Source organism: Acidovorax sp. FG48 (genome assembly GCF_057809085.1).
Map to the genome: position 1 here is coordinate 56,530 of NZ_JBMDJH010000013.1, position 55,161 is coordinate 111,690.

At 66.2% G+C, this 55,161-nt stretch carries 54 protein-coding genes and 1 pseudogene (2 of these 55 cut by a window edge); 14 read left to right on the forward strand and 41 right to left on the reverse strand.

From position 1 onward, the window contains the following. The 5 genes in view from ACODSU_RS17555 to cyoA are tightly spaced (at most 8 nt apart) and all read right to left on the reverse strand, a layout consistent with a single transcriptional unit that may run on beyond the window. Window positions 1-167, reverse strand: the 5' end (the start) of a protein-coding gene (locus ACODSU_RS17555; protein WP_488843576.1) for an SURF1 family protein. The gene continues 652 nt to the left of window position 1, outside the view; only the first 167 of its 819 coding nucleotides appear in the window; its start codon is at window positions 165-167; its stop codon lies off the left edge, out of view. Continuing rightward, the gene (cyoD, locus tag ACODSU_RS17560) at window positions 167-598 is read right to left on the reverse strand and encodes a cytochrome o ubiquinol oxidase subunit IV (RefSeq protein ID WP_295943103.1); all 432 of its coding nucleotides are present in this window, start codon (window positions 596-598) and stop codon (window positions 167-169) included. Before cyoD ends, ACODSU_RS17555 begins: the two co-directional genes overlap by 1 nt. Then, on the reverse strand, window positions 599-1,234 hold the full coding sequence (gene cyoC, locus ACODSU_RS17565) for a cytochrome o ubiquinol oxidase subunit III (protein WP_015015041.1): 636 nt from the start codon (window positions 1,232-1,234) through the stop codon (window positions 599-601). It lies immediately after the preceding gene. Next, window positions 1,227-3,230 (reverse strand): cytochrome o ubiquinol oxidase subunit I, encoded by a 2,004-nt coding sequence (cyoB, locus tag ACODSU_RS17570; protein ID WP_488843578.1) that lies wholly within the window; start codon window positions 3,228-3,230, stop codon window positions 1,227-1,229. The genes cyoC and cyoB overlap by 8 nt, the downstream gene beginning before the upstream one ends. Before the next feature lie 8 nt (window positions 3,231-3,238). Next, complete coding sequence (gene cyoA / locus ACODSU_RS17575; RefSeq protein WP_108498854.1) at window positions 3,239-4,297, reverse strand: ubiquinol oxidase subunit II; 1,059 nt, start codon at window positions 4,295-4,297, stop codon at window positions 3,239-3,241. A 263-nt stretch (window positions 4,298-4,560) separates the two neighbouring features. Here cyoA and ACODSU_RS17580 point away from each other — a divergent pair, with 263 nt between their 5' ends. Beyond that, complete coding sequence (locus ACODSU_RS17580; RefSeq protein WP_110961307.1) at window positions 4,561-5,901, forward strand: MFS transporter; 1,341 nt, start codon at window positions 4,561-4,563, stop codon at window positions 5,899-5,901. A 271-nt stretch (window positions 5,902-6,172) separates the two neighbouring features. Here the strand turns inward: ACODSU_RS17580 and tolA are convergent, their stop codons facing one another. The 11 genes from tolA to ACODSU_RS17635 form a co-directional block, all read right to left on the reverse strand. Then, on the reverse strand, window positions 6,173-7,144 hold the full coding sequence (tolA, locus tag ACODSU_RS17585; protein ID WP_488843581.1) for a cell envelope integrity protein TolA: 972 nt from the start codon (window positions 7,142-7,144) through the stop codon (window positions 6,173-6,175). Between the two features lie 31 nt (window positions 7,145-7,175). After that, on the reverse strand, window positions 7,176-7,598 hold the full coding sequence (locus ACODSU_RS17590; protein WP_056064849.1) for an ExbD/TolR family protein: 423 nt from the start codon (window positions 7,596-7,598) through the stop codon (window positions 7,176-7,178). A 15-nt stretch (window positions 7,599-7,613) separates the two neighbouring features. Continuing rightward, window positions 7,614-8,327, reverse strand: coding sequence for a protein TolQ (tolQ, locus tag ACODSU_RS17595; protein ID WP_015015035.1), 714 nt, complete (start codon window positions 8,325-8,327; stop codon window positions 7,614-7,616). Continuing rightward, entirely contained in the window at window positions 8,324-8,743 is a 420-nt protein-coding gene (ybgC, locus tag ACODSU_RS17600; protein WP_056065182.1) for a tol-pal system-associated acyl-CoA thioesterase, read from the reverse strand. Before ybgC ends, tolQ begins: the two co-directional genes overlap by 4 nt. 20 nt (window positions 8,744-8,763) lie before the next feature. Next, complete coding sequence (locus ACODSU_RS17605; RefSeq protein WP_488843583.1) at window positions 8,764-9,948, reverse strand: pyridoxal phosphate-dependent aminotransferase; 1,185 nt, start codon at window positions 9,946-9,948, stop codon at window positions 8,764-8,766. Window positions 9,949-10,066: 118 nt separating this feature from the next. Next, window positions 10,067-10,606: a transcription antitermination factor NusB gene (nusB, locus tag ACODSU_RS17610; protein WP_060983965.1), complete on the reverse strand. Its 540-nt coding sequence runs from the start codon at window positions 10,604-10,606 to the stop codon at window positions 10,067-10,069. Next, entirely contained in the window at window positions 10,603-11,067 is a 465-nt protein-coding gene (ribH, locus tag ACODSU_RS17615) for a 6,7-dimethyl-8-ribityllumazine synthase (RefSeq protein WP_488843585.1), read from the reverse strand. Before ribH ends, nusB begins: the two co-directional genes overlap by 4 nt. Before the next feature lie 19 nt (window positions 11,068-11,086). After that, a complete protein-coding gene (ribBA, locus tag ACODSU_RS17620) occupies window positions 11,087-12,208 on the reverse strand; it encodes a bifunctional 3,4-dihydroxy-2-butanone-4-phosphate synthase/GTP cyclohydrolase II (RefSeq protein WP_060983967.1) in 1,122 nt (373 codons plus the stop codon). A 226-nt stretch (window positions 12,209-12,434) separates the two neighbouring features. Further along, a complete protein-coding gene (locus ACODSU_RS17625; protein ID WP_056064834.1) occupies window positions 12,435-12,731 on the reverse strand; it encodes a 2Fe-2S iron-sulfur cluster-binding protein in 297 nt (98 codons plus the stop codon). A 12-nt stretch (window positions 12,732-12,743) separates the two neighbouring features. After that, window positions 12,744-13,382, reverse strand: coding sequence for a DUF938 domain-containing protein (locus tag ACODSU_RS17630; protein WP_488843587.1), 639 nt, complete (start codon window positions 13,380-13,382; stop codon window positions 12,744-12,746). Window positions 13,383-13,950: 568 nt separating this feature from the next. After that, on the reverse strand, window positions 13,951-14,232 hold the full coding sequence (locus ACODSU_RS17635; RefSeq protein ID WP_015015027.1) for a DUF427 domain-containing protein: 282 nt from the start codon (window positions 14,230-14,232) through the stop codon (window positions 13,951-13,953). Window positions 14,233-14,548: 316 nt separating this feature from the next. On the opposite strand from ACODSU_RS17635, the gene ACODSU_RS17640 reads away from it, so the two are divergent. Both ACODSU_RS17640 and gshA read left to right on the forward strand, forming a co-directional pair. Further along, window positions 14,549-15,457, forward strand: coding sequence for an SDR family oxidoreductase (locus ACODSU_RS17640; protein ID WP_060983969.1), 909 nt, complete (start codon window positions 14,549-14,551; stop codon window positions 15,455-15,457). A 71-nt stretch (window positions 15,458-15,528) separates the two neighbouring features. Beyond that, window positions 15,529-17,055, forward strand: a complete 1,527-nt coding sequence (gene gshA / locus ACODSU_RS17645; protein WP_209819899.1) for a glutamate--cysteine ligase — start codon at window positions 15,529-15,531, stop codon at window positions 17,053-17,055. Window positions 17,056-17,151: 96 nt separating this feature from the next. Here gshA and ACODSU_RS17650 read toward each other — a convergent pair whose 3' ends face one another. Beyond that, a complete protein-coding gene (locus ACODSU_RS17650) occupies window positions 17,152-17,322 on the reverse strand; it encodes an oxidoreductase-like domain-containing protein (RefSeq protein WP_051022734.1) in 171 nt (56 codons plus the stop codon). A 56-nt stretch (window positions 17,323-17,378) separates the two neighbouring features. Next, window positions 17,379-17,630 carry a hypothetical protein gene (locus tag ACODSU_RS17655; RefSeq protein ID WP_116747548.1) on the reverse strand — a complete coding sequence of 84 codons (252 nt, stop codon included), beginning with the start codon at window positions 17,628-17,630 and terminating at the stop codon, window positions 17,379-17,381. A 92-nt stretch (window positions 17,631-17,722) separates the two neighbouring features. On the opposite strand from ACODSU_RS17655, the gene ylqF reads away from it, so the two are divergent. Together ylqF and ACODSU_RS17665 are read left to right on the forward strand one after the other, a co-directional pair. Next, a complete protein-coding gene (gene ylqF, locus ACODSU_RS17660) occupies window positions 17,723-18,694 on the forward strand; it encodes a ribosome biogenesis GTPase YlqF (protein ID WP_476017704.1) in 972 nt (323 codons plus the stop codon). Window positions 18,695-18,907: 213 nt separating this feature from the next. Continuing rightward, window positions 18,908-21,184: a putative bifunctional diguanylate cyclase/phosphodiesterase gene (locus tag ACODSU_RS17665; protein ID WP_209819902.1), complete on the forward strand. Its 2,277-nt coding sequence runs from the start codon at window positions 18,908-18,910 to the stop codon at window positions 21,182-21,184. Window positions 21,185-21,327: 143 nt separating this feature from the next. Here ACODSU_RS17665 and ACODSU_RS17670 read toward each other — a convergent pair whose 3' ends face one another. Both ACODSU_RS17670 and ACODSU_RS17675 read right to left on the reverse strand, forming a co-directional pair. After that, complete coding sequence (locus tag ACODSU_RS17670) at window positions 21,328-21,471, reverse strand: hypothetical protein (protein ID WP_488843590.1); 144 nt, start codon at window positions 21,469-21,471, stop codon at window positions 21,328-21,330. An 81-nt stretch (window positions 21,472-21,552) separates the two neighbouring features. Then, entirely contained in the window at window positions 21,553-22,842 is a 1,290-nt protein-coding gene (locus ACODSU_RS17675; protein ID WP_488843592.1) for an MFS transporter, read from the reverse strand. A gap of 563 nt (window positions 22,843-23,405) precedes the next feature. Between ACODSU_RS17675 and ACODSU_RS17680 the strand changes: the two genes are divergently transcribed. After that, the gene (locus tag ACODSU_RS17680) at window positions 23,406-24,458 is read left to right on the forward strand and encodes a DMT family transporter (protein WP_488843594.1); all 1,053 of its coding nucleotides are present in this window, start codon (window positions 23,406-23,408) and stop codon (window positions 24,456-24,458) included. Window positions 24,459-24,592: 134 nt separating this feature from the next. Here ACODSU_RS17680 and ACODSU_RS17685 read toward each other — a convergent pair whose 3' ends face one another. Next, window positions 24,593-27,745 carry a WD40 repeat domain-containing protein gene (locus ACODSU_RS17685; protein ID WP_488843596.1) on the reverse strand — a complete coding sequence of 1,051 codons (3,153 nt, stop codon included), beginning with the start codon at window positions 27,743-27,745 and terminating at the stop codon, window positions 24,593-24,595. A 127-nt stretch (window positions 27,746-27,872) separates the two neighbouring features. Between ACODSU_RS17685 and ACODSU_RS17690 the strand changes: the two genes are divergently transcribed. Further along, entirely contained in the window at window positions 27,873-28,808 is a 936-nt protein-coding gene (locus tag ACODSU_RS17690) for a M14 family metallopeptidase (protein ID WP_309825285.1), read from the forward strand. A gap of 69 nt (window positions 28,809-28,877) precedes the next feature. On the opposite strand, the gene ACODSU_RS17695 is transcribed toward ACODSU_RS17690, so the two are convergent. The 6 genes from ACODSU_RS17695 to ACODSU_RS17720 form a co-directional block, all read right to left on the reverse strand. Next, window positions 28,878-29,789: a DMT family transporter gene (locus tag ACODSU_RS17695; protein ID WP_488843598.1), complete on the reverse strand. Its 912-nt coding sequence runs from the start codon at window positions 29,787-29,789 to the stop codon at window positions 28,878-28,880. Window positions 29,790-30,036: 247 nt separating this feature from the next. After that, window positions 30,037-33,690 (reverse strand): response regulator, encoded by a 3,654-nt coding sequence (locus ACODSU_RS17700; protein WP_488843600.1) that lies wholly within the window; start codon window positions 33,688-33,690, stop codon window positions 30,037-30,039. 24 nt (window positions 33,691-33,714) lie between these two features. Then, the gene (locus ACODSU_RS17705) at window positions 33,715-34,422 is read right to left on the reverse strand and encodes a histidine phosphatase family protein (protein WP_422847313.1); all 708 of its coding nucleotides are present in this window, start codon (window positions 34,420-34,422) and stop codon (window positions 33,715-33,717) included. Window positions 34,423-34,425: 3 nt separating this feature from the next. After that, entirely contained in the window at window positions 34,426-35,604 is a 1,179-nt protein-coding gene (locus ACODSU_RS17710) for a response regulator (protein WP_488843602.1), read from the reverse strand. 161 nt (window positions 35,605-35,765) lie between these two features. Then, complete coding sequence (locus tag ACODSU_RS17715) at window positions 35,766-36,716, reverse strand: NAD(P)H-dependent flavin oxidoreductase (protein ID WP_488843604.1); 951 nt, start codon at window positions 36,714-36,716, stop codon at window positions 35,766-35,768. A gap of 70 nt (window positions 36,717-36,786) precedes the next feature. Next, on the reverse strand, window positions 36,787-37,575 hold the full coding sequence (locus tag ACODSU_RS17720) for a pseudouridine synthase (RefSeq protein WP_488843606.1): 789 nt from the start codon (window positions 37,573-37,575) through the stop codon (window positions 36,787-36,789). A gap of 106 nt (window positions 37,576-37,681) precedes the next feature. On the opposite strand from ACODSU_RS17720, the gene ACODSU_RS17725 reads away from it, so the two are divergent. Beyond that, on the forward strand, window positions 37,682-38,017 hold the full coding sequence (locus ACODSU_RS17725) for an ankyrin repeat domain-containing protein (protein ID WP_116747541.1): 336 nt from the start codon (window positions 37,682-37,684) through the stop codon (window positions 38,015-38,017). Between the two features lie 76 nt (window positions 38,018-38,093). Here ACODSU_RS17725 and ACODSU_RS17730 read toward each other — a convergent pair whose 3' ends face one another. Then, complete coding sequence (locus ACODSU_RS17730; RefSeq protein WP_488843608.1) at window positions 38,094-38,573, reverse strand: tellurite resistance TerB family protein; 480 nt, start codon at window positions 38,571-38,573, stop codon at window positions 38,094-38,096. Between the two features lie 125 nt (window positions 38,574-38,698). Here ACODSU_RS17730 and ACODSU_RS17735 point away from each other — a divergent pair, with 125 nt between their 5' ends. Then, window positions 38,699-39,616, forward strand: coding sequence for a DHH family phosphoesterase (locus ACODSU_RS17735; RefSeq protein WP_488843610.1), 918 nt, complete (start codon window positions 38,699-38,701; stop codon window positions 39,614-39,616). 98 nt (window positions 39,617-39,714) lie between these two features. On the opposite strand, the gene ACODSU_RS17740 is transcribed toward ACODSU_RS17735, so the two are convergent. The 4 genes from ACODSU_RS17740 to ACODSU_RS17755 form a co-directional block, all read right to left on the reverse strand. Further along, entirely contained in the window at window positions 39,715-40,941 is a 1,227-nt protein-coding gene (locus ACODSU_RS17740; RefSeq protein WP_488843612.1) for a DUF1501 domain-containing protein, read from the reverse strand. 11 nt (window positions 40,942-40,952) lie between these two features. Continuing rightward, window positions 40,953-42,566 carry a DUF1800 domain-containing protein gene (locus tag ACODSU_RS17745; RefSeq protein WP_488843614.1) on the reverse strand — a complete coding sequence of 538 codons (1,614 nt, stop codon included), beginning with the start codon at window positions 42,564-42,566 and terminating at the stop codon, window positions 40,953-40,955. 315 nt (window positions 42,567-42,881) lie between these two features. Continuing rightward, window positions 42,882-44,180: an MFS transporter gene (locus ACODSU_RS17750; protein ID WP_488843616.1), complete on the reverse strand. Its 1,299-nt coding sequence runs from the start codon at window positions 44,178-44,180 to the stop codon at window positions 42,882-42,884. A gap of 149 nt (window positions 44,181-44,329) precedes the next feature. Beyond that, window positions 44,330-44,767, reverse strand: a complete 438-nt coding sequence (locus ACODSU_RS17755; protein ID WP_488843618.1) for a thermonuclease family protein — start codon at window positions 44,765-44,767, stop codon at window positions 44,330-44,332. 665 nt (window positions 44,768-45,432) lie between these two features. Between ACODSU_RS17755 and ACODSU_RS17760 the strand changes: the two genes are divergently transcribed. After that, entirely contained in the window at window positions 45,433-45,927 is a 495-nt protein-coding gene (locus ACODSU_RS17760) for a DUF2242 domain-containing protein (RefSeq protein ID WP_051022730.1), read from the forward strand. Between the two features lie 36 nt (window positions 45,928-45,963). Here ACODSU_RS17760 and ACODSU_RS17765 read toward each other — a convergent pair. Together ACODSU_RS17765 and ACODSU_RS17770 are read right to left on the reverse strand one after the other, a co-directional pair. Further along, window positions 45,964-46,518 (reverse strand): annotated as a pseudogene (locus ACODSU_RS17765) (dihydrofolate reductase family protein). 98 nt (window positions 46,519-46,616) lie between these two features. After that, entirely contained in the window at window positions 46,617-47,507 is an 891-nt protein-coding gene (locus ACODSU_RS17770) for a LysR family transcriptional regulator (protein WP_488843620.1), read from the reverse strand. A 132-nt stretch (window positions 47,508-47,639) separates the two neighbouring features. Here ACODSU_RS17770 and gstA point away from each other — a divergent pair, with 132 nt between their 5' ends. Together gstA and ACODSU_RS17780 are read left to right on the forward strand one after the other, a co-directional pair. Continuing rightward, complete coding sequence (gene gstA / locus ACODSU_RS17775) at window positions 47,640-48,248, forward strand: glutathione transferase GstA (protein ID WP_488843622.1); 609 nt, start codon at window positions 47,640-47,642, stop codon at window positions 48,246-48,248. Next, window positions 48,248-48,958 carry a glutathione S-transferase family protein gene (locus ACODSU_RS17780; RefSeq protein WP_488843624.1) on the forward strand — a complete coding sequence of 237 codons (711 nt, stop codon included), beginning with the start codon at window positions 48,248-48,250 and terminating at the stop codon, window positions 48,956-48,958. Before gstA ends, ACODSU_RS17780 begins: the two co-directional genes overlap by 1 nt. A 19-nt stretch (window positions 48,959-48,977) precedes the next feature. On the opposite strand, the gene ACODSU_RS17785 is transcribed toward ACODSU_RS17780, so the two are convergent. Then, window positions 48,978-49,514 carry a pseudouridine synthase gene (locus ACODSU_RS17785; protein WP_488843626.1) on the reverse strand — a complete coding sequence of 179 codons (537 nt, stop codon included), beginning with the start codon at window positions 49,512-49,514 and terminating at the stop codon, window positions 48,978-48,980. A gap of 88 nt (window positions 49,515-49,602) precedes the next feature. After that, entirely contained in the window at window positions 49,603-50,529 is a 927-nt protein-coding gene (locus ACODSU_RS17790) for a M23 family metallopeptidase (RefSeq protein WP_291447105.1), read from the reverse strand. 191 nt (window positions 50,530-50,720) lie between these two features. On the opposite strand from ACODSU_RS17790, the gene ACODSU_RS17795 reads away from it, so the two are divergent. Then, window positions 50,721-51,983 (forward strand): phospholipase D-like domain-containing protein, encoded by a 1,263-nt coding sequence (locus ACODSU_RS17795; RefSeq protein ID WP_488843666.1) that lies wholly within the window; start codon window positions 50,721-50,723, stop codon window positions 51,981-51,983. Window positions 51,984-52,012: 29 nt separating this feature from the next. Here ACODSU_RS17795 and ACODSU_RS17800 read toward each other — a convergent pair whose 3' ends face one another. Further along, window positions 52,013-52,261, reverse strand: coding sequence for a hypothetical protein (locus ACODSU_RS17800; protein ID WP_015014994.1), 249 nt, complete (start codon window positions 52,259-52,261; stop codon window positions 52,013-52,015). 259 nt (window positions 52,262-52,520) lie between these two features. On the opposite strand from ACODSU_RS17800, the gene ACODSU_RS17805 reads away from it, so the two are divergent. Next, window positions 52,521-53,306, forward strand: coding sequence for a transporter substrate-binding domain-containing protein (locus ACODSU_RS17805; protein ID WP_488843628.1), 786 nt, complete (start codon window positions 52,521-52,523; stop codon window positions 53,304-53,306). Window positions 53,307-53,348: 42 nt separating this feature from the next. Here the strand turns inward: ACODSU_RS17805 and ACODSU_RS17810 are convergent, their stop codons facing one another. From ACODSU_RS17810 to ACODSU_RS17825, 4 genes are all read right to left on the reverse strand, one after another. Beyond that, entirely contained in the window at window positions 53,349-53,822 is a 474-nt protein-coding gene (locus tag ACODSU_RS17810) for an SRPBCC family protein (protein ID WP_488843630.1), read from the reverse strand. A gap of 144 nt (window positions 53,823-53,966) precedes the next feature. Further along, complete coding sequence (locus tag ACODSU_RS17815; protein ID WP_488843632.1) at window positions 53,967-54,284, reverse strand: DUF2322 family protein; 318 nt, start codon at window positions 54,282-54,284, stop codon at window positions 53,967-53,969. Window positions 54,285-54,436: 152 nt separating this feature from the next. Further along, window positions 54,437-54,766 carry a hypothetical protein gene (locus tag ACODSU_RS17820; RefSeq protein WP_291447092.1) on the reverse strand — a complete coding sequence of 110 codons (330 nt, stop codon included), beginning with the start codon at window positions 54,764-54,766 and terminating at the stop codon, window positions 54,437-54,439. A 60-nt stretch (window positions 54,767-54,826) separates the two neighbouring features. Continuing rightward, window positions 54,827-55,161, reverse strand: the 3' end of a protein-coding gene (locus ACODSU_RS17825) for an FHA domain-containing protein (RefSeq protein ID WP_488843634.1). Its footprint extends 664 nt past the window's final position; only the last 335 of its 999 coding nucleotides appear in the window; its start codon lies beyond the right edge, outside the window; its stop codon occupies window positions 54,827-54,829.

The window sequence follows — 55,161 nt, forward strand, 5'->3', positions numbered from 1 at the left end:
ACCCGTTGGTCCACCCTTTCGATGAGGTCCAGCTTCCAGGCGCGGCGCTGGACCTGCCAGGTGCCCAGCGACACAAAGCCCAGGAACAAAGCCATGCCCAGCACCAGCAGGACTGCGCGGCGCAAGCCCCGGCGCGGCACTGCCATGGTGGTGGGGGCTGCGTCCATCAGGGCGTGGAGTGTCCGGGCGCCTCGTGTGTAGGCGGCGTGGGCGTGGGGTGCTCCGGCATCATGTTGGCGTTCATGTGGAACATCACCCACAAGGTGCCCGCAATGGCGATGGCTACGAACACTACCGTGAAGATGGTGGACAGCAGCGTCCAGCCGCCTTCGATCTTGCCGTTCATGTGCAGGAAGAACACCATGTGCACCAGGATCTGGATCACGGCGAAGCCGCCCAGCACCAGTACGGCCGTGTTGCGGTCCGCAATCACCTTGGCCATCACCAGCCAGAAGGGAATGGCCGTGAGGATGACGGACAGCACAAACCCCGTCATGTAGCCCGAGAAGGTGCTGTGGGGGCCTGCGTCGTGGTGGTGATCGTCATGCCCATGCGCATCGTGCGCACCGTTGGCGTGTGTTGCGTGTTGTGCGCTCATTTACAGCACCCCCATCAGGTACACAAAGGTGAAAACGCCGATCCAGACCACGTCCAAGAAGTGCCAGAACATGGACAGGCACATCAGGCGGCGGTTGTTCTCGGGGATCAGGCCATGCTTGCCGATCTGGACCATCAGCACCACCAGCCAGATCAGGCCGAAGGTGACGTGCAGACCGTGGGTGCCCACCAGCGTGAAGAACGCCGACAGGAAGGCACTGCGCTGCGGGCCTGCGCCCTCGTGCAGCAGGTGCGAGAACTCATACAGTTCCAGGCCCAGGAAGCACAGGCCAAACACGCCCGTGACGGCCAGCCACAGCAGTGTGCCCTTCACATCGCCCAGCTGCTTGCGCAGCATGGCAAAACCGAAGGTGATGGACGACAGCAGCAGAAACGCGGTGTTGATGGCCACCAGGGTCAGGTCGAACAGCTGCGCGCCGGTGGGGCCTGCGGCATAGCTGCGGCCCAGCACGCCGTAGGTGGCGAACAGCGCTGCAAAGATGAGGCAGTCGCTCATCAGATACAGCCAGAAGCCCAGGGCCGTGCCGTTTTCAGGATGGGGCTCGTGCGCGAGGTGGTACTCGCGCGGGGCCAGGGCGCCTGCTGCGGCGCCAGCGTGGATGCGGATATCAGACATGGCGGGCCAGTTGGAGTGTGCGGGCTTCTTCGGTGGAGATCACTTCGGATGCCGGGATGTAGAAGTCACGCTTGTAGTTGAACGTGTGGATGATGGCGGCCAGAACGACAGCCGCAAACGAGACGGCCGCCAGCAGCCACATGTGCCAGATCAGTGCAAAGCCGAACACCAGCGACAGCCCCGAGATCACCACGCCAGCGCCGGTGTTGGCCGGCATGTGGATGGGCTGAAAGCCCGCCAGAGGACGCTTGTACCCGTGCTTCTTCATGTCCCACCAAGCATCGATCTCGTGCACGACAGGGGTGAAGGCGAAGTTGTAGTTAGGCGGGGGCGACGAGGTAGCCCATTCCAGCGTACGGCCGTCCCAGGGGTCGCCCGTCCAGTCGCGCAGCTGTTCGCGCTTGAGGAAGCTGACCGCTAGCTGGATCAGGAAGCAGCCAATGCCGGCGGCAATCATGGCCGCGCCGATGGCAGCGATCACGAACCAGATCTGCAGCGACTGGTCTTCGAAGTGGTTGGCACGGCGGGTGACACCCATCAGGCCCAGCACATACAGCGGCGTGAACGCCACCCAGAAGCCCACCAGCCACAGCCAGAAGGAGCGCACACCCCAGGTGCGGTCCAGCTTGTAGCCAAACGCCTTGGGGAACCAGTAGTTGATGCCGGCAAACATGGCAAACACCACGCCGCCGATGATCACGTTGTGGAAGTGGGCGATCAGGAACAGGCTGTTGTGCAGCACGAAGTCGGCCGGAGGCACGGCCAGCAGCACGCCCGTCATGCCGCCGATGGCAAACGTCACCATGAAGGCCACGGTCCACATCATGGGCAACTCGAAGCGGATGCGGCCCTTGTACATGGTGAACAGCCAGTTGAAGATCTTCGCGCCCGTCGGGATCGAGATAATCATCGTCGTGATACCGAAGAAGGTGTTCACGCTCGCGCCCGAGCCCATGGTGAAGAAGTGGTGCAGCCACACCAGGTACGACAGGATGGTGATACACACCGTGGCGTACACCATGGACGTGTAGCCGAACAGGCGCTTCTTGCTGAACGTGGCGACCACTTCGGAGAACACGCCGAAGGCCGGCAGCACCAGGATGTAGACCTCAGGGTGGCCCCAGATCCAGATCAGGTTCACGTAGAGCATGGGGTTGCCGCCCAGCTCGTTGGTGAAGAAGTTGGTGCCCACGTAGCGGTCCAGCGACATCAGCACCAGCGCAGCCGTGAGCACGGGGAACGACGCAACGATCAGTGCGTTGGTGCACAGGGCGGTCCAGGTGAACACGGGCATCTTCATCAGGCTCATGCCCGGCGCGCGCATCTTGATGATGGTCACGATCAGGTTGATGCCCGAGAGTGTCGTGCCCACCCCCGCTATCTGCAGCGCCCAGATGTAGTAGTCCAGGCCGGTGCTGGGGCTCTGCGCCCCCAGGTTGGACAGTGCCAGCCAGCCGGAGGTGGAGAACTCGCCCAGGAACAGCGACACCATCACCAGCACGGCGCCGGCCGTGGTCATCCAGAAGCTGAAGTTGTTCAGGAACGGGAAGGACACGTCGCGCGCGCCGATCTGCAGCGGCACCAGGTAGTTCATCAGGCCGGTGACCAGCGGCATCGCCACGAAGAAGATCATGATCACGCCGTGGGCGGTGAAGATCTGGTCGTAGTGGTGTGGCGGCAGGTAGCCCATGTTGTCGCCAAAGGCCATGGCCTGCTGCAGGCGCATCATCACCGCGTCGGCAAAGCCGCGCAGCAGCATCACCAGGCCCAGGATCATGTACATGATGCCGATGCGTTTGTGGTCAATGCTGCAGATCCAGTCGCGCCACAGGGGGCCCCACAGGCGGAACTTGGTGATGCCCGCCATCACGACGAGGCCGCCCAGGACCACGGCAATGAAGGTCCACAGCACAATGGGCTCGTGCGCCATGGGCACGGCGTCCCAGCTCAGGCGGCCCAGCGCCCAGTGGGATGGAGAAAGGGTTTCGGAGGTCATAGGGAAGCTCATTGACGGATGCTGGCGCCGGAGGTGGAGGCCGGTGCATTGCGGGATTCGAGTGCGGCCACCACCTGGGCGGCGTTTTGCACGGTGCAGACGTCCTGGGGCAGGTTCAGCCCCATGGCGCGCACATAGGCGTCGCCGCCCTGTGCATCAATCGCCATCATGTGGTGCATGCACATCTTTCCGTCTTCGACGCAGCGGTTGAGCACCTTGTCGTACAGGCCTTCTTCCACCGAAGCAAAGCGCTGCACCGGGTCGCGTTCGCTGGGCTTGACCAGGTTCAGGTAGGTGCCCTTGTCGAGCGGCTTGCCTTCGGTCTTGGCTTTTTGCACCCACTGGGCAAAGTCTTCGTTGCTCAGGCCGTGGAACTTGAACGTCATGCCCGAGAAGCCCGCGCCGCTGTAGTGCGACGACATGCCCTTGAACACGCCAGGCTTGTTGATCACCGCGTTCAGTTCGGTCTGCATGCCGGGCATGGCGTAGATCATGCCGGCCAGGTCGGGCACGTAAAACGCGTTCATGGTGGACGTGGCCGTCAGCTTGAACAGGATGGGGCGGTCCACCGGGGCGGCCACTTCATTGACGGTGGCGATGCCTTGCTCGGGGTAGAAGAACAGCCATTTCCAGTCCATGGCCACCACCTGCACTTCGAGCGGCTTCACATCGGCGGGCACGGCGCGCTGCGCGTCGATGCGGTCCAGAGGCCGGTAGGGGTCCAGCTTGTGGGTGCCGATCCAGGTGATGGCGCCCAGCGCAATGATGATCAGCAGGGGCACCGTCCAGATCACCAGCTCCAGCGTGGTGGAGTGGTGCCATTCCGGGTCGTATTCGGCCTCGGTGTTGCCCTGGCGGTATTTCCAGGCAAACAGCAGGGTGAGTGCGATCACGGGCACGATGATGATCAGCATCAGCAGCGTGGCGGTGATGACCATCTGGCCCTGCTGGGCAGCGACGTCACCGGCCGGGTTGAGCACGACAGCCTTGCTGCAGCCTGCCAGGCTGCCCAGCGCTGTCAGGGCGAGCAGCCAGGTGGGCCCACGAAGTTGGGGAAGTTTGAGCATGTGAAGAGCGCGATCAATGCGTTTCAGGGTAAACGCGGATAACGGGATGTGTGCGAATGTACTAGTGCTAGCTTTTTTGTCGATTGGACATTTTGTCCAAGGTCAAAAGCGCAGGCTGTTTTTTTGCACCAATGTGGTGCATTCAAGGGCTTTGAAGGACATTTCCTGCAGCCGGCATAGTGAAACCGCACTTGTGGCCTACAGAAGTTGCGTGTAGAACGGAACGGTCTGAGTTAGCTACACAACGTCAAGGAGCCATGTTCATGAGCAGCCCCGCCACTGCCACTTACCCTGCGGCCGGTTTTCACGAAAGCGCCGCCTCTCTCTCGCGGGCTGATACGCATGAGGACGTCACCCCCAGCGAAATCGCTGTGGGCGTGATCATCGGACGCTCGTCCGAGTATTTCGACTTCTTCGTTTTCGGGATCGCCTGCGTTCTTGTCTTCCCATCCTTCTTGTTTCCCTTTATGTCCCGCCTGGACGGTACGCTGATGGCCTTTGCGCTGCTGGCCGTTGCGTTCGTGGTGCGCCCGGTGGGTACCGCCATCTCCATGGCCATCCAGCGGCGCTGGGGGCGGGGCACCAAGCTGACCATTGCGCTGTTCATGCTGGGCGTCTGCACCGTGGGCATGGCGTTTTTGCCGGGCTACAAGGATGCGGGCACCGCCGCCATCGTGGCCTTGCTGATCCTGCGTGTGGGCCAAGGGCTCGCACTGGGCGGGTCGTGGGACGGCCTGCCGTCGCTGCTGGCCATGTCGGCCCCCAAGGAGCGCCGGGGCTGGTACGCCATGATCGGCCAGTTGGGCGCACCGCTGGGCTTTGTGCTGGCTGCTGGCCTGTTTGCCTACCTGTACAGCAGCCTCACGGTGCAGGAGTTTCTGGCCTGGGGCTGGCGCTATCCGTTTTTTGTGGCCTTTGCGGTGAACGTGGTGGCCCTGTTTGCGCGTCTGCGCCTGGTGGTGGGGCAGTCGTACTCTGAACTGCTCAAGGAGCGTGAGTTGCAGCCGGTGCCGGTGAGCCGCGTCATGCGCGACGAAGGCAGCAACGTGCTGCTGGGGGCTTTTGCTGCACTGGCCAGCTTTGCGCTGTTCCATCTGGTCACTGTGTTCCCGCTGTCGTGGATCACCCTGTACTCCGAGCAGCCCGTGACCCAGATCCTGGGCGTGCAGATCGTCGGCGCGTTCCTCGCGGCGGGCGCCATCATGGTGTCCGGCTGGCTGTCAGACCACCTGGGCCGCCGCAAGCTGCTGGGCGGCATGGCGGTGCTGATCGGCGTGTTCAGCTTCATGGCGCCCGTGCTGCTCAACACCGGTGAAGTGGGCAGCACCATGTTCCTGCTGCTGGGCTTTGTGCTGCTGGGCCTGTCGTACGGCCAGGCATCGGGCACCGTCACAGCCAATTTCTCGCCCCAGTACCGCTACACCGGTGCGGCCCTGTCGGCCGACCTGGCCTGGATCATTGGCGCTGCGTTTGCGCCGCTGGTGGCTCTGTATCTGTCGTCGCAGTTCGGTTTGCTGGCGGTGACGGTGTACCTGCTGTCGGGCGTGGCCTGCACGCTGGGTGCGCTGAACCTGAATCGCCGCATGGAGCGACGCGACCGCTGATGGGTGAGATTGATTTGCTATTGAATGTATAGCTGCTAGCGCATATTCCACTAGCGCTACAGGCGTAAAAAGCTAAAAAAAGCGCCCGGTTCTGCCGGGCGCTTTGCTTTGGGGCCTCACAGGTCACGGCTCAGTCCAGCGTGCCAGTGCCAACTGCAACGGGGTTTCAGTCGCAGGCGGTGAGCGCGTAGCGCGTGGGCCTGGGCAGCGCATCGGCAGGGCCGGGGATCCGCTACGGAAGGGCAAGCCCGTTCAGGGCTCGGAGCTTCGCTCAGTCCTGGGGCCTGAAGCCAATGGTCAGAGAGGGAGGTACCCGCCCATCCACATCGCGCGGCAATGTTTCGGTCTTGTCCAGGGCCCGCAGCACCGCGTCGTCCCAGGCCTTGTTGCCGCTGGACTGCACCAGCCGCTTGCCCACAATGGTGCCGTCGGGTGACAGGCGTACCTCGACCTCGGCACGTGGGTTGCCCGAGATGGCGTCCGGGTACACGATGTTGGGCTTGACCTTCGCCGCCACCTTGCCGCCGTAGCTGCCCGAGGGGCCCGCGCTGCGCTGGGCCGTGCCGGTGGCGTTTTCGGCCCCGGTCGCACCGGCCAGGCCCTGCAAGCGGCGCATGTTGTCTTCGCGCATCTTGGCCAGCTGCTTTTCTTCCGCCTCTGCGTTGCGCTTGGCGGCCTCGTCGGCCTTGCGCTTGTCTTCGGCCAGCTTCTTCTGCTTTTCCTGCTCGGCCTTCTTCTGCTCGGCCAGCTGCTTTTCGCGCTGTTCCTTCTCTTTTTCGCGTTCCTTCTGTTGGCGCTCTTTCTTCTCGTGCTCCAGGCGTTCGCGGCGTTCTTCTTCCTTGCGCTCGCGCTGCCGCTTCTCGCGCAGCTCCTGCTGCTCGCGGGCCTTCTTTTCCTGTTCCAGGCGCTTCTTTTCGCGCTCGATGGCAATGTCTGCCTCGCGCGTGTCCGGCGGCTCTGCGGCCCGCACCGGCGGTGGCGGCGGGGCGGGCGGGGTGGCCGGCTGCACGGGAGGGGGGGGGGGTGGTGGTGGGGGCTCCACGGCGCGTGGAGCTGCTTGTGTGGGCACGGCGGCCCACAACTCAGCCTCTACGGCGGGCTGGTCGGCCGTGTTCTTCCAGTTCACGCCCCAGGTCAGCGCACCGATCAGCACCGCGTGCACCAGCACCGCCAGCGTGATGGCACGCAGGCGCGCCGGTGGGCGGGGCGGGGCAAACTGATCGCGGTCGGTGTGGGCGTGCATGGGCGTCTGAGCGGTGCCGGGCGGGTTCGGTTCAACCGCCTTGCTTGACCGACAGGCCGACGCGTTGCACGCCTGCCTTTTGCAGGGCGTCCATCGCCTTCACCACGGTTTCGTACTGCACGCCTTTATCGGCGCTGATGACCACAGCGCTCTCGGGCCCCTGGCCCTTTTGCCAGCGGCTGGCGGCGTCGCCGATCTCGCGCTGGTTCAAGCTGCGCGTAGCCTCGGGGGTCTTGAACTGCAGCGTGCCGTCCTTGTTGACGATGACCTGGGCCACCACCTTGGGCATGTTCTTGCTCTTGCCCACGCTGGGCACGTCGACCACGCCGGGTGTGAGCATGGGCGCCGTCACCATGAAGATGATGAGCAGCACCAGCATGACGTCAATGAACGGGACCATGTTGATCTCGTTGATGGTGCGGCGGCCTCGGCCGCGGGATGCCATGGCGGGCATGGGGTGCCTCCCGGATCAGTGGCCCGAGGCCGTGTGGCCTGTGGACGCGGGCTGCGCGCCCAGGTTGCGCTGCAGGATGTTGGAGAATTCTTCGATGAAGGTCTCCTGGTGCGTGGCCACGCGGTCGATGTCGCGCGCAAAGCGGTTGTAGGCGATCACGGCCGGGATGGCCGAGAACAGGCCGATGGCGGTGGCGACCAAGGCCTCGGCAATGCCTGGGGCCACGGTAGCGAGCGTGACCTGTTCCATGCCCGCAAAGCCGGTGAAGGCGTGCATGATGCCCCACACGGTGCCGAACAGGCCCACATACGGCGATACGGAGCCGACCGATGCCAGGAAGGAAAGGCTGGACTCGACCACATCCATCTCACGCTGGAAGCTCGCACGCATGGCGCGGCGCGCGCCGTCCAGCAAGGTGCCCGGGTCGGTGATGCGGCGCTCGCGCAGTTTCTGGTACTCACGCATGCCGCTGGCAAAAATGCGTTCCATGGGGCCTGCCTGCTTGGCGTTCTGGGCGGCCGCTGCGTACAGGTCGTTCAGGCTGGTGCCCGACCAGAACTCGCGCTCGAAATCCTCGTTCAGTGTCTTCACGCGCTTCAGGGCAAACAGCTTGCGGAAGATGGCGGCCCAGCTGGCCACCGACACGCCCAGCAGCAGCAGCATCACGAGTTGCACCACCCAGCTGGCGTGCAGCACCAGGGAGATGATGGACATGTTTTGGGAATTCATGGTGTGAGTTGTTCCAGGAGGGTGCTTGGAATTCTGGCGGGGCGCAGGGTGGCGGCATCCACCCATCCGATGCGGATGGTGCCTTCGGTCAGCAAGGTCGGGGGCTGGTCGGTCATCTGCTCTGGTTTCAGGAGCGCCTGCTGCACTATTGTCAACGATGCGCGGCCACTGCTTTGCAGGGCGGCAGTAACAATCAGTTCATCGTCCAGCCGCGCGGGGCGGTGGTAGCGCAGCTGCGCGTCGGTTACGACAAACATGCCGCCGGTTTGTTCCCGCAACTGCTGTTGGCCCACACCCAACGAGCGCAGCCACTCGGTGCGCGCGCGCTCAAAGAACTTGAGGTAGTTGGCGTAGAACACGATGCCACCGGCATCGGTGTCTTCCCAGTAAATCCGGATCGGAAATTCAAACGCCATCGTGGGGTCGCTCGCCTTGGTCATCCGAGCAGCTTGCGCAGCCGCTCCACGGACTCCTGCAATTGCGCCATGGAGTTGGCGGTCGAGAAGCGGATAAAGCGCTCGGGCTCGGCCGTGCCAAAGTCGCGCCCCGGTGTCACGGCAATGTGCGCGCGGCGCATCAGCTCAAACGCAAAGTCCCAGCTGCCGCTCACGCCCAGGTGCTGCGCGGCCTGCGTGCAGTCGGCCCAGGCATAGAAGGCGCCATCAGGCATCACGGGCACATTCAGACCCAGCGACTGCAGCGCGGGGATGAAGAAGTCGCGCCGCGCCTTGAACTCGGCACGGCGGCGTTCGTATTCGGCAATGCTCTCGGCCTCGAAGCAGGCCAGCGCTGCATGCTGCGACACGGTGCTGGCGCAGATGAACAGGTTCTGCGCCAGGCGTTCCACCACGGGCACCATGGCCTCGGGCACCACCATCCAGCCCAGGCGCCAGCCGGTCATATTGAAGTATTTGCTGAAGCTGTTGATGCTGATGATGTTGTCGTCGATGGCGAGTGCGGTGTGGCCAAACTCTTCCTCGTACGACAGACCCAGGTAGATCTCATCGATCATCGTGATGCCGTCGTGCGACCGCACCACGTCGTGGATGCGGCGCAGCTCGTCAGGCGCAATCGAGGTGCCGGTGGGGTTGGACGGCGAGGCCAGCAGCACGCCACGCGTTTTTTCATTCCACGCCGCACGTACCTTGTCAGCGCTCAGCTGGTAGCGCTCGGCCGCCGTGGTGGGCAGCAGCACGGCCTTGCCTTCTGCAGCGCTCACAAAGTGGCGGTTGCAGGGGTAGCTGGGGTCAGGCATCAAAATTTCGTCGCCCGATTCGATGAGCGCCAGGCACGCCAGCTGCAGCGCGGCCGATGCGCCTGCTGTGACCACAATGCGGCGCGCGGGCACGTTGACGCCAAAGCGGCTCTGGTACCAGCCGCTGATGCACTCGCGCAGCGAATCGAGGCCCAGCGCATTGGTGTACTGCGTGGCGCCGTTGTGCACGGCGCGGGCGGCGGCTTCCTGCACCAGGGGCGGTGCGGTGAAGTCAGGCTCGCCGATGTTCAAAAAGATCATCGGTTCGCGCGTGCCGGCCACCTCGCGGGCCAGGGCCTGCGCGGCCTTGGCGACCTCCATCACATAAAACGGTTCAATGCGCTCGGCGCGCGTGGAAAACTTCATGGAATGGCATCCTGCCCCGACCGGGCGCCTTGTGGACGTGGTGGCGTGAGGGCGTAGAAAAAAAAGAAACCAAGCCGCCCCGGTTCAATGGGCAGGGCGGCAGCGGGGCAGGGCAGGTTCAGGCAGCGCCCGCGCCTGCGGCCTTGTCGGCGGCCACTTCCACTGCGCGCAGCTTCGGGGCCAGGCCGTTGAGCACGGCGTTCACGTACTTGTGGCCGTCGGTGCCGCCGAACTCCTTGGCGAGTTCGATGCACTCGTTGAGCACCACGCGCCAGGGCACATCCAGGCAGTTCTGGAACTCATAAACACCAATCCACATGGTGGCGTGTTCGATGGGCGAGATCTCGGCCATCTTGCGGTCCAGCAGCGGGGTGATCAGTGCGTCCATGCTGGCGGCGTGCTCGATGCAGCCGTGCAGCAGCGCGTCGTAGTGCGCCGAGTCGGCCTTGTGAAAGCCCGCCAAGTCGCGCGTGAACGCGTCGATGGCCGTGGCGTCGTTGCCGCCTACCAGGTGCTGGTACAACGCCTGCAACGCGAATTCGCGCGCGCGGCTGCGGTTGGACTTGGAGGCAGCCTTGCGTGTGCCGGTGCTCTTGAGGCCGGTGCGGCTCTGCTTGGGCGGGCGTGCCGACGATGGCGTGGGGGTGTTTTCGCTCATGACAGTTCGTCCAGCAGGTTGGCCATTTCCACCGCCACGCGGGCCGCGTCCACACCCTTTTCGGTCTGGCGGGCGATGGCCTGTTCCATGTTCTCGGTGGTGATGATGGCGTTGGCAATCGGGATCTGGTAGTCGAGCGAAAGGCGCGTGACGCCCGCGCCGGATTCGTTGGCCACCAGCTCGAAGTGGTAGGTCTCGCCGCGGATGATGCAGGCCAGCGCGATCAGCGCGTCGTACTCGTCGCTCTCGGCCATGGCCTGCAGGGCCACGGGCACTTCGAGTGCGCCGGGCACCAGCACGTGCTTGATGTGCTTTTCTTGCACGCCCAGGGCCAGCAGCTCTGCGCGGCACGCGGCGGCCAGGGTGTTGGTGATGCTCTCGTTGAAACGGGCCTGCACGATGCCGATGTGCAGCTTCTTGCCGTCCAGTTTGTCTGCGGTGCCTTTGTCTGCGCCAAACATAGTGATCCTGTTCCTGTCTTTATTCTTTGGGGATGAAGCCGGTGATTTCGAGGCCGTAGCCCGTCATGCTGGGCATGCGGCGCGGCTGGCCCATCAGCGCCATCTTGTGCACGCCGCATTCACGCAGGATCTGTGCGCCCACGCCGTAAGTGCGCAGATCCATGCGGCCGCGCTCGGGCGCCTGGGCGGAGCGGGCGGTGCCTTCAAACTGCGCCAGCAGTTGCGCGGCGCTTTCGCCGCAGTTCAGCAGCACGGCCACGCCCTTGCCCTGTTTGGCCAGGTATTGCAGGCTGGTGTCCAGGCCCCAGGAGTGCATGGAGCGGTTGACTTCGAGCGCATCGAACACCGACAGCGGCTCGTGCACCCGCACGGGCACCACGTCGTCGGCGCTCCACTGGCCCTTGACCAGCGCCAGGTGCACGGCCTGGCTGGGTTGGTCGCGGAAGGCGTGGGCAGTGAACTCGCCATAGGCTGTGTGCAGCGTGCGCGTGCCGACCTTTTCGACCAGCGACTCGTTGCGGCTGCGGTATTCGATGAGGTCGGCGATGGTGCCGATCTTGAGGCCGTGCTCGGCCGCAAACAGCTGCAGATCAGGCAGGCGGGCCATGGTGCCGTCGTCCTTCATGATCTCGCAGATCACCGAAGCGGGGCTGCAGCCCGCCATGGCGGCCAGGTCGCAACCGGCTTCGGTATGGCCGGCGCGCATCAGCACACCGCCGTCCACCGCTTGTAGCGGGAAGATGTGGCCGGGCTGCACCAGGTCGCTGGGCTGGCTGTTGCGGTCCACGGCCACCTGCACGGTGCGGGCGCGGTCGGCGGCCGAGATGCCGGTGGTCACGCCCTCGGCGGCTTCGATGGAGACGGTGAACGCGGTGCTGTACACCGTGCCGTTGCGCGCGGCCATGGGCGGCAGCTTGAGGAATTCGCAGCGCTCGCGCGTGAGCGTCAGGCAGATCAGGCCCCGGCCGAAGCGGGCCATGAAGTTGATGGCCTCGGGCGTCACGTGGTCGGCGGCCAGGACGAGGTCGCCTTCGTTTTCGCGGTCTTCTTCATCCACCAGGATGACGATGCGCCCGGCGCGCATCTCGGCCACGATGTCCTCGACGGGCGAGATCGGCACGGGGGTGAGGGGGGTGTTCATGGAAGGTTGGGGCTTTCTGTGGGAGCCTCTGGCGGTGTGCCAGCTGGCGGTGTGCTGCAGCACAGGTTCCCGTGGCCGGTGGCAACGGCTGTGCCCCCAAGAAACCGCCCCAAAGAACATGCGATGCGGCGCTGCCGCACGTCAAAGGGGCATCGTGCCCCAAAACCTCGGATTTTAGTGCACTGGGGCTGCTTGCGTGCCTGAAAGGCGCGGCCCCTGACGCAGATCAGATGGCGCTGCCCTGCAGCACCACGTCCGACGTGGGGTAGGCCACGCAGGGCAGCACGCAGCCTTCTTCCTTTTCCTCGGCCGTGAGGCCTGGCCATTCGATGGCGTAGCGCACGGTGCCTTCGACCAGCTGGCCCAGGCAGGTGCGGCAGGTGCCGTTGCGGCAGGAACTGGGCCAGTCGATGCCGCCTTGCTCCATCGATAGCAGCAGCGGCTGCTCGGGCCAGGCGTCGCACTGGGTGCCATCGGGCTCGACCTTGGCGATGAAGAAAGGGGCGGCGGTGGGTGTCGTCATGGGCGTGTCACTTCAGGGTTGGCGGGCTGCGTAGGTCCACACCAGCAGCAGGTTGTTGGCGGGCATGGGGTGCCGCGCGGCCAGTTGCAGGCCGGCATGGGCAGCCACGGTCGTTACGTCTTCGATGCGGCGAATGCCCCAGGCGGCGTCTTGTGCACGCAGGCTGGCGTCGAAGGCCAGGTTGCCCGGTGCGGTGGGCACTCCGTCTTCGAAGTAGGGGCCATACGTGACCAGGCGACCGCCCTGTGCCAGGTGCCGCGCCGCGCCCTGCATCAGCCCGGTGCAGCAGGCCCAGGGGGCGATGTGCAGCATGTTGGCGCAGTAGACCAGGTCAAACGATGCGGCGCCGAATGCCGGGCCCTCGCTGGGCCAGCGGTCGTGCAGCACGTCCAGCCGCCGGGGCGACTGCAAGTTGCGGGCACCGGCCTGCGCGGCCCAGCCGGTGATGGAGCCAAAGTGGGTGTCCTGCAGGTCGGTGGGCTGCCAGGTCCAGCCGGGCAGGGCGGCGGCAAAGTGGGCCGCATGCTGGCCGGTGCCGCTGGCGATCTCCAGCGCAGCGCCGGTGGGGGGCAGCAACGCCAGCAACTGGGCCAGGATGGGCCCCTGGTTGCGCTCGGCGGCCGGGCTATGCTGAAGGGTCGAGGTGGACACGAGGATATGGAGTGTTTTTGGGCCGCTAGCGCTAGTGGATCATGCGCTGGCAGCTATCAAATAAAGAGCGGTCAACAAAGAACCGACGTGGACTGTACCGCAGACGCCTTACCCACCATAGCTGCCTGTTTTTTCAGCGGCACAAGAAGTTTCCTTGTAAATCAATGACTTAAAACTGTCATACAAGGCTTGTTCACAGTTATCCACAAGATTGTCCAGTGCGGACAGGGATAACCAGGGGTTTTGGAGCCTTCGGTGGGGTGGTGGGAGTGGTCTGCCCGCAGCGGGTTGTGAGTGCCTATTTTTTGGGCGGCACAAGGATATGCCTTGTAAATCAATCACTTAAACCTGTCATACAAGGCTTATCCAAGGTTATCCACACCATTGTCCAGTGCCTGTTGGGATAACCCGCATCACGATTTTGTAAATTGCCTAAAAATGAGGCAATGCGGTGCATTCCCTTGCAAATCAAGCACTTGGCGTTGTCATACAGGACTTGCCAAAACTTATCCACATGATTGTCCAGCGCGCGCAGGGATAACCTGCAAAGGGGGGCTGGCGGACTATCTCAGGCCGTGACCTTCACGCCCTTCCAGAACGCGACGCGGCCCTTGATCTCGGCGGCCTCGGGCTTGGGGTCGGCGTAGAACCAGGCGGCGTCGGTGTTCATCTCGCCGTTGACCAGCAGCGACAGGTAGCTGGCCTGGCCCTTCCAGGCGCACGTGGTCTTATGGTTGCTGAAGGTGAAGTACTCGCGGTGCAGCGCGCTTTCGGGAAAATAGTGGTTGCCTTCCACCACCACCGTGTCATCGCTTTCGGCAAGCACTACGCCGTTCCAGATGGCTTTCATGGGAGATCCTTGGGTCAAAGTGGCCGGTAGCGCCAGTACTGCATGCGCTAGCAGCTATCAAAAAATGAGTGCGGGAGGGGTGCGCCAGCCACTCCTGGAAGCCTGCGCAGCTGCCCATTATTCCCAATGTGCCGCGTTACCGCGCGCCATGTTCTGGCTCTGGAATGGGTTGGTGCGGTACCCAGTCGCCTGCGCAACGCGCACGGGCCCCGCAGTGGCTTACAGTGCAGCGCGCGGCATCCGTACCTGCGGTGGGGTGCCAGGGGTTTTTGCGTTCCACACATTCATCGACCAAGACAACAGGAGAACCTTCACCATGGGTATTGATTTCCAAGGCCGCGTGGCCATCGTGACGGGCGCAGGCGGTGGCCTGGGCCGCCAGCATGCACTGGCTCTGGCCAAGCGCGGCGCCAAGGTGCTGGTCAATGACCTGGGCGGCGCGGTGGACGGCAGCGGCGGCACGGTGACGGCCGCGCAGGCTGTGGTCGACGAGATCCGCGCCGCAGGCGGCGAGGCCCTGGCCAACGGCGCATCGGTCACCGACTTCGCGGCCGTCGAAGCCATGGTGCAGCAGGCCATTGACGCTTGGGGCCGGGTGGACATCCTGGTCAACAACGCCGGCATCCTGCGCGACAAGTCGTTCGCCAAGATGGACATGGCCGACTTCCGTCTGGTGGTGGACGTGCACCTGATGGGCGCCGCCAACTGCTGCAAGGCCGTGTGGCCGCACATGGTGGCCCAGCAGTACGGCCGCATCGTCATGACGACATCCTCCACCGGCCTGTACGGCAACTTTGGCCAGGCCAACTACGGCGCAGCCAAGCTGGCCCAGGTGGGGCTGATGCAGACCCTGGCCATCGAAGGCGCCAAGTACAACATCCACGTGAACGCCCTGGCCCCCACGGCCGCCACGCGCATGACCGAGGGCCTGATGCCCCAGGAGGTGCTGGACGCCCTGAAGCCCGAGGCCGTGGTGCCCGCCATGCTGGTGCTGGCGCACGAAAGCGCGCCTTCGCGCACCATCCTGTGCGCCGGTGCGGGCACGTTTGAAGCGGCCCACATCACCCTCACGCAGGGCATCCACCTGGGGATTGGCGCCGATGTGCCCGAGCAACTGGCGGCCCGCCTGGCCGAGGTGACCGAGCGCGCGGGCGAGCAAGTACCACAAAGTGGCGCAGCGCAAGGAACCAACGAGGTTGGACGCGCTTTGGCCGCAAGGGCTTGACACCCCTGTGGGCGGGCCAGCGCTCAACGTGCTAAGTTCCGGGCCGACAGAAGTTGGATCGGTATAAACATATGAGCAAACTGCACGAGAGACTGGCCGCCTACCCGGCGGACGCCCTGGGGGGGATTCGCCGCGGCATTGAAAAGGAAGGGCTGCGCGTGCTGCCCACCGGCGGCCTGGCCCTCACGCCCCACCCGCTGGCGCTGGGCTCGGCCCTCACACACCCCCTGATCACCACGGACTACAGCGAGTCGCAGCTGGAGCTGATCACCGGCGCCCACAAGGGCGTGCAGCAGTGCCTGGACGAGCTGACCGAGGTGCACCAGTTCGTGCACCACACGCTGAAGGACAGCGGCGGCGAGCTGCTCTGGGCCTCCAGCATGCCCTGCGGCCTGCCCACGGACGAGACGATTCCGATTGGCCGCTACGGCAGCTCCAACGTGGGCCGCGCCAAGAGCGTGTACCGCATGGGCCTGGGTCACCGTTATGGCCGCCGCATGCAGACTATTTCGGGCATCCACTACAACTGGTCGCTGCCGGGTGTAGACAGCGAGCAGTATTTCGCGCTCATCCGCAACTTCCGTCGCCACGCGTTTGTGCTGCTGTACCTGTTCGGCGCATCGCCCGCGCTGTGCCCCTGTTTTGTGGAAGGGCGTGAACACCGCCTGCAGCCCATGGAAGGCGGCAGTGCCTTGTACCTGCCCCACGCCACCTCGCTGCGCATGGGCCGCCTGGGCTACCAGAGCGATGCGCAGGCCACGCTGGCCGTGAGCTATAACGGCCTGACGGGCTATGCCAACTCGCTGCACGAGGCGCTGACCAAGCCGTACCCGGCCTATGAAGCCGTGGGCATCCGCAACCCGGGCGGCGACTACAACCAGCTGGGCACCAGCCTGCTGCAGATCGAGAACGAGTTCTACGGCACCATCCGCCCCAAGCGCACGGTGCGCACGGGCGAGCGCCCGCTGCACGCGCTGCGCGAACGCGGGGTCGAATACGTCGAAGTCCGTCTGATGGACCTGGACCCGTTCGTGCCTGTGGGCATCACCGCGCCCACCATGCGCCTGCTGGATGTGTTCTTGCTGCACTGTCTGCTGTCTGACAGCCCGCCCGATACGCCCGCCGAGATTGCCGAACTCAAGCAGAACCAGCACCTGACCGCAGAGCGCGGCCGCGAGCCCGGTCTGCGCCTGTCCCGCAATGGCCAGAGCGTGCTGCTGACCGAATGGGGCGCCGAGGTGCTGGCGGCGTGCGAGCCGTTGGCCGCAGCGCTGGACGCCACCCATGGCACCGACGACTACAGCACTGCGCTGCGCGATGCCCGTGCACTGATGGCTGCGCCCGAGCGCACGCCCTCAGCCCGTGTGCTGGACAGCATCGTGCAAAGCCACCAGCACAGCTTTGAAGCCTTTGCGCGCCAGCAGTCCATGGCCGCCCGCGACGCGCTGCTGGCTCTGCCCTGGACGGCCGAGCAGCAGGCGCGCTACGTGGCGATGGCTGATGAATCGATCGCAGCGCAAAAGGCCATCGAGGCCGCCGACACGCTGCCGTTTGAGGAGTGGCGCGAGCAGTACATGGCGGTGGAGCAGCTGGGCTGAAGGCGCGGTCGCGGGGCGGGTCCGATTGACGTGCTATTGAATTAGTAGCTGCTCAGGCATATTGCACTAGCGCTACCAGCCCAAAACCCTTCAAAGTCAGTCCTGCAGCTGCAGCAAGGCCTCTTGCCGCCAGTATTCGGCGGCGCTCAGAAACCCCTCCCACACGCAGCCGTTGCAGCCCCGCCCGCAGCAGGTCGTGGGCTCGGGCGGCGGGTTGCGCAGTGTGATGCCAAGAGCGGCCGCGCGCTGCTGCAGTACCGCGAACATGGCTTGCGCCGTGGCGCCGTCCACCGCCGGGGCCGGGGTTGTCTCCTCAGGCAAGGTCACGGCTGGCGGCGCCCCGCCTTGGCGCGGCGCAGGCCGTACTGCACGCCAAACGCAATGCCCAGCACCAGCGCAAACCAGCCCACCAGCGCCACCTGGCCCATGAGGTCGCGCACGCTGGTGGAGCGGGCCACATAGGGCGCCAGCAAGATGACCAGGCCGATGAGGGCCAAGGTCACGCCCTTGAACAGCAGCTCTTTGTCGGCCTTGGTGGCCTTGGGCTTGCGCGAGGTGTCGAGAGGGGCTGGCATGCAGATAAAAACGCCGTGGCGTGGGCAGAAGTAAGACCGCGATTATCCTTGCCACCCTCGGACACCTCAGAACAACGTAGAAAGTACACCGCATGGCCATCCAGTGGTTCCCCGGTCACATGCACCTGACCCGCAAAGCCATCACCGAACGCATCAAGGACATTGACGTGGTGATCGAGGTGCTGGACGCGCGCCTGCCCGGCTCCAGCGCCAACCCGCTGCTGGCCGAGATCACGGGCCACAAGCCCACGCTCAAGGTGCTCAACAAGCAGGACGTGGCCGACCCCGAGCGCACGGCGCTGTGGGTGGACTGGTACAACGCCCAGAGCGACACGCGTGCGTTGCCGCTGGATGCATCCGACCCCGCCCCGACGCGCAAGCTGATCGACGCCTGCCACCTGCTGGCGCCCAGCCGGGGCGGCATGGCCAAGCCCATGCGCGTGCTGATCTGCGGTGTGCCCAACGTGGGCAAGTCCACGCTGATCAACACGCTGAGCAACAAGCGCCAGGCCAAGACCGGTGACGAGGCGGGCATCACCAAGCTGGAGCAGCGCATCACGCTGGCTGACGACTTCTACCTGTGGGACACGCCGGGCATGCTGTGGCCGCGCATCGTGGTGCCCGAGACCGGCTACAACCTGGCCGCCAGCGGCGCCGTAGGCCGCAATGCGTATGACGAAGAACTGGTCGCGCTGGAGCTGCTGCGCCGCCTGCAGAAGCATTACGCCCCCTTGCTGGAGGCGCGCTACAAGCTGGGCCTGCCTGCGGGTGCGGTGGCCGAGATGCACGACGAAGAACTGCTCGAAGCCATTGGCCGCAAACGCGGGGCCATGCTGGGTGGCGGCAAGGTCAACTTGCAAAAGGCGGCCGAGATCGTGATGACCGATTTCCGCAGCGCCATCCTGGGCCGCATCACGCTGGAGACCCCGGCCGAGTTCGAGGCCTGGCGCGCTGCTGGCCTGGCCGAGGACGCCAAGCGCCAGGCCAAGAAGGCTGCGCGCGCCAAGGCCAAGGGCAAAGGCTCTGGCGTGCGTGAGCCCGCGCCGGACAGCGACGCGGACTGAGTGAGCCGGCCTGCGCCTGTGGGCCAGCAGGCGCTGTAGGCCATCCCGTGCCGACGCTGGCGACGGTACCGGGCGCGCAACGTACAGATGCCGACGGGGGGGGCGACGGGATGCCGACGGGCGGGCGCTGCAGCCTCGCCAGCGGCATTTTGTTCATAGGCGTTTTCTATGCCTGCGGTTACGATGGTTTCCTCCCCCGCACTTCCCGTCGCCATGGCCGAAGCTCCCGCTGTTCCGCTGCCAGACCACGAAGACGCCACAACGCGCCACCTGGTGCGGGTGGCGGGCTGGTCCGTGATGTTGCTGGGTTTTGTCATCGGCCTGCTGCTGCTCTGGGACCAGCCCGTGCAGCCGATGCGCGTAGCGCTCAACTTTGTCGCGGGCTGCATTGGCGGCACCGCGCTGCTGCTGGCGCGCTGGCGGCGGTGGACGCTGGCGACCCACCTGCTGGTGTGGGGCGTGTGGGTGTCGGTGTCGCTGGTGGCGGCGCGCAATGGCGGCGTCAATGGCCCCAATCTGCTGAACTACCCCGTGATCGTCGTGCTGGCCGGATGGCTGCTGGGCGTGCGTGCCACGCTGACGCTGGTGGTACTCACGGCCCTGCTGTTCCTGGGCTTCATCTGGGCGGACATGCAGGGCCTGCTCAAGCCGGTGCAGGTGGCCAACCGCGTGGCGGGTGCGGTGTACCTTGCGGGCATTCTGGTGCTGACCGCCGCCGCCACGCTGCTGTCGCGCCGCAACTACATGAGCCGGGTGCGCGAGGCCCAACAGACCGCAGCCAATCTGGCAGCCAGCGAGGCGTCGCTGCGCAAGCTGCTGCGGGCCGTGGAGCAAAGCCCCGAGGCCATCGTCATCACCGATCTGCGCGAGGACATCGAGTACGTGAACGAGGCCTTTGTGCGCCGCACCGGCTACGCGCGCGACGAGGTGGTGGGCCAGGCCTCGGCCCACTACTCCAGCAACGGCCTGGCGCCCGCGCAGCGCGAGGGCCTGCGCACCACGCTGGCACGCGGGGACAGCTGGGCAGGGGAGCAGGTCAACTACCGCAAGGACGGGCAACCACTGATCGAGTCCGTGGTGGTGGCACCCATCCGCCAGACCGATGGCCGCGTGAGCCACTTTGTGGAACTCAAGCAGGACATTACCGAGCGCAAGCGCGCCGCCGACGAGATCCACCGCCTGGCCCATTTCGACAGCCTCACCAGCCTGCCCAACCGGTCCACGCTGATGGAGCGCCTGCATGCGCTGCGTGGGCGCCCCGGCCGTGTGTTGTCCACCCAGCACGCCCTGCTGCTGCTGGACCTGGACCGGTTCACCACCTTCAACGATGCGCGTGGCAGCGAAATGGGCGACCGCCTGCTGTGCGCCGTGGCGCTGCGCCTGTCCGAGATCCTGCCCCCGCAGGACCTGCTGGTGCGGGTGGCGGGCGACGAATTTGCCGTGGTGCTGCATGGCCTGGGGGCCGACGCCTCGCTGGCCGGCCGCCACGCGCTGGCCTTTGCCGAAAAGCTGCAGACCGCCTTGTTGCGCCCCCTGCGGCTGGAGGGCGACGCGCAGGACGCCCAACTGGGCGCCAGCATCGGCATCACCCTGTACCCCCAAACCTCGGACGATGGGGCGCACGACGCACTGCGGCGCGCGGGCACCGCCTTGCACCGGGCCAAGCAGGCCGGCGGCGGCCAGGCGGCCTTTTTTGAACAGGGCATGGGCGAGGCGGCCGAGCAGCGCTTTCGGGTGGAGCGCGAGCTGCGCCACGCCATTGGCGCGGGCGAGTTGCGGCTGCACCTGCAGTCGCAGGTCGATGTGTCGGGGCAGGTCACAGGGGCCGAAGTGCTGGTGCGCTGGCAACACCCGCGCGACGGGCTGGTGGCGCCGGGCGTGTTCATCCCGGTGGCCGAAGAGTCTGACCTCATCGTCAGCCTGGGCGAGTGGGTGCTGGCCCATGCCTGTGCGCTGCTGGCGCAGCCGGTGTTTCGCGAGCGGCGTTTGCGGCTGTCGGTCAACCTCAGCGCGCGGCAGTTCCGGCAGGCGGGCTTTGTGGGGCAACTGCGGGCCGTGCTGGCCGCCACGGGGGCCGACCCCCGGCTGCTCACGCTGGAGGTGACCGAGGGATTGGTGATCGACGACTTTGACGACGCGGTGGCCAAGATGCGCGCGCTGGCTGCGCTGGGCGTGGACATGTCGCTGGACGACTTTGGCACCGGCTATTCATCGCTGGCCTACCTCAAGCGCCTGCCGATCCAGGAGATCAAGATCGACCGGTCGTTTGTGCACGAGGCCCCCACCAATGCAGACGACGGCGTGCTGGTCGAGGGCATCCTGTCGGTGGCCCGGCACTTTGGCTTGCGCGTGGTGGCCGAGGGGGTGGAGACCCAGGCCCAGGCCGACTTCTTGCGCCAGCGCGCGCCGGACATCGTGTATCAGGGCTACCTGTTTGGCCGGCCCGAGCCCGATGTGCAGTGGCTGGAGCGGCTGACCCAGCCTGCGTGAGCGATGGCGCGGAGCGCGCCGGGTGCAGCGCTGTTGATACGGGATTTGAAGCAAAAATAGCTGCAGGCGCTTGTTGAATATGCGCCTATAGCTATTGATTTGGTAGCGGTTCGCCTTTTGGTGCGGCAGCGCACTGTGGTGACTTACCTGTTTTTTTCTTTGCCCTTGGGCATGACAGTGGTCACGGGCGGCATGGGCCGGTCTGATGCGCTGTGTTCCTTGGGTGGCGAGGTGTCCTTTTTGGGTTTCTTCGCCGTCTTGTTGCTGCGCTGTTCGCCTTTGGCCATGGGGCCTCCTTGAAAGGTCTCGGGATGGGACCGTACAAGCATGGTACGTCACAACGTGCGTCGTTGGCGGTCACCACGCGGCTACATTCCCGCGCCTTCGGCCGCCTGTAGGGGCGCCGCGCCGCTGCGCGCCCTCAGAGCCAGCCGCTGGTCATGCGCCAGTGCCAGCGCGTTCAGCACGGCAAGACCCAGCCCCAACGCGCAGGTGGCGCTCCAGCCGCCCCACAGCCAGGCCACCGACCCCATGGCCGAGCCCGTGGCGGCACCCACAAAGTAGCTGGTCATGTACACCGCGTTCAGCCGCGCGCGGGCCGTGGGGTCCAGGCGGTAGATCACGTTCTGGTTGCTGATGTGCACGCCCTGCAGCGCCAGGTCGGCCACCAGCATGCCCACCACAAACCACGCCAGGCTGCTCGCGCCCAGCCACAACGCCACCCAGCCCAGCAGCAACAAGCCCACCGACAGGGCCGTGGCCACTTGTGCCTGCCCCCGGTCTGCCATGCGCCCGGCCACACTGGCCATCAGCGCACCCGCCACGCCCGCCAGCCCCACCAGCCCGATGCCTGCATCGCCCAGACGGTGCGCAGGTCCCGCCAGCAGCAGCGCCATGGTGGAGAACAACACACTCACCGAGGCAAACGACAGCGCACCCAGCAAGGCCCGGCTTCGCAACCGGGGGTGTCGCAGCGCCAGCGTGCCCAGCGACCGCAAGACCTGGCCATAACTTTGCGTTTGTGCCGAGGCGACATTGCGCGACACCGGCATCACCCACCACAGCGCCAGCGCCACTGCCACCATGGCAACGCCCGCCACGCGGTACACCAGCGTCCAGCCACCCACCTCCGACAGCAGCCCCGCCACGCTGCGCGCCGCCAGAATCCCGGTCAGCAGCCCGCTCATCACCAGCCCCACCGCCCGGCCGCTGCGCCCAGGTGCCGCCAGGGTGGCCGCCAGCGGTACCAGCACCTGCGCCGCCACCGAGAACAGACCGGTGAGCAGCGTGCCCAGCCCCAGCATGGCGTAGCTGCGAGCGAAACCGCTGGTGAACAGCCCGAGTGCCGCGAGCAGCATCAGCGTGACGATGAGCCGCCGCCGCTCCAGCAAGTCACCCAGCGGCACCAACAGCAGCAGCCCCGCCGCATAAGCCACCTGCGCCAGGGTCACGACGAGCGCTGCCGATGCATCGCGCACCTGCAACTGTGTGGCGATGGAGTGCAGGAGCGGCTGGTTGAAGTAGTTGCTGCCCGCACAAAGGCCGCAGGCCACGGCCATGAGCAAGAGCACCGGTGTGCTGAGGCCCGGTGCGCCAGGGGGCTGTGCGTTTTGGGATGGGTGGGCGGTAGAGAGGGGGGCTGGAGAGGACGAGGTCATGGAGAGTGCTGGTGCGTATCGCGGACACATGCAACGCCCATGCCATGAGTCGTGAGGCACGCGCTTCCATGGTGACCGGCTTCTCGTTTGGCGCATTCCAACAGACTTTTCCTCCCAGCGGGGTGCCCGGAGGGACTTAGGCTATGCGCTTGCATATGGCAGGATGCCTACCGCAAGTGTTCGAGTCCTGCGGCCTTGGCATACAGATCGCTACTCCCACTTTCGCGACAGCAGCGGATGCCGAAGTACTGGACAACGAGGGGCGGACTTGGGCGGGATGCTGTGTTCCTGCGCTTTCACGGTGCCGGTCGATGCGTGTTGGTTGCAAGGCTGAATGAGGGGCGGGTGTGGGCCCTTAAGAGCCGGTCATACTTTCGGAACCATCATCCGGTTTGAGACGCTTGCGGTTATCTGTCCTCCCTCGTCTGACGCTTACTCCCGACTATGAGAGGTCGAATGTGCTCAGGAATCCGGCTGCCACCGACAAGACAAAGCAAAATCTGAACGTCTTGTTCTCGCATTCTTTGTAACTTCATTGCCGCGAACTTCCCCGGCCAATACGCATGACACACCGGTCACTTTCGCCCGCTCTCAGAGGTGGTCTGCTGGCGCTGCTGGCGGCCGCCCTTTTTGGTCTGAGCACTCCTTTTGTCCAGTTGTGGGGCCGGGGTCTCGGCCCGTTCACTACGGCTGGGCTTCTCTATGGCGGCGCGGGCCTGGTGGCCTTGTTCATTCGCCGCCCCAGAGAGCGGGAAGCGCAATTGCAGCGTGGTGATGCCGGTCGTCTGCTGGCCATGGCAGTGTTCGGCGCCGTCATTGGACCCGTTGCCCTGGTGTGGGGCCTGCAGCGCACCAGCGGAACGTCCGCCTCCCTGATGCTCACCCTGGAGGCCTTCTTCACAGCGTTGCTCGCCTGGAGGCTGTACGGTGAAACGGTGGACAGGCGTGTGCTACTTGCCATGGCTTCTCTCATGGCCGGTGGGATGGTCCTCACGCTGGACCAGGGCCTGCAGGGCAACGTGCAACTGCTCGGGTTGACCGCTGTCATGGTGGCAACAGCCGCATGGGGCGTGGACAACACCTTGTCGCGCGGCGTGGCTGACCGTGACCCTGGACAGGTAGTGCTCGCGAAATCAGGCCTGGGTGTCGTTGCTACTGTCCTTCTCGCTGTGCTGCTTGCGGAGCCTATGCCCAATCTATTGGCCGCTGGCGTGCTGCTGGGCATTGGCGCGACTGGCTACGGTCTGAGCCTGCGCTTTTATCTGCTCGCTCAGCGCACCTTCGGCGCTGCACGCACGGGCTCAGTGTTTGCGTTCGCTCCGTTTATTGGCGCACTGGGTGCTTTTGGGCTTGGAGAGCGCGCAGCCTCGGTGCTGCTGGTCCTCGGAGGGGCACTGATGCTGGCCGGGGTGGTCTTGCATCTGATTGAGTCGCACGACCACGAGCACACCCATGAGGTCCTTGAGCATGAGCACGCGCATACACACGGTGACGGTCATCATGACCACAGCCATGAGCCCATGCCACAAGGGGCTCACAGTCACTTGCACACGCACACGGCGCTGGTACACAAGCACCCGCATGTGCCTGATTTGCACCACGGGCATATGCACTGAAGCCAAGGGGCTTTGCTGGCAAATGCCTATTTGTTGGCAAATAGTACGGACTGCATGTCCGCAAACAGCCTTAAGCCATCGCCTGGAAGCTCGGAGCGGCTGAACGCTTCTGGCCGTCAACAGCCTTCATCCACCTACCACCGCACCGGCCCTGCCTCGTCCGTCCAGAATATCCAACGCCGCGTCTCCACGTACGGCGATGTGCCAATCGAATAGGGGTCCATGCCCGTCTCGCGGCGCTCCAGCCGTACCAGGTAGCCCCCATAGCTGGCCGCCCACAGCGTTGCGCCATCGGGCGATACGTCGATGGCGCTGATCGTGCTGCCGATGTGGTGGCGCCACAAGGCTTGCCCTTCGTCGCTGTAGGCGTGGAGGTAGCCGTCAGCCTCGCCGAGAATCACCAAGCCGGGCAAGGTGGCGGACGCGTACACGCGGCAATGTTCGTCCAGTGGCGGTGTGTCTTCATCCGTGTCCGCCGCCTCTTGCGATGCAACGCCGATCGGAATCGAGCGCGTAGCGCCCCAGTACAAGTGACACGAATTGGCAAACAGGCGTGTGCCGTCGTGCGAGAACACGGCGTGGTGGGGGTAGGACGACAGGGGCTCATGTTCGGCCACCAAAGCGCCGTGCGTATCCAGCACGATGTGTGGGCTGTCCTGGTCGCCGACCGCGATATGGCGTTCGTCGGTTGATAGGGCCATGTGCAGCATGTCCAGCGCCAGCACCGTGACCGTCTCTCCTTCGACCTCTTCGTCCATCTGGTTCTTGGGCCAGGTGTAGGGGCCGTCTTCGTCAAACCTCTGTGGGTGCAGGCGTTGAATCGTGCCTTCAGCGTCTGGCGCCGTGCAGGTCAGCAAATAGACCCCCGTGGGGTTGCGCAGTAGCACGCGCAGGCCATCGTTGAACGGGATGATGTCATCGCAGCGCTGACCCAGCGGGCCGGCCGACACCTGCACCTGCGGCGGCAGGCCTTCGTTGCCGCGCGGCAGTGTGAACCGCGCAATCACCGGGCCATTCCATCCCCGGTGGGTGGTGATGTGCCGGCCGTCGCTTTGGGCAAAACACTGGCGATCGGGCGAGCGGCCCACGCCACGGATGCCGGGCAGCAGTGCGTGCTCGGTGCCTTGCAGTACCGCCCAGTGAGCGCCGTCGTCATGGGCCGCGCCGATGCGCGCGATCACGCGGTCATCCTCCAGCAGCCATACGGGGCCGATGAATTGCCCGGCTTTGGCAGCGCGTTTCACATACGCGTCTGGGGCAAAGGCAAAGCGCTGGCGAAAGCGCGTGGCAAGCTCTTCGTCGGCCCAGCGGCTCACCACGCGTGCCAGTTGCAGCACGGTGGGCGCGTCGGCCTTGCGCGGGTCTTCGGGCAGAGCGTCATCGTCCTCTGCTTGTTTTTCGTCTCCACCAAGGGCTGCGGAGGCTTCGGCAGGGTCAGCAGGGTCAGCAGGGTCGGCAGTATTGGCATCGCGGGCCAGCTGGCTCGCGCGGATGGTCGCCACGTAGGCTTGCCCATCGGCCTGCCACTGCTCCGACAGGGTCATGAGTTCGACAGGAAATACGGCTGCATCGGGCAGGTCGGGCGGCAAGGGTGGGGTGGCCAGCAGTTGCACGGCAGCTTCGATGCGGCGGGCCTCGGCCTGCTGGGCCTGCGCCTCTTCGTGCCGTGCGCGGATACGGGCCTGCACCCGGCCGTGAAAGCGCAGCAGCCGGGCAAGGTGGTCGGCGGCGCAGCGGGGCAGGGGGGCGCGGCTGTCGCTCTGGCGCTGGGTGTAGCTGAACTCGACCGCGGCAGGCCCTCCGCGCGCCTCGTCCACATCGATCTGGTAGGCGCTGTGGGCGTTGTCTTCGTCGTCGCCCGGTGCATCGTCTCCATTGCGCCAGCTGTACTTGAGCGCGCGGCCCCAGGGTTCGCCATCGTGCATGCAGGGCTGGCGCGCGCCCACCCAGACCTCGCCCTCCCAGTAGCCGTTGCGGTCGCTGTCCCACCAGTCGTTGTACTGCTCGGTGAACACGGGCAGGCTGGTGAAGGCCTCGATGTGCTCAGCCGTCATCGTGGCTTGCAGGCGCTGGTAGAGGGGGTACCGCGCGCGGTGCTGGCCCACGGCCTTGCGCACATAGTCCAGCACCCCGCGCCACGCGTGTTCGCAGGCCTGCCAGGCGTCGGGGGCGTGGCCGGGCTCGGTGGGGGGCGCCAGCACCTGCCAGTCGCCAGGCTCGCCCTGCGTGTAGCGGCGGTACAGCAGCGTGCGCTGGGCGACCGTGGGGGCCGCGTGGCGCCACAGCTTGGTGGCCACGCGCTCCAGCCAGTTGCGGGGCGCGGGCACCTGCTCCACCGACAGGTAGAAGTCCCAGGTCTTCCAGACGGTGATGAACACGTTGTCGTCGCGCGCGTCGCCCTCGTCGTCCACATGCCGCTGGCAGAGCGAAAAATCGGTCTGCTGAAACCAGCCGTAGGCCTTGTGCTCCTTGTGCGCAATCACCGGCGTGCGCACCACGGCCAGGATGTTGTCGATGCTGATGGCATCGCTGGCGCACAGGTCGTGGGCCACGGGCTGGTCGGCGTGGATGTCGGCGCTACTGCGCACCGCGCTGTGGCCTGCCCGCACAGCGGCAAGCACCTGGCGGCGGTTGATCATGGCGGCCAGGCCGTCTTCGCCAGCATCCACGCCCTCGTGGAACTCGGGGGCGAACACGGCGCCCACGATCTCTGCCGAGAACTCTGCACGGTTGGGCACACCGCGCACTTCGTCCAGCAAAAACTCCACCTGTTCGGGGCCTGCGATGTCCACGTGGTACCCGTCGGTGAACAGCGCCACCCGGGCCTGCAGCCCCCCGCGCACACGCAGCTCGCCGTGGTTGTAGTGGCCCCACAGCAGCTCGTTCACCTGCAGCGCGCCCTGCACGTACACCAGCTGCCCGCCCACAACGGCGTTGTGCAGATGCGCGTTGCCGGTGACGATGAGGTGGGTGGTGCCGTCGGTGTCCGCGCTGGTCAAAGCGCCGTCGATGCGCAGGTCTCCGTCCACCAGGATCAAAAACGGTGCACGGGGCACCGAGGCATCACCAGGGCCGTCTGGAACGTCATGCAGCCACTGGCGCAGCGGGCTACCTGGGGCCAGGGGGGCGTCGAGGTGCAGCGCAGGCCAGTGCACAGCGCCCGTGATCCACAAGGTGGCTTCGTCCGCCAGAGCGTCGGGTTCTTCCGCCAGGCGCTGGGCGATCCAGCAGTCGGCAGGAAGGCGGTGGGCCACGTCGGCCAGCGGGCAAAGTCGGACAGTGGTCATGGGGCGGGGCGCGGAAGGGGCCGGAGAAGGGCACGTGAGGGGCTCAACCGGCGGGCATCGTACACCGCGCCCTGCAACGATCCGGCTTTGCGCCGACAATGATGTGTCATCTTATTAATTCACCGCCATGACGCAGAACCCCCCCGTTTTTGAAGTCCTCCCCCGCGACCTCTCGGCTTACCGCCAGGGCAATGTGGGCATTGACTATGTGCACCGCTTCGAGTCGGGCAAGCCTGGCCCGCATGTGCTCATCAACGCCCTCACGCACGGCAACGAGATCTGCGGCATGGTGGCCGCCACGCATCTGCTGGACACGGGCGTGCGCCCCCTCATCGGCACGCTGACCATCAGCTTTGCCAACGTCGCGGCTTACGAGTCGTTTGATCAGAGCCGCCCGTTCGAGAGCCGCCAGCTGGTGCACAACCTCAACCGCATCTGGTCGGCAGCCGAGTTGGATGGCACGGCGGACAGCCCCGAGCTGCAGCGCGCCCGCGTCCTGCGCCCGGTGGTGGCTGCGGCTGATCACATCCTCGACATCCACTCCACCAGCCAGGACGTGCAACCTTTCTGGGTGTACCCGGCCTACCCGCGCAACGCGGAGGCGGCGCTGGCCATCGGCCGCCCGCCGGTGCACCTGGTGATGCCCAGCGGCCTGGGCTCGGGCACGCCGCTCATCCAGCACGGCCGTCACGGGCAGGCCGAAGGGGGCGGTGTGGCGGTGGTGGTGGAATGCGGCCAGCACTTCCGCCAGTCGGCGGCCGACCTGGCCACGGCCGTGGCGCTGGACTTCCTGGCGCACTTCGGCCTTATCGCGCCGGTGGCCGACCGGCCCGCACCCGCCGAGCAGCGCCGCTATGAACTGCTGGAGACGTGCATGGTGCGCACTACCGACTTCCGCTTCACGCGGCCGGTGCAAGGGTTCGAAGTGTTTGCCAAAGGGGACCTCATCGCCACCGACGGCCCGCACGAGATCCGCGCGCTGTGCGACGACTGCACCATCCTCATGCCCACCCGCGAACCCATCGTGGGCCGCGAGGCGGTTTACCTCACACGGCCGATCTGACCCGGCTGGTACGGCGCCAGACCTGCGGGCGCGTCGTCCGACGGTCTGGCTGCAACCGCCTGACGTTGTTCAGGGCGGAACCACCGCCTGTGTGCGCTCCTGGCGCACGAGGTACAGGCCGCTGCCGATGATGATGGCGCCGCCCAGCAGCGTGCTGTAGCCAGGCACCGTCTGCCACAGCACCCAGTCCAGCCCCATGCCCCAGGCCAGGGCCGTGTACTCGAAAGGGGCTACCACCGAGGCCTGCCCGTGGCGAAACGCCTCGGTGATCGCCAGCTGGCCCGCAAACCCGGTCACCGCCAGCCCTGCCACCAGCGGCCAGTGGGCCTGCGCCACGCCCACCCACTGGGGCCACGCCAGCGCGCCGGCGCCCAGTGCCAGCAGCGTGGTAGTCCAGAACACCAGGCTGGCGCTGGAGTCGGTGCGGGTGAGCATGCGCCCCGTGATGGCCGATACCGCATAGCAGGTGGCTGCTGCCAGCACCGCCAGTGCGCCCAGGGTAAAGAACGCCTCCTGGTTGGGCCGCAGCGCCACCAGCACCCCCACCATGCCCAGCACAATGGCCACCCAGTGGGCGGGGCGCACCTTTTCGCGCAGCACCACGGTGGACAGCGCGGTGATGAGCAGCGGAGCAATGAAGAACAGCGTATAGGCCTCGGCCAGCGCCAGTTCGCGGATGGCAAACGCAAACAGCGCCAGCATGGCCACGTTGAGCCCGCCGCGCAGCAGGTGCAGTGGCCAGCGCACCTTCAGCAGCCGGGGCACTTCGCCACGCCACAGTGCGTACAGCGCCACCAGCGGCAGCGCCGCCCAGCCCCGCAGCGCCGCAACCTGCATGGCGGGGTAGTGGGCGCTCAGCGTCTTGAGCAGCGCATCCATCAGCGAGAAGAAGCCCACAGCAGCCACCATGGCCAGAATGCCGCGCAGATTGCCCGAAGGCATCGCCAAGCCTGCAGAGGCGCTCGGCCGTGTCTCAGACATTGTTTGGCCCTGTGGCTGCGTGCGCGCCAGCGAGGCCTCGCTGGCGGTCATGGGGGGCAGGAGCCTGCGCAGAGAAGAAAAGGCGCGGGAAAAAGCGCGGCAATGGCGGGCTGGGCAAAGGCATGGGAAGGTGGGCTCCGCAAGACTGGCACGTGGAGAGGCCAGACCATGGCGGGGCATGTGCGGCAAGGCCAAAAAGTGTAGCGCAGGCACGCCGCGCCGCTTCGCTGAGTTTTGTCAGCCGCGCTTACCCTAATGATGGGGTGGGCGCGGGCGTGTTGGCCGGGGCGGTATCGCTGCTGCCTCCGCCGTCCGCTGTGGCGAGGATGGCGTCGAGCAGGGCCAGCGCCTGCACAAAGTCGAACCCATCGATGGCCTGGGCCAGCGCCTGGGCGCAGTCCGGGTAATGCTGCAGCATGGCGGGATGCAAGCCTGCGTAGGCAGCGCTGGCATCGAGGTCGTCGCTGGCCAGCAAGGGCCGCAGTGCCCGCAAGCCTGCTCGCAGATGCTCGGCATCGGCTGCAGGGGCCACGCTGGTCGGCTCTGCGGCAGCATCCAATACGAAGTGCAGGGATTGCACCAGTTGTTGTAGTCGCACATCCAGGTCTTGAAGCGCGTGTTGGGTGTCGGCATCCACACCCCCTTGCGGTGTGGCTTGCACCCTGGCCTCGGCTTGCTGCGCGGCCACCTGCAAGCCGGTAAGGCCGGCAGTGCCCGCCAGGCCCTTGAGCGTGTGCAGGATGCGCTGCGTTTCAGCCAGGTCACCGCTTTGCCAGGCCTGCAACGCCTTTTGTGCGTCGTGGGGGTGTTCCACCACCATGCGTTGCAGCAGACGCACCAGCGCCGCAAAGTTGTTGCCCAGCGACCGCAGTCCCTGCTCCAGCTGAAAGCCTGCCACGCCCTGGAGTTGGGCCCGCATCTGTGCTTCGTTCTGCAGCGTGGGGGTCGATGTTGCAACGCTGGGCGTTGGGGTTGCGCCCGTGGCGTCCACGGCATGGGGCAGCAGGCGCGCCAGCACGCGCGCCAGTTGTGCCGGGTCCACAGGCTTGGGCAGGTGGTCGTTCATGCCAGCGGCCAGCGCGGCGGCGCGGTCTTCGGCGAAGGCGTTGGCCGTCATGGCCACGATAGGCGTCTGCGCATGGCCTGGCAGCGCGCGGATCTGGCGCGTGGCCTGCAGGCCGTCCAGGTGGGGCATCTGGATGTCCATCAGGATCAGGTCGTAGTGACGTTCGCGCGCGCGCTCCACCGCAATCGCCCCGTCGCCCGCCATATCCACGGCAAAGCCCAGTTGGCGCAACAGCTCACCCGCCACCTCCTGGTTCAGCGTGTTGTCTTCGGCCAGCAGCAATTGCAGCCCCGGGGTGAAACGGACGGGCGCATCGGCGGCCAACGCGGGTGCAGCGGCCTCTGGCAGTTGCGCATGGTTCCACACGCGCACCAGCACGTCTTCGAGTGCGGTGGGCAGTACGGGTTTGGGCAGGAAGGCCGCAAACGGACCGGCATCCACCTCGTCGGCAGGGCAGCTCAGGCTGCCGCTGACCAGAATGCAGGCGGGGCGGTGTTGGAGCGGCAAGGCGCAGATCTGTTGCCAGGTCTGGGTGCCATTCAGGCCCGGCATCAGCCAGTCGGTGAGCACCAGCTCGTAGGGGTCGCAGAGTTCGTCAGCCTGTGCCACCGCTTGCACGGCCTGCGCGCCGGACGACACCGCGTCGGCCCGCGCTCCCAGGTGGGTGAGCATGTCGGCCAGCAGCTCACGGGCTTCTTCCATGTCGTCCACCACCAGGACGCGGGTGCTGGGGGGCAGGGCCTGCACATGCTGCGGTGCGGCAGCCTGGGAGCTGATGCCAAAGGGCGCCTCAAACCAGAAGGTGCTGCCCTTACCGGGCTCGCTGCGCACACCCACTTGCCCGTCCATCAGGTCGGCCAGGCGGCGCGAGATGGCCAGCCCCAGGCCGGTACCGCCGTGGGTGCGAGTGGTGGAAACATCGGCCTGCTGAAACGCCAGGAACAGCTTGCCCTGTTGCTCGGGGCTCAGCCCGATGCCGGTGTCGCGCACCTCAAAGCGCAGGCGCACCTGGTTGGCTTCGCGGTGGGTGACAAACGCGTGCAAAGACACGCTGCCGCGTTCGGTGAACTTGACTGCGTTACCCATGAAGTTGGTCAGGATCTGACCCAGCCGCATGCCGTCCCCATGCAGGATGGGGGGCACACCTGCAAGTTCGGCCATCACCTCCAGGCCCTTGGCCTCGGCCTTGTCGCCGGTGATGGTGAACACGTTGCTCACCACCTTCTCCAGCTCGAAATCGGTCGGGTCCAGGGCCATCTTGCCCGCCTCGATCTTGGAGAAATCCAGGATGTCGTTGATGACGGCCAGCAAGTGCATGGCCGCGCCCGACACCTTGTCGAGTTGCTGGCGCTGGTGCGGGTTGGTGGTGTCGCGGCGGATCAGGTGGGTCAGCCCGATGATCGCGTTCATGGGCGTGCGGATCTCGTGGCTCATGTTGGCCAGGAAGGCGCTCTTGGCCTGGTTGGCCTCGTCGGCCATGGCCTTGGCGCTGCGCAGCTGGGCATTGGTGTGCTGCAGTTCCAGCGTCTGCTGTGCGAGGGCTTGGCTGGTCTTTTCGAGATCGAGCGTGCGCTCGGCCACCAGTTGTTCCAGCTCGTCGCGGTAGCGGGCCAGTTCCCGCTCGGACTGCTTGCGGCTGGTGATGTCCACCCAGATGCCGGTCATACAGTCGCGGTCATGCAGGTGAAGGGGGCGCATCGAAACCCAGAAGTCGCGGACGCTGCCGGCCTTGTCACGCCGCTGGGTCTCGAAGTCCAGGCCGCCCTGGGCCTGAATGCGCTGGAGCTTTTCATCGACCTTGCTTCTGTCCGGGTCCAGTTGCAGGTCGTAGAGGTTCATCAACGAAAACTCTTCGCGCGTGTAGCCCAGCGATTCGTAGGTGGCATCGTTGAAGCTCACGAACTGCAGGGTCTGCATGTCCAGCACCACGATGCCGATGGGCGCCTGGCTGATGATGTTGGCGTGCAGTTCCTCCCGGTCGTGCAGCTCTGCCAGGGCCAGACGGCGTTCGTCCTGTGTTTTCTGAAAGGCCAGCACCGCATTGGCCATGTCCCCAATGAGCGTGCCTTCGCGTGCGGCCATGGCCTTGATGCGGGAAAAGGTCTTGTAGTCGCTCAAGCCGCTTTCGCCGCGCGACAGCTTTTGCAGGATGGTGTTGAGCCGGTCCAGCTGGCGGGATGTGGACCGCGACAGCACAAACCACAGGGCCAGAAACACCAGCGCGGCCAGCGTGCTGTAGAGGCGCATGCGGCGATCGAAATCCTGCAGCTGGTTGCGCGTGCTGGCAGCGTTCTCTATGGCGTGGTCCATGAAGGTTTTGGCAATGTCGCCCATGCGCAGTGCGAACACACCGTAGTACGCCGTGGCGCTGATCAGGTGCTCGCCTGCCGCTGACTGGTCGATGGCCATCTGGTCCGAACTCATCAGCGCAAACTGGCGAAACTCTTGAAAGGCTCTGAGCGCAGCGGGGTAGTGGGTGCTGACATGCGAGAAGTCGTGGGCTGTGGTCAGCCCCGTCAGGTCCTTTTCGAGCGCGGCCATTTCGTCCACGATGAGCCCGTGGAGCTGGTAGGCCTTGGCTTCGTCCACCTCGCGGTATTTGGAGACAGTCAGGGTCTGTGTCAGCCGCAGCTTGATCTCCAGCAGTTTTCGGCTGATGGCCTCCGCCTTGGCGGCCACCTGGATGTCTTCCTCCTGGCTTTGCAGTGCTTTGCGCTGCACGGCCTGGGTGTGCTGCTGCACTACGTAGTCAAACCCCATGCCCACCAGAACGGCCAGCACCACTGGCAGAAAGAAACGCAGAAAAAACCGTTGGCGTTTGAGCAGGAGGAGCATGGGCGATGGGTGGCGCGAGATGGGTCAGCGCTTGGAGGAGGCGGGCAGCAGGGCGGCCCAGTGAGACGGCGGAATGCTGCCCAGGTATTCAAACCGCGACTGCCCCAGCGGACGCAGCACCACCATCGTTCCCTCGGGCTTGACGAAATAACCCATCAGGTCCGCCATGTTGGGCGCGTGGGCCACGATGACGCGGTTGGTGCCGGCAGGAACCGGGGTGGATACCAGGGCCCGCGTGGCGGCGATCACCGGCTTTTTCTGCTCGCTCGTCAGGTTGGCGGTGTAGGCCAGAAGGGGCTCTGCGCGCAGCAACTGGGGCTGCGTGGCAAAGGTGAGCTGTGCGCTTTCGCGCGCCCTGCACAGCGGGCTGTGGATGACCTCGCCCACGGGAATGCGGGCACGCTGCAGCGTCACACCCAGTTCGCGCGCCTGCTGCCGCCCGGCATCACTGAGGACCCGCTGGGTATTGCAGTCGTTCAGGTCCACCTGCGGGGCCTGGTCCACCCGGCTGCTGTCGGTGGCGCCATGGCGCAGGTACAGCACAAAACCGCCCCGGCGCATTTGCGCCAGCAGGGCGGGGCTGACGAGAGTTTCCTGAAAGTCCTGGTCCTGTGCGCTGCATCCCCCAGGCCACCCTGCCGCTGCCGCAACGGCCAGCACACAAGCACCCACCGTGGCCCGGCAGACGGGCGGGCTGCCGCGCAGTGCGATGGCCGGGGACAAGGCAAGCATGCTTCACGGCTCCAGCGCGGGCACCGGGTGGTCTGCAAACTGCTCGGCGATGGCTGCAAACTGCGGCACCAGCTGTACGAACGCATCACAGATGTCGGGGTCGAAATGCTGGCCACGGCCGTTGCGGATGATGTCCACCGCGTCGTCGAGCGTGAACGCGCGTTTGTAGTGGCGGCGCGAGATCAGCGCATCAAACACATCGGCGATGGCCATCAGCCGTGCGGGCAACGGGATGGCGTCGCCCTCCAGTCCGTCGGGGTAGCCCGAGCCATCCCACTTTTCATGGTGGCCTGCCGCGATCTGGCGTGCGGTCTCCAGGAACTCCAGCGCCGAGTTTCTGGGGGCGCTGGCCGGATGGGCCGGCTGCTGGCGCCCCATCTGCAGCACGCTGCGGATGGCCTCGTCGATGGCGTCGGCACCAATGCGGGCATGGGTCTTCATGATCTCGAACTCATCAGGGGTGAGCTTCCCCGGCTTGAGCAGGATCGCGTCGGGGATGCCCACCTTGCCGATGTCGTGCAGGGGCGCGGCCTTGGCGATTTGCTGGCGCTGGTGGGGACTGCCCAGCAGGTGCTGAAAGCGCGGGTGGTCCTGCAGGTGCAGCATCAGTGCCTCGATGTAGGCCTGCGTGCGGTGCAGGTGGTTGCCGGTTTCGTTGTCGCGCTTCTCGGCCAGCGTGGCCATGGCGTGCAGGCTGAAGTCCTTGATGAGTTCGTTTTCCGCCATGCGCCGCTGCACTTCGGCGTCCAGGTAGCTGTTCTGGTCCGCCAGCCAGTCGCGCGCGGCCTTCAGTTCCAGATGGGTGCGCACCCGCGCCAGCAGCACGGCGGGCTTGATGGGCTTGGCCACATAGTCCACGGCGCCCGCTTGCAGGCCGCGTTCTTCGTCGGCAATGGCGTCGAGGGCGGTCACGAAGATCACCGGGATCTCGCGGGTCTCCGGCGCTGCACGCAGGGCTGCCAGCACCTCGTAACCGTCCATCTCCGGCATCATCACATCGAGCAGGATGATGTCGGGCACCGGCTGGGTTTGGGCGACCTGCAAGGCCCGCTGCCCCGAGTTGGCCACGCGCACGTGGTAGTACGGGCGCAGCAGCTGGCCAATGACGGTCAGGTTTTCGCGGGTGTCATCGACGACCAGTACCGTTCTGAGCAGGGCTTTGTCATCGGTCGGCAAAAACATGGTCGGAGTGCTTTCGGGCTACCACGCAGAGAATCCGCTGGGGTGTAAGTGCATGTTACTGCGCTTACAGGGGCTGACAAGCTTTCCATGGCGCGGTGGTCGGATAGCACAGTGCAACCGTGCATGGCCGCCGCCGCTGCCGCCGGGCGAGCGGCCCGCCTTCAGCCAAACGACTGCGCTGCCGCCATGGCACCCATGCGCTGGCTGATGGCAAAAAACTCCGCCACGGTGTCTTCAATGATCTGCTGTGCGGTCTTGACAGAGTCAATCAATCCCACGGTCTGCCCAGCCAATGCAGGGGCCGCCTCCATGTCACCGTCAAAGTACACGCGCTGAATGCCCGCAAAGCTGTCGGCGGGCATCAGGCCGGCCTCGTGGATGGCCTGGGTGCGCTGCGACTTGAGCGCGCGAATGCAGGGGCTGGCCTTGGTGTTGAGCATCCAGGTGCCGGTGACGCCCGCATCGACGATGGCGTTCTTGTAGTTGGCGTGCACGGGGCTTTCGGCGCAGCTGACAAACCGTGTGCCCATCTGCACCGCCTCGGCCCCCAGCGCAAAGGCTGCGGCCATGCCGCGCCCGTCACAGATGCCACCTGCCGCCACCAGCGGCACGTCCACCCGCGCGCGGATGGCCTGCAGCAGCACTAGGGTGGAGACCTCTTCGGGGTTCTTGAAGCCGCCGCCTTCACCGCCTTCGACCACCAGGCCGTCAATGCCTGCGTCCACACATTTCAGCGCTGCGTCCACCGTGGGCACCGCGTGATACACGGTGATGCCCGCGTCCTTGAGCGGCGCGATGAACTTGGCCGGGCTACCCGCTGAGGTGGTCACAAACTTCACGCCCGACGCGCACACAAAGCGCAGCATGGCGTCGTCCTTCAAAAAGCGGATGGGCAGGTTCACGCCAAACGGCAGGCCCAGCGCGCTCATCTTGGTGATCTCGGCCTGGCAGTTGGCCGTCTCGCCGGAGGACGTCTCAATGATGCCCAGCCCACCCGCGCGCGACACCGCCGAGGCCAGCTGCGTGCGCGCAATCCAGCCCATGGGCGCCTGGATGATGGGGTAGCGCGCGCCCGTGTGGGCCAGGACGCGGTTGGTGGCGGGTGAGGTCATGGGCAGGGGCTCCTGATTTTTTGAGAGCGCCCATTATTTCGACGGGCATGCCGTCGCCGTGTCGCACGCGTTACGGGGCCGGGGCAGGGGCCTCGTGCCAGGGCAGCTGGGCAAACAGGCGCTGCCAGTCGGCGCATGGCACGGTGGAGTCGTCGGCGGGGGCGTGCCCGCAGTCCCAGTCCGCAGGCCCCGGCCAGCGCAGCCCGCTGTCGAAGGTCATCGCCGCCCCCGTCACCGGGTGGGGCACCGTGAGCTGCCAGGCATGCAGCCACAGCCGCTGCTGGCCCAGCCGCTCGGCCCACCAGCGGTTGAGCGGGCCCTTGCCGTGCGTGGCATCGCCAATGATGGGGTGCGCCAGGTGCTTGAGGTGGCGACGGATCTGGTGGCGCCGCCCGGTGGTGGGGGTGGCCTCGACCAGCGAGGCGCGGGTGGTGGCAAAACGAGCGTCGCTGGCCTCGGGCAGCGTGAGCTGCGCCAGCCGCCGAAAGCGTGTGTGGGCGTCCTGCACGGCGGCGTCCGCAGGCGCATCGTCCGGCTTCAAGGCGTGGTCCACCTCGATGGCCTCAGGTGCCCAGCCGCGCACCATCGCCAGGTAGCGCTTGTGCGTGGCGCCGTGCTCAAAGGCTTGCGACAGCGCCCGCGCCGCATCGCTGTGCAGCGCCATCACCAGCACGCCGCAGGTGCCCTTGTCGAGCCGGTGCACGGGGAACACATGTTGGCCGAGCTGGTCGCGCAGGGTCTGCATCACAAACCGCGTCTCGCCCGCGTCCAGCCCCGTGCGGTGCACCAGCCAGCCTGCGGGCTTGTAAACGGCCACCAGGTGCTCGTCGCGCCAGAGGATGTGCAGGGGAGGGGGCATGGAGGAATGTGTGTGCGCCATCGCGGGCTAGGGGAAGGCGCGGATTGTGCCGCACGCGCCGCTGCCTACACTGGCCCCGTTCAACCCTTGCAAAGGATGCCCAGGTATGTCCGCTGGAGACTGGAAAGACATGTACGCCGCCGCCGTGGCGGGCGACCTGGCGCTGGTGCGCCACCACATCAGTGCAGGCGTGAACCCCAACTACCAGCATCCCGAGATCCTTTGCACGCCGTTGGTGGCGAGCCTTATCCAGGGCCACCACGAGATCGCCCACTACCTGCTGGCGCATGGGGCTGACCCGGGGCTGCGGTCGGACTTCGACGACATGACCCCACTGGAGGCCGCGCGCCGCTACCGGCGCACCGAGTTCATCGCCTTGCTGCAGGCGCAGGGCGCCAAGGAAGAGCGCAAGCCGTTCTGGTGGCGCTGGTTGCCCATTTAGCCCCCGGGTTGCGTGGCGTCCTTTCCCCAAGGGACGCCACCCGTGCGCTGCGGCGCTTACCGGGGCCGCGCCCGTCTCAATGGGGCGACTGGCCTGCGTGTGCTGCTTCTTTCGCCCTGAGCTTGGCGCCGATGTACTCGCCGTGCGTCACATGCAGCAGGCCGGCCACCTTGCTGATGGTGTGCATCTCGTTCTCGTCCGGACGTGCGTCCGCGTAGGCGACCTGCCACATGGCTTCAACGAGCTGGATCTTCTCGTCCTGCGTGAAATGCTCGTTCAGTTGGCTGGTGAAGCGCTGGTAGTCGTAGGCGGTTCTGGAGGTGGCTGCGGCCTGTTCCAGCAGGCGCTGCAGTTCATCGTCACTTAGTGCAAATTGCCGGTGCAGTGCGGTCTGCATCACGCTGCGCTCCGCATCGCCCACCGCCGACTGGGTCCGCACCACCTCCACCAGCAACACGGCGGCTGCCAGTTGCACAGACCGCGCACGCTCTGCAGCAGATGGCGTGGGGTTGAATGGGGTGAGGCTTTCAAGCAGGTCTTTGAGGGCTTGGAACATCGTGTGGTTTGCTGGCTGCGTCAGTAGGGTGGAGGCGTTGGGGATGGGGTTGGTTCCGCTGACATGTGCTGGCTGCGCACGTTGCGCTCGCTGCGGCACAAAGCCCCGGCGACAATCGGGGGGCCATGACGAAGAAAACCATACTCCCCTTGCAACTGCTGGTTGCCCCCGACAAGAACGACCCCGCACCGCTGATCCTGTACCACGGGCGCAACTGCCCCGATGGCTTTGGCGCGGCGCTGGCGGCATGGCTGTACTACGGCGACCAGGCTGAATACGTGGGGCTGGACCACGGTGATGTCAAGACCGTGGACGACCTGCCGCCCCTGCAAGGCCGCGCGGTGTACATCCTCGACTTCTCGTTTGCCAACGAGGTGATGGCCGCCATCGATGAGCGCGCCGCCAAGCTGGTCATGCTGGACCACCACAAGAGCGCGGCCGAAAAGCTCACCGGCTTTGCCTGCCGCTGCGGTGTGGTGCACTTCGACATGAACAAGTCGGGTGCGCGGCTGGCGTGGGAGTTTTTCCATCCGCACGAACCGATGCCTACCCTGTTCAAATACGTGGAAGACCGCGATATCTGGAAGTGGGAGTTTGCCGAGAGCGCTGCCTTCCTGTCAGCCCTGGACATGGAAGAGCAAGGCTTTGCGCGCTGGCGCGAGATTGCCGGCTTCACGCCCGAGCAGCTCCAACAGTTCATGGTGCGCGGCGAGGCCATGGACCAGAAGTACCGCAAGCTCTGCGCCGATATCGCCGAAGGCGCGCAGCCGCTGGTGTTCAACGGCATCACCGGCCTGATGGTCAACGCCCCCGGCATGTTCCACAGCCTGGTGGGCGACATCCTCTCGGCCAAAACGGGCACCTTTGCGCTGATGTGGAGTGCTGGCGACAAGGGCGTGAAGGTGGGGCTGCGTGCACAGCGCAACTTTGACTGCATCGCGCTGGCCGAAAGCATGGGCGGCGGTGGCCATGCGCAGGCCTGCGGCTTCAAGATGAAGGTGGATCGCCTGCCAGAGCTGCTGACAGGTACCTTCAACGCGTGATACCCGGGCGATTTTGAGTATCAATCGCCTGTAGCGCTAGAGCTATATGCCTGATTAGCTATCAAAAATATAGTGAATGATATGGCGCGCCAGCGCGGCTAAACCAGCCGCAGGTCGGCCCCCTGGGTCCCTGGAAACACCCGCGCCACGGCCGCCGCGTTCAGCCCGTACATGCGGGCGAACAGTCCCCCCAACACACTGCGGTAGTCGTTGAGCACGGGGTAGTCGCGGTTCTGGAACAGCGTGGTGGCGGTCAGCGCCTGCTGCTCGCCCGCAATGCGGCCGCCATTCACCCCGCCGCCCAGCACCCAGAACACGGTGCCGTGGCCATGGTCCGTGCCCCGGTTGCCGTTCTCGCGGAAGGTGCGGCCAAACTCGCTGATGACCACCACCACGGTGGACTTCCACGCGGGGCCCATCTCGTCGGCAAAGCCTGCCAGGCCCCGGCCCAGTTCCTCCAGGCGGTTGGCCAGCGTGCCGGTGGCGGCGCCCTGGCCCACATGGGTGTCCCAGCCGCCCACGTCCACAAAGCCGAGCTGGTAGCGCGACTGCATGAGCCGCGCCATGCGCCGGGCCGTGCCTTCAAATCCCTTGGTACTCAGCGCATTGCGGCTGGCGGCCTCCATCTCGCCCTGCATGGTGCGGGCGACCTCATCCCGGGTGGCAAAGCCTTCGTTCACGGGCGTGGCCAGCGGTGTGCCCCGGTACATGGAGGCGATGAGTTCGGCCTGCCGCGCATCCACACCACCGCGCCCCGCGCCTGCGCTCAGTGCGGTGTTGGGCACGTCCACCACCCCGCGCAGCACCAGGGGCAGGGTGCTGGTGAACGCCATCGGCTGCAGCGCCACCGGGGCACTGTCGGCGCGCGGGTTCAGCTCGGCCACCAACCGGTTCAGAAAGCCCGATCGGTAGTCGCGCCGCCCGCCCAGGGGCTGGCCTAGCTCGATGCTGTCCTGCGTGTCGAAGTGGCTGCGCGAGAGGTCGTCCGTGCCCGCAAACGGCACGAACGCGAGCTGACGCTGCTGGTACAGCGGCAGCATCGATTCCGCCAGTGCCGGGTGCAGGCCCCAGTCGGGCGTGAGCGGCAGGACGCCGCCTTCCTGTCCCGGCCGGGCGATGGCGATGTTGGGTCGCGTCTCGTAGTAGTAGCTGCTGGCCGTAGGCACCAGCAGGCTGGCGCAGTCGTAGCCACCGCGCAAGAACACCAGCAGAAAGCGGGTGTCCTGCGCGCGGGGTGCGGCGAGCACGCTGGCGCTGTGCACGCCCAGGCCCGCACCGAGTGCGCTGGCCCCCAGGGCCTGGAGAAGGTGTCGTCTGTGCAGCATGAAGCTTCTCCTCAGCCGTGCATGAACTCGGGGGATGCGAGGAACAGGAGGTTCCATTCGCGCGGCGAGGTGGCCTGTGCCAGCGCGTTGCGTGTGGCTGTAGACCACGTGGGCTCCATGGCGCGCACGTAGGCTGTCTGCGCCAGGGCGGGCGGCATGCGCGGCGCGGCACGGGGCGCTGCGTCATCGCTTGCTGGCGGGGCTGCCAGAGCGCCTGCACCCAGGGCCCGCGCCATCTCAAAGCGCGTGCTCATCTGCCCCGAGCCCGACCACGACGCGGAGTCCAGCGGGTAGCCATCGGGCGTGACGCGGCCATACAAAGGCTCGGCCAGCCGTTGCAGCCACGCCAGTGCCGGGTCGGTGCTGGGCAGCACAGCGTCGCCATGGGCCAGGCGCAGGCCCGCCAGCGCATAGTGCACCGGGTCCCGAAACCGCTGGCCCAGGGATGCGCGGAACTCAGGGGTGTGGAACAGCGTCTCCAGCACCGCTGCGATGTCACCGTCGGTGCGTTCAAAGCTGCGGGCCAGGATCTGCAGCAGCGCGGGCGGCGGGTTGTCTCCCACCAGAAAGAGCGCGATCTTGCGCGTGATGAAGCGTGCGGTGGCAGGCGCGCGGGCCAGGCGGTCCAGCGCCTCGTCCACCTCGGCCAGGCCCTCGGCGCGCAGCGGCTGGCCGAGCAACGTCTTGGGCTCCCAGTCATGCCGCTGGGGGTTGAACTCGAACAGGCCGTCGCGCACATAGTGGCGTCGCAGCGCGGGCTTCATGCGTGGGGGCTCGTCGCCTGGCGGCCGCTGCGACACGCCCACGCCGGTCAGCACGCGGGCCAGCTCCTGCACGTCCTGCTGGCTGTAGCCGCCGCCCACGCCCAACGTGTGCAGCTCCATCAGCTCGCGGGCGTAGTTTTCGTTGATGCGGCCTGCGGCGTTCTGCGCGTTGTCCAGGTAGCGCAGCATGGCCGGGTGGCGCACGGTGGCGCCCAGCAGGTCGCGAAAGCGGCCCAGTGCATGGAGGCGTATCGCGTGTTCCTCGTAGTCACCCACCAGGGCGCGCAGGTTGCCCTTGCCGGCAAACACGTTGAAGTGGTTCATCCAGAACCAGGTCATCTTCTCGCGCAGCTGGGTGGGCGAATAGAGCGCGCGCAGCACAAACCGGGCGGCCGCCTCCTGCTGCAGGGCGCGCATGTCCTGCTGCCATGTCTTCAGTGCGGCCTTGCGCTCGTCTTCGGTAGGCAGGGCCTTGGCGGCGCGGTGGCGGGCTTCCATGTCGGCTGCCAGCGCCTCGATGGGGGTGCGCGAGATGGTCATGGCGTCGATCTGCGCCTGGGCCTCGCGCGGTAGCGGTGCGTTGGCACCGGGGCGCAGCTGGCTTGCCAGGTAGGCGCTGATGCCTAAGCCGCCCAGCGCTTGCACGCCCTGGCCGGTGCAGCCCCAGGTCACGCGGTCGAGCAGGTGGGCCTGCGTGGGTTCGTCGGCGGACGCCCAGCCGCCAGTGCTGACGGCGTTGGGCGGTGCAGGGGGCGCAGCCTGGGCCGAGGGCGCGGTGCCAAACGCCGCAAAAGCCGCTATACCCGCCATGCCCAGAAGCAGGGTGCGGCGGTGGAGGGGCGGGGAGGTGTGGGGAATCATTGGGCCTCGCTGGCTGCCAACCAATGGCTACCTGCATGGTGCCGCTGCGATCCACCGGGTGCAAGGCGGCGCAGCGGGTTTTACCTGCGCGATACAAACGCCAGCGAGGATGTATCTAGGAGTCTGTCGGACTTGGAAATCGTCGGCTGCGAATCGGCCGCAGCGGTCCATTTTTTACCGTCTTTTTGCCCCATAGCCGGGCTATGGGGCTGCGAATCCGGCAAAAACTGTCCTCGCTGGGGCCGATTCTCGCTTTCGACGCTCCAAGTCCGACAGGCTCCTAGGGGTTTCGTGAATCGCCCCGCAGGAGGCGCGTTACGGCAAAGGTGCCGCGCCCGTGGCCTGCGCGGCCTCTTCAAAACGGTCTACCTTGCGCAGGGTCTGGAACGCCAGCATCCAGCCACCCACCACCCCCAGGGTGCACAGTCCGCCCACGATGGCGGCAGGCACCACGCCCAGCCAGGCGGCGCTCGTGCCTGCGCGGAATTCGCCCAGTTCGTTGGACGAACCGATGAACAGCATGTTCACCGCGTTCACCCGCCCGCGCATGGAGTCGGGCGTGGAGAACTGCACCAGCGCGCCGCGGATGTACACGCTCACCATGTCGGCCGCCCCGGCCACCAGCAGCGCCGCAAACGACAGCCAGAACAGCGTGGACAGCGCAAACACCAGGTTGGCCACACCAAACACCGCCACGGCGATGAACATGGTGCGGCCCACATGGCGGTTGAAGGGTCGCATGCTCAGGTACAGCCCGGCGCTGACCTCGCCGACCGCCATGGCACTGCGCAGCGCGCCCAGGCCTGCCGGGCCCACATGCAGCACCTCTTGTGCGTAGATGGGCAGCAGCGCCACCACGCCGCCCAGCAGCACGGCAAACAGGTCCAGCGAGATGGTGCCCAGAATGATGGGCCGTGTGCGGATGAAGGTGATGCCCGCGCCAAAGCGCTCCAGCATCGTGCCCTGTGCAGGGCCGGGCGCCGTGGCATGGGCCACCACCACGCGCAGCAGCAGCGCCACGCCCAGCACAAAGCAGGCACAGCAGATGGCATAGGTCAGCTCGCCCCCGCCCAGCGCGTACAGCAGCCCACCCAGCAGCGGCCCGCCAATGCTGGCCACGCGCATCAGCATGCTGTTGGCAGCAATGGCCTGGGCCAGTTGCGCGCGTGGCACGATCTGTGGCAACAGGCTCTGCATGGCCGGGCCCGAGAACGCGCGGGCGCAGCCATACAGCACCAGCACGGCATAAATACCCGCCACGCCGCTGCTGCCGTGGCCCGACAGCCACCACAACAAGGCGCTGCACACGCCGCCCACCGACCAGGCCAGTGCCAGGATGCGCTTGCGGTCAAAGCGGTCGATCAGGTCGCCCGCCGGCAGCAGCAGGGCCAGCATGGGCAGAAACTGCGCCAGGCCCACATAGGCCAGTGCCAGCGGCTGCCGGGTCAGGTCGTACACCTGCCAGGCCACTACCACGGCCTGCACCTGGGTGGCAACCACGGCCACCACGCGGGCGATCAGGAAGGAAACAAACCCTGCATGGCGGTAGACGTTGGCAGGTTCGGCGGGCGCGGCAACAGCGGCGCCCGGGGTGATGGGCTCGGGGGTGGACATGGGTGGGGTCAGCGGGTAGGGCGTTCGCCCGATGCGGCGATACGCCCAAACGGCGGGAGGCCAGATGCTAGCGGTTGTCGCGCCGGGTTGCAGTCAAGCGCTGGTAAAGCCTCGCAGCGGGTGCGTCGATGGCGCGGTATGCGATGGCGTCAACGGCGATGCCGGTGCCGGTAGTCCCACGGCGCCAACGGGCGCTTCTGGGACCACAGGCCCGCATGCTGCGCCTGCGCAGAACGCTGCAGGGGCGCCAGGTGGGGATAGCCGCTGGCGTACGGCGTGTAGACCCAGGCCATGCCAGCGCGCACCTGGGCCGTTGCTACGTCCGTCCCGCCGCAGCGCACCTGCGCCACCATGCGGCCATAGCTGTCTTCGTCCACCGGTTGCAGCGTGGCCCGTTGGCGAAAACACAGTTGTGCCAGGTGCTGTCGCGACTTCTGCCCGAAAGCCTGGCGTGACTCGGGGGCATCAATGGCCGCCAACCGTACCTTGACCTGCTGGTAGGTACCGGGGGCGCCGCAGCGGACGGTGAGGGTGTCGCCGTCGCTGATGGCGACGACCAGGCAAAGCAGCGAGGCGGCGAGGGGCACTGGGGGCTTGATGGTGGGTGGGCGGGTACCGGCGGCGGTGTTGGGGCTGCAGCGGGCTGATTGGGGCCGGATGCGCTACAACCATATGCCTTGATAGCTATGAATAGTATAGCGTTTGCGACCTGCTGAAATGGGGTTGCAGGCAGACGGGGAGCGCTGGCGCGAAGCGCATGGTCGCTGCTCCGAAGTCCTTCCTGGCACGCAGCGCAACGCCGGACTGTTTGCTTCAAGGTGTTACCGCGCCCATGTGTACACGGCATGAAGAATATGGGGAACCGCAAGCGGTTACTGCCGTCAGACACCCCAGGCGCTGTGACAATGGGGTGCATTGCCCAGCGCGTTCGTTTCGCGTTTGGTTTGAGCTTGTTATCGTCGGCACTAGTGTGCTGTCCCGCAAATAGCTGCACGAAATGAAATCGATGGCATCGCGCCCAGGGCGAGGCGCAAACCGCAGTGATAGCCGTAGCTATCGCGAGGATTTGCAACGCAGCCCTGGGGGTGAGGACGCGATTTCATGTGCAGTTATTTGCGGGACAGCACACTAGCCACCCACCACCCAAGGAGTCCCGGTTTTGCGTTTCCCCTGGTCCACAGAATTCCATGCCTCCCCACCCGCGCTGTTGCGCGCCGCCGCCGTGGCCCTGGCCTGTGGCGCGACCTTGGTCATGGCAGGCTGCACCAGCACGGGGGTCAAGACATTTGGCGTGCAGGAGAACTTTGGCTCGGTTGCCACCTATTCGCGCCTGTTTGATGCCACCCCGGCCCAGACCTGCGAGGCGTCCCGCCGCGCGCTGCTCAGCCAGGGCTACGTCATCTCGTCCAGTTCGGCCGATCTGGTCGAGGGCAAGAAGAGCTTCCAGCCCGAGCCCGAGTCGCACCTGCAGATGGTGGTGCGCGTGGTGTGTGTGCCCGAGGCCAACGACGGCAAGGTCAGCCTGGGCTTTGTCACCGCCACGCAGGACACCTACGCATTGCGCAAGACCAACAACTCCGCCAGCGTGGGCGTGGGCGCCATTGGGTCGGTGTCGCTGCCGTTCTCGTCCAGCAGCGAGTCGCTGGTCAAGGTGGGCAGCGAGACCATTGCCAAAGACACCTTCTACGACAGCTTTTTTGACCTGGTCAAACGCTACCTGGTCATCGACCAGGCGCTGGCGGACTGAGCCGCCCTGGCGGGACAGTCGCCCGCCTTCAGGCACTCAGCGGTCGGAGCGTGGCGGTACCCGGTAGCGCAGCTCGGCAAACACGCCGCCCAGCGTGGTTACGGCTTGCAGCTGCAGCGGCGGCTGCACCACACGGCGCGGAAACAACGGGGTGCCCGCGCCCAGCGTGACCGGCGCCACCTGCACGATCAGCTCGTCCAGCAGGCCTACATCGTCAAACTGCCCCACCAGGTCGCCCCCGCCCACCACCCACACATTGCGGCCTGCTGCGGCCTGCACCATGGCTTAGTGCACGGGCCGCACATCGCCACGCACAAAGCGCACATCGGCGGCCGCAATGCTGCGCAGCGTGCGCGTGCTGAACACCCAGGTGGGCGGTGTGTACGGCCAGGGCTGTCCCGCATCGATGGCATGTTTCAGCATCCATTCGTAGGTGTGTGACCCCATGGCCAGCGCGCCCACGTTGCGGATGAAGTCGGGGTAGCTTGAGCCTTCGATCTCGCCAAATTGCAGCAGCCAGCCCAGGTCATGGTCGGGCGTGGCGATGAAGCCGTCGAGGCTGGACGCGCCGTAGAACTGTGTAATGGTCATGCCCGCGCACTGTAGGGACCGGCTGCTGACAACGTGCTGGCAGCAGGCGCGGGTGGGGTCTGCCCCGTGCATTCATCGGCCAGAGGGGCCCCAGTGACTCAAGGCAGCTGCACCGTCTCCGCCAGGTGCCCGTACACCGTTGCAATGCGCCGCAGGTGGCGCGACTCCGGGTGGGTCAGCAGCCACAGCTCGGTCTCGCCATCGGCCAGCGCGCCCGTGAGCGGGCGCAGGTCGCTGCGGCCCTGGGCCAGAAAGAGGGGCAACACCCCCACGCCCATGCCCAGGGCCACCAGCTCCATCACCGTGAGCAGGCTGTTGACGCGGTAGGTGGGCTGCGCCCTGGGGTATTGCTTCTTGCGCCAGCGCACCGAGGGGTGGTCGGGCAGGGCGTCGTCGGGCGCAATCCAGGCGGCGCGGCCGGCCTCCACGTCCGACAGGGCCAGCGGGCTGGCAGCGCCTGCATACAGGGCCGAGCGGATCATGCCCAGCTGGCGCCCCACCAGGTGCTGCGGCGGGCGCTTGGTGGCGCGCACGGCGATGTCGGTGTCACGCCGCGTCAGGCTCACCAGCTCGTTGCCGGCATGCAGCTCGTACACCAGGGCCGGGTGCCGGGGCTGCAGCAGCTGCAGGGCGGGGGCGATGAGGCCATGCAGGATGGTGTCGGTGGTGGAGATGCGCACCGTGCCCGACACCTGTTCGGGCTGTGCCTGCGCGGCAGAGCGGGCGGCCTCCAGGGCGGCTTCCACACGCTCGGCCTGCTCGGCCAGGGCCTGGGCCAGTTCCGACGGGCGGTAGCCAGCGCGTGACCGGTCGAACAGCGACTGGCCCAGCCCGCGTTCAATGCGCTGGATGGCGCGGAACACCGTGGACGCATCCACACCCAGCCGCTCCCCGGCGGCGGCCAGGGTGCCGGTGCGCACCATGGCCAGCAGCACTTCCAGCTCGGCGGCGCCCAGTTGGTATTGCGCTGATGCAACGGTTGATTTCATGGTTGCTTATTTTATTTGCGTTGTTGCAAGCATAGATTCTGCCTGTCGCTGGCCGTTGCTGTGTACCGACGGGTATCCGTGGGTGCCGAGGCGCGACATATTCCAACCGTTTTTACAGAAAGCCCCGTTCCCATGAAGCTCTACTACGCCCCCGGTGCCTGCTCGCTCGCCGTTCACATGGCCCTGCGCGAGGTCGGCGTTCCGTTCGATCTGGTCAAGGTGGATCTGGTGCACCACACCACACAGACCGGTGCCAGCTACCTCGACCTTTCCCCGCGCGGCTATGTGCCCCTGCTGGAGCTGGCCGACCAGTCGCGCCACACCGAAGCGGCGGCGCTGCTGCAGTACGTGGCCGACCTGGACCCGTCGCGCGCATTCATCGGACAGCCCGGCTCCAGCGAGCGCCTGGCCGTGCTGGAGTGGCTTACCTTCGTCAGCACCGAGCTGCACAAGGGCTTCAGCCCCTGGCTGTGGCACAAGGAGACGGCCGACTCCACGCGCCAGGCCGTCAAGGCCAAGCTGGCTGTGCGTTTTGCCGAGATGGACGCCGTGCTGTCGCGCAGCGACTTTCTGGCGGGCCGCTACAGCGTGGCCGATGCCTATGGCTTCACCATCGTCAACTGGTCGCACCTGCTGGGCATCCCGCTCAATGCCTACCCGCACCTGCAGGCCTGGATGGCACGGGTGGCGGCCCGCCCGCAGGTGCAGGCTGCGCTGCGGGCCGAGGGGTTGCTGTCGTGATGGCCCAGACCACAGCGCCCGCTGCGCTCACTCTGGTCTCGCACGCGCTGTGCCCCTATGTGCAGCGCGTGGCCATCGTGCTGCACGAAAAGGGCCTGGCGTTCGACCGCCGCACCATCGACCTGGCCCGCAAGCCCGACTGGTTTTTGGCGATCTCGCCGCTGGGCAAGACTCCGGTCTTGCAGGTGCGCGGCCAGAGCCTGTTCGAGTCGGCCGTGATCTGCGAATACCTGGACGAGGTGGCCATGCCCGTGCTGCACCCGCAAGACCCGCTGCAGCGCGCCCGCCACCGGGCGTGGATGGAGTTTGGCTCTGCGGTGCTGAACACCATCGGCGCCTTCTACGCCGCGCCGGACGAGGTCACGCTGCAGGCCCGCGCGCAAGACCTGCGCAGCCGCTTTGCGCAGATCGACGAGGCGCTGGGCCAGCGCAGTGTGCCCGGGCCGTACTTTGCGGGGCCGCACTTTGGCATGGTGGATGTGGTGTTTGGCCCGGTGTTCCGGTACTTCGACGTCATCGACACCTTGCCAGGCATGGATGACTTGGCGCTCTGGCAGGGCTTGCCGCAGGTGCAGCAGTGGCGCGCAGCGCTGGCGGCGCGCCCTTCGGTGCAGCAGGCCGTGGGTGCGGACTATGCCGAGGGCTTGCGCGCATTTTTACGCGCCCGTGGCTCTGCCCTTTCGCTGCGCATGCAGGCGGTGGCCGCGTAGACCCCGCACGCCTGCTGGTTCAATCCGCCCAGGTGCCCGGTGCCAGCCCGTCCAGCGTGTACGGTCCGATGGCAGCGCGGATCAGCCGCAGCGTGGGGTGGCCCACGGCGGCCGTCATGCGGCGCACTTGGCGGTTGCGGCCTTCGCGGATGATGAGTTCGATCCACGCAGTGGGGATGGCTTTGCGCTCGCGGATGGGTGGGGTGCGGTCCCACACCGCAGGTGCGGGCTCCAGCAGCCGTGCGCGGGCGGGCAGGGTGGGGCCGTCGTTCAGCACCACGCCGTTGCGCAGCGCGGCCAGCGCAGCCTCATTGGGGATGCCCTCCACCTGCACCCAGTAGGTCTTCTCCATCTTGAAGCGCGGGTCGGCAATGCGGGCCTGCTGCTTGCCGTCGTTGGTCAGCAGCAGCAGCCCTTCGCTGTCGGCGTCCAGCCGCCCGGCCACGTACACGCCTGGCAGGTCGATGTAGTCCTTCAGACCCTGCCACTTGCCCTCGGGCGTGAACTGGCTCAGCACGCCGTAGGGTTTGTTGAAGCGGATCAGGCGCGGGGTCATGGGGTTGGTTTCAAGCAAAAAGGGCCGGATGCGCTAGTGCAATATGCGCTGGGTGCTATCAAATGCATAGTAATGAAGCCCTGCACCATCAGGCCGGCACGAACAGCGCCGGGTCCACCATGGTGCGGTTCAGCATCACGCCCCAGTGCAGGTGCGGGCCGGTCACGCGGCCGGTGGCGCCCACCTTGCAGAACGCGTCGCCGGCCTGCAGCACATCGCCCACGCGCACGTCCATGCTGCTCAGATGGCAGTACATCGTCAGCAGGCCCTGGCCGTGGTCCAGCCACACCGTGCCGCCGTTGAAGAAGTAGTCGCCCACGTCAATCACCCGGCCCGGCAACGGCGCCACGATGGGCGTGCCGGTGGCGGCCGCAATGTCCATGCCGCTGTGCGGGTTGCGCGGCTGGCCGTTGAACACGCGCCGCAGCCCGAACGAGCTGGACCGTCGCCCCGGCACGGGCACCCGCATGCGCAGCGATGCCAGCGCCACACCGGCGGGTTGCTCGGTGAAGGTGGCCATCACCTGGGCCTGGTGGTCGCGCTCGCGCTCGTAGCGGGCCTGGTCCTCGGGCGACAGGTCCACCGTACGGGGCGATACCTTGAGGTGCTGCTCCTTGTACTGCTTGGGGGCCACGCTGTAGTGCACCAGGCGCGGGCTGCCGCCGCCTTCGGGCAGCACGCTGATGAAGGCATCGCCCGGCGCCGCAGCCAGCGGTATGCCCACGATGGCCGTCCACTCGATGGCATCGCCCACCACGCGCAGCGGCACATCCACCTCGCCCTGGCGCACCTGCGCCACCGGCCGCGTGGCCGCCGGGCCCAGCGACAGCCGTGCCACACCCCCGGGCACCTGCAGCGCCTGGGGCCACACCGCGGGTGCGGGTGGCAAGGGCTTGGCATGCAGAGGCGCAACCAGGGCAGGCTGCACGAGCAGGCCCGCCGTGCCGATCAAGGCGCTGCGGCGGGTGATGGGGAGGGTGGGACGGAGGGGAGCAGGGCGGGCAGATTCAGGCACGGCAGAGAAGGGCGAGAGCAAAAGACAAAGAGGCAGCACGAGGGGGGGCGATGGACGGAGCGCACCGCTGTCGCGGCCGACAAGGGCGATTGTGCCCCCGGTGTTGGCGGCGTCCGCCTACATCGCGCGTGCATGGTGCCACCTACCATCGCGCCATGCCACCCGCCGCCCCTCGCCGCCGCCGCTCCACCATGCTCACTGTCTTGCTCACGGCCCTGGCCACGGGGGCCCTTGTCCTGTTGGCACTCAACTTCACGGCGGGCGAGAAAAAGGTGCAGCAGCAGCTGCCGCGCCTGTACAGCACCGCCCACCCGCAGTTCGAGCGTGCCCTGGGCAGCCTGCTCGGCCCAGGCATTGTGGGCGGCAATGCGGTGACGGAGCTGATCAACGGCGACCAGATCTTTCCGCCCATGCTGGCTGCGATCAAATCCGCTCAGAAAAGCGTCACCTTCGAAACCTACATCTACTGGTCGGGCGACATCGGCAAGCAGTTTGCCGACGCCCTGAGCGAGCGCGCCCGCGCCGGTGTGCCCGTGCATGTGCTGCTGGACTGGGTGGGCAGCGCCAAGATGGAAGAAAGTTACTTGGCCGAGATGAAGGAGGCCGGGGTGCAGATTGAAAAGTTCCACAAACCGCACTGGTACAACCTGGCCCGCCTGAACAACCGCACCCACCGCAAACTGCTGGTGGTGGATGGGCAGGTGGGCTTTACCGGCGGCGTGGGCATTGCGCCCGAGTGGACGGGCAACGCGCAAGACCCCGACCACTGGCGCGACTCCCACTACCTGGTGCGCGGCCCCGCCGTGGCGCAAATGCAGGCCACGTTTCTGGACAACTGGCTCAAGGTCACTGGCAAGGTGCTGCATGGCGAGGCGTACTTCCCAGCCATTGCTTCGGCGGGTGGGCAAAAGGCGCAGATGTTCTCCAGCTCGCCATCGAGCGGCAGCGAGAGCATGCAGCTCATGTACCATCTGGCCATCACGGCGGCCGAGCGCAGCATCGACCTGTCGGTGGCCTACTTTGTGCCCGACGACCTGACCCGCAAGCTGCTGATGGATGCGCTGGCACGCGGCGTGCGCGTGCGCCTCGTCACCCCCGGCGAGCACACCGATACCGAAACGGTGAAGGCCGCATCCCGCGCCACCTGGGGCGAGCTGCTGCAGGCCGGGGCCGAGATTTATGAATACGGGCCCACCATGTACCACTGCAAGGTCATGATCGTGGACCAGTTGCTGGTGTCGGTGGGCTCCACCAATTTTGACAACCGCTCGTTCCGCCTGAACGACGAGGCCAACCTGAACGTGTACGACGCCGCCTTTGCACAGCGCCAGACACAGGTGTTTGAAGACGACATCCGACGGTCACGCCGCGTGACCTACGAGGCCTGGCTGGAGCGGCCGTGGAGTGAAAAGCTGCACGAAAAGATGACCGGGCTGCTGCGCTCGCAGTTGTGAGGTGACTGCAACGCCCGGTGTTTCACGGGTCAGTGCGTCACAAACTCGTACGCCACTTCTTCACTCTCCACCATCTCCAGCACTTCGTTGAGCTCGTCTTCGTTTTCGCTGCTGCTCCACATGTCTTCGGGGTCGTTGGCAAACAGGGGCTCGATGGCCAGGTCCAGAAACTTGTTGTCGGCCATCTGGATGACGGGCGTGCCTTCCGAGGTTTCGACCAGTTGCCAGTCGTCGGGCACGGTCATTTCGAGCTGGATGGTGACGTTGAGTTTTTTCATGAGGTTCCTTGTTGGGTAGGGGTGGTGGGTGGTTGGCGCCAGCCGTTGGCAGCGCCTTCAGGGCATGCAGGGTAACCCAGCAGGGGGCAATGCCTGCGCGGTGCCATCATGGGGCACGCACAGTGACACGCACATGGCACGTTGAATGCTTGGTGCTGGCGTATTCTTTGGTGGCCCCGCCTGGGCTGGTGCGTGCAGCATTGGCCGGGCGGGCCGATTCATCCCTTCTGCACCCCTTTGTCTTCTGGAGCCCTTTCCCATGATCCCCAAGAAATCACTCGCCGTGGCTGCGGCCGCCCTATTTGCCGCCATGTCTCTCGTCTCCCAGGCCGCGCATGCCGGCCCCCGGCTGGACAAGATCATGGAGACCAAGGTCATCCGCGTGGGCACGCCCGGCGACTACCGCCCGTTTGCCATCAAGACCGACGCGGGCTACAGCGGCCACGACATCGATGTGATTGAAACCATGGCCAAGGAGCTGGGGGTGAAGATCGAGTACGTGCCCACCACCTGGCCCAACCTGGTGAAGGACCTGCAGGGCGAAAAGTTCGACGTGGCCGTGGGCGGCATCACCCGCAACGTCAACCGCATGCGCATTTTTGACATGCTGCCCGGCTACGCACCCTTTGGCAAAGTCGCCCTGGTGCGCGCGGCCGACAAGGCCAAGTACACCAGCGTGGACGCGATGAACCAGCCCACCGTGCGTGTCATCAAGAACCCCGGCGGCACCAATGAGACCTATGTGCTCGCCAACCTCAAGGCCGCCCAGGTCAGCACGCACGACAAGAACGCCGAGATCCCCGCGCTCATCGCCGAGGGCAAGGGCGACGTGATGATCACCGAAACGTATGAAGCCCTGCACTACGCCAAGGCCGACCCGCGCCTGCACGCCGCGTTTGTGGACGCACCGCTCACGCCCAAGAACTACCTGGGCTTCATGCTGCCCACCGACGACGCCGACTATGTGCGCGTGATGGGCTTTGTGTGGGGACTGGTGGACAGCCGGGGCACCATCAAACAAGCGGCAGACAAGTGGCTGAAGTAATTCAGCTGCAGTGACCTGAGCCGGGAGTGCTGCGCGTGTGTGTCACTCGCCCGGAATCTCCGGCTCCACCAGCAGCGCCAGTAGCTGCAGCGACTCCTGCCAACCCAGGTAGCACATCTCGGTCGGGATCACCGCCGGGATGCCCGCCTGCACGATGGACACCTCGGTGCCCGTCATCACCTTTTTGAGCTGGATGGTGGTGCGCATCTCGCCCGGCAGGTTGGGGTCGTCAAACCGGTCGGTGTGCACGATGCGCTCGCCCGGCACCAGCTCCACATACTCGCCGCCAAATGCGTGCGTGCCGCCGCTGCTCAGGTTGGTGAATTGCATGCGGTAGCTGCCACCCACGCGCGCATCCAGACTCAGCACCCGGCCCGTGAAGCCATGGGGCGGCAGCCATTTGCATAGGGCGTCGGCATCCAGAAACGCGCGGTAGATGCGCTCGGCGGGGGCGCGCAGCACGCGGTGCAGAGTGACGGTGCCGGTGGTGGCTGTGGAGTGGTTGGGGGTGGTCATGCGGGGTCTCCTTGAGGGTGGACATCAGGGGGGATGAAAGCGTGAACCGCCGAACGATATCGCTCATTCAACCTGTTCACACCCCTACGACGAACGGGCCTGCGCGTTTTCGACAACCTGCCACTGCCACGGCAACTTTTTGTCTCAGGCTGTCACGGTGCGCACCCCAAAGCTCTCGCTGCCCTGCGCCCAGGCCAGCAGCCGGTCGATGTTGGGGTGCTTGCCCGGAAAGGCGCGCGCATCCGCTACATGCTCCGCATACCACTCCAGCCCCAGGCTGGCAGCGGCAGGCGTGATCTGCCCGCCATACAGCGCCGCCAGCGCGGCATACACCACCAGCGACCCGGTCTGGCCGGGCTTGTTCTCGATGGTGGCCAGTGTTTGGCCGTCCGCGCCCAGCAGTTGCAGGGCGGCGAGGTGGCTGGCGGAGGGGAGTTGCTTCAGGCGGTCTGCGAAGTTCATGGCAGTCAAATTCAAGTGAAATGGGCCGCAAGCGCTAGAAGATCATGCGCGAGCAGCTATAAAAAAGTGAGTGGCTGATAAAGCGGGGCGGAATCTTAAAGGATGCGGGCCGGGGCCCAGACTTTGAACAGGCGCTACCGTTGACCAGGCGCTCACGCCTGCCACACCCCAAACCCCGCCGAGCGCAGGTCGATGCCGATCTCGATCTCCCTGTCCACCGCCTCCTCGTAGGTCATGGGGTTGAAGCCCTCGTACAAGTCCGGCAGCAGCCGCAGGCCGTACTGCGTCACAAACCGGTTGGCCTGGATGCCCGCCTTGTGTTTGTCAAACCGCACATCCGGGTCCAGCCCCGTCATGCCCACGTACACGCAGGGCTTGCCGTCGATGTAGCCGGGGTTGCACTTGCGAAAGCGCGGCTCCAGCAGCACGTCTTTGGAGAGTTCGACCACATAGACGTTGTGGTGGGGCTTGCGGCGGCGCATGGGAGTTGGCGGGGTGGGGCGGTGTGGGTTTGGGCAGCTTTACGCAGTCCGTCTGGCGGGCTACTCGTCGTCCTCGTCCGCCAGCCCGTCGTCCCGCAGGCGCCGGTCCAGCTTGCCGCGCAGCACGTCTGCGTCCTGCAGGAACTGGTCCACCGGCACTGCAGGGGCCACGCGCAGGGCGGGCGGGAACAGGCTGCTCATGTAAAGCTCGCTGCCCAGCCGCATGCGGTTGAGCCACTGCGCACCCAGCCACGAGGGCACGCCCAGCAGCACCACGGCCGCCATGGCCCAGGCCAGGCCCACGCGGCGGCGGGGCAGCACGGTGGCCAGGTGGGCGTACAGCGCGCCCGCCAGCACCAGCACCATCAGCACCGGGGCAAACCGCGACAGCGACT

Coding starts and splice junctions, on each gene's coding strand:
- cyoD (WP_295943103.1), bottom strand. CDS start 598: ATGAGCGCACAACACGCAACACACGCCAACGGTGCGCACGATGCGCAT.
- cyoC (WP_015015041.1), bottom strand. CDS start 1,234: ATGTCTGATATCCGCATCCACGCTGGCGCCGCAGCAGGCGCCCTGGCC.
- cyoB (WP_488843578.1), bottom strand. CDS start 3,230: ATGACCTCCGAAACCCTTTCTCCATCCCACTGGGCGCTGGGCCGCCTG.
- cyoA (WP_108498854.1), bottom strand. CDS start 4,297: ATGCTCAAACTTCCCCAACTTCGTGGGCCCACCTGGCTGCTCGCCCTG.
- ACODSU_RS17580 (WP_110961307.1), top strand. CDS start 4,561: ATGAGCAGCCCCGCCACTGCCACTTACCCTGCGGCCGGTTTTCACGAA.
- tolA (WP_488843581.1), bottom strand. CDS start 7,144: ATGCACGCCCACACCGACCGCGATCAGTTTGCCCCGCCCCGCCCACCG.
- ACODSU_RS17590 (WP_056064849.1), bottom strand. CDS start 7,598: ATGCCCGCCATGGCATCCCGCGGCCGAGGCCGCCGCACCATCAACGAG.
- tolQ (WP_015015035.1), bottom strand. CDS start 8,327: ATGAATTCCCAAAACATGTCCATCATCTCCCTGGTGCTGCACGCCAGC.
- ybgC (WP_056065182.1), bottom strand. CDS start 8,743: ATGGCGTTTGAATTTCCGATCCGGATTTACTGGGAAGACACCGATGCC.
- ACODSU_RS17605 (WP_488843583.1), bottom strand. CDS start 9,948: ATGAAGTTTTCCACGCGCGCCGAGCGCATTGAACCGTTTTATGTGATG.
- nusB (WP_060983965.1), bottom strand. CDS start 10,606: ATGAGCGAAAACACCCCCACGCCATCGTCGGCACGCCCGCCCAAGCAG.
- ribH (WP_488843585.1), bottom strand. CDS start 11,067: ATGTTTGGCGCAGACAAAGGCACCGCAGACAAACTGGACGGCAAGAAG.
- ribBA (WP_060983967.1), bottom strand. CDS start 12,208: ATGAACACCCCCCTCACCCCCGTGCCGATCTCGCCCGTCGAGGACATC.
- ACODSU_RS17625 (WP_056064834.1), bottom strand. CDS start 12,731: ATGACGACACCCACCGCCGCCCCTTTCTTCATCGCCAAGGTCGAGCCC.
- ACODSU_RS17635 (WP_015015027.1), bottom strand. CDS start 14,232: ATGAAAGCCATCTGGAACGGCGTAGTGCTTGCCGAAAGCGATGACACG.
- ACODSU_RS17640 (WP_060983969.1), top strand. CDS start 14,549: ATGGGTATTGATTTCCAAGGCCGCGTGGCCATCGTGACGGGCGCAGGC.
- gshA (WP_209819899.1), top strand. CDS start 15,529: ATGAGCAAACTGCACGAGAGACTGGCCGCCTACCCGGCGGACGCCCTG.
- ACODSU_RS17650 (WP_051022734.1), bottom strand. CDS start 17,322: ATGTTCGCGGTACTGCAGCAGCGCGCGGCCGCTCTTGGCATCACACTG.
- ACODSU_RS17655 (WP_116747548.1), bottom strand. CDS start 17,630: ATGCCAGCCCCTCTCGACACCTCGCGCAAGCCCAAGGCCACCAAGGCC.
- ylqF (WP_476017704.1), top strand. CDS start 17,723: ATGGCCATCCAGTGGTTCCCCGGTCACATGCACCTGACCCGCAAAGCC.
- ACODSU_RS17665 (WP_209819902.1), top strand. CDS start 18,908: ATGGCCGAAGCTCCCGCTGTTCCGCTGCCAGACCACGAAGACGCCACA.
- ACODSU_RS17670 (WP_488843590.1), bottom strand. CDS start 21,471: ATGGCCAAAGGCGAACAGCGCAGCAACAAGACGGCGAAGAAACCCAAA.
- ACODSU_RS17675 (WP_488843592.1), bottom strand. CDS start 22,842: ATGACCTCGTCCTCTCCAGCCCCCCTCTCTACCGCCCACCCATCCCAA.
- ACODSU_RS17680 (WP_488843594.1), top strand. CDS start 23,406: ATGACACACCGGTCACTTTCGCCCGCTCTCAGAGGTGGTCTGCTGGCG.
- ACODSU_RS17685 (WP_488843596.1), bottom strand. CDS start 27,745: ATGACCACTGTCCGACTTTGCCCGCTGGCCGACGTGGCCCACCGCCTT.
- ACODSU_RS17690 (WP_309825285.1), top strand. CDS start 27,873: ATGACGCAGAACCCCCCCGTTTTTGAAGTCCTCCCCCGCGACCTCTCG.
- ACODSU_RS17695 (WP_488843598.1), bottom strand. CDS start 29,789: ATGTCTGAGACACGGCCGAGCGCCTCTGCAGGCTTGGCGATGCCTTCG.
- ACODSU_RS17700 (WP_488843600.1), bottom strand. CDS start 33,690: ATGCTCCTCCTGCTCAAACGCCAACGGTTTTTTCTGCGTTTCTTTCTG.
- ACODSU_RS17705 (WP_422847313.1), bottom strand. CDS start 34,422: ATGCTTGCCTTGTCCCCGGCCATCGCACTGCGCGGCAGCCCGCCCGTC.
- ACODSU_RS17710 (WP_488843602.1), bottom strand. CDS start 35,604: ATGTTTTTGCCGACCGATGACAAAGCCCTGCTCAGAACGGTACTGGTC.
- ACODSU_RS17715 (WP_488843604.1), bottom strand. CDS start 36,716: ATGACCTCACCCGCCACCAACCGCGTCCTGGCCCACACGGGCGCGCGC.
- ACODSU_RS17720 (WP_488843606.1), bottom strand. CDS start 37,575: ATGCCCCCTCCCCTGCACATCCTCTGGCGCGACGAGCACCTGGTGGCC.
- ACODSU_RS17725 (WP_116747541.1), top strand. CDS start 37,682: ATGTCCGCTGGAGACTGGAAAGACATGTACGCCGCCGCCGTGGCGGGC.
- ACODSU_RS17730 (WP_488843608.1), bottom strand. CDS start 38,573: ATGTTCCAAGCCCTCAAAGACCTGCTTGAAAGCCTCACCCCATTCAAC.
- ACODSU_RS17735 (WP_488843610.1), top strand. CDS start 38,699: ATGACGAAGAAAACCATACTCCCCTTGCAACTGCTGGTTGCCCCCGAC.
- ACODSU_RS17740 (WP_488843612.1), bottom strand. CDS start 40,941: ATGCTGCACAGACGACACCTTCTCCAGGCCCTGGGGGCCAGCGCACTC.
- ACODSU_RS17745 (WP_488843614.1), bottom strand. CDS start 42,566: ATGATTCCCCACACCTCCCCGCCCCTCCACCGCCGCACCCTGCTTCTG.
- ACODSU_RS17750 (WP_488843616.1), bottom strand. CDS start 44,180: ATGTCCACCCCCGAGCCCATCACCCCGGGCGCCGCTGTTGCCGCGCCC.
- ACODSU_RS17760 (WP_051022730.1), top strand. CDS start 45,433: ATGGCAGGCTGCACCAGCACGGGGGTCAAGACATTTGGCGTGCAGGAG.
- ACODSU_RS17770 (WP_488843620.1), bottom strand. CDS start 47,507: ATGAAATCAACCGTTGCATCAGCGCAATACCAACTGGGCGCCGCCGAG.
- gstA (WP_488843622.1), top strand. CDS start 47,640: ATGAAGCTCTACTACGCCCCCGGTGCCTGCTCGCTCGCCGTTCACATG.
- ACODSU_RS17780 (WP_488843624.1), top strand. CDS start 48,248: ATGGCCCAGACCACAGCGCCCGCTGCGCTCACTCTGGTCTCGCACGCG.
- ACODSU_RS17785 (WP_488843626.1), bottom strand. CDS start 49,514: ATGACCCCGCGCCTGATCCGCTTCAACAAACCCTACGGCGTGCTGAGC.
- ACODSU_RS17795 (WP_488843666.1), top strand. CDS start 50,721: ATGCTCACTGTCTTGCTCACGGCCCTGGCCACGGGGGCCCTTGTCCTG.
- ACODSU_RS17800 (WP_015014994.1), bottom strand. CDS start 52,261: ATGAAAAAACTCAACGTCACCATCCAGCTCGAAATGACCGTGCCCGAC.
- ACODSU_RS17805 (WP_488843628.1), top strand. CDS start 52,521: ATGATCCCCAAGAAATCACTCGCCGTGGCTGCGGCCGCCCTATTTGCC.
- ACODSU_RS17810 (WP_488843630.1), bottom strand. CDS start 53,822: ATGACCACCCCCAACCACTCCACAGCCACCACCGGCACCGTCACTCTG.
- ACODSU_RS17815 (WP_488843632.1), bottom strand. CDS start 54,284: ATGAACTTCGCAGACCGCCTGAAGCAACTCCCCTCCGCCAGCCACCTC.
- ACODSU_RS17820 (WP_291447092.1), bottom strand. CDS start 54,766: ATGCGCCGCCGCAAGCCCCACCACAACGTCTATGTGGTCGAACTCTCC.